The organism is Marinobacter sediminum (assembly GCF_016820575.1).
In the GTDB taxonomy this organism is placed as follows: Bacteria; Pseudomonadota; Gammaproteobacteria; order Pseudomonadales; family Oleiphilaceae; genus Marinobacter; species Marinobacter sediminum.
In genome coordinates, this window is the sequence record NZ_JAEMQH010000001.1 from 917004 (window position 1) to 974298 (window position 57295).

The 57295-nt window shown below is 59.8% G+C and carries 50 protein-coding genes (1 of these 50 running past the window's edge); 26 read left to right on the forward strand and 24 right to left on the reverse strand.

The annotated features are described in order from the left end of the window. Both FGO67_RS04050 and mnmH read right to left on the reverse strand, forming a co-directional pair. On the reverse strand, positions 1-57 hold the 5' end (the start) of the coding sequence (locus FGO67_RS04050) for a mechanosensitive ion channel family protein (protein ID WP_203299423.1). Its footprint begins 777 nt before the window's first position; only the first 57 of its 834 coding nucleotides appear in the window; its start codon is at positions 55-57; its stop codon lies off the left edge, out of view. Positions 58-199: 142 nt separating this feature from the next. Beyond that, positions 200-1303 (reverse strand): tRNA 2-selenouridine(34) synthase MnmH, encoded by a 1104-nt coding sequence (mnmH, locus tag FGO67_RS04055; RefSeq protein ID WP_203299424.1) that lies wholly within the window; start codon positions 1301-1303, stop codon positions 200-202. Between the two features lie 136 nt (positions 1304-1439). Here mnmH and FGO67_RS04060 point away from each other — a divergent pair, with 136 nt between their 5' ends. Further along, positions 1440-2093, forward strand: a complete 654-nt coding sequence (locus FGO67_RS04060) for a class I SAM-dependent methyltransferase (protein WP_203299425.1) — start codon at positions 1440-1442, stop codon at positions 2091-2093. A gap of 436 nt (positions 2094-2529) precedes the next feature. Here FGO67_RS04060 and FGO67_RS04065 read toward each other — a convergent pair whose 3' ends face one another. Continuing rightward, positions 2530-2934 carry a VanZ family protein gene (locus FGO67_RS04065; protein ID WP_203299426.1) on the reverse strand — a complete coding sequence of 135 codons (405 nt, stop codon included), beginning with the start codon at positions 2932-2934 and terminating at the stop codon, positions 2530-2532. A 97-nt stretch (positions 2935-3031) separates the two neighbouring features. Here FGO67_RS04065 and cysZ point away from each other — a divergent pair, with 97 nt between their 5' ends. From cysZ to FGO67_RS04095, 6 genes are all read left to right on the forward strand, one after another. After that, positions 3032-3781: a sulfate transporter CysZ gene (gene cysZ / locus FGO67_RS04070; protein ID WP_041340058.1), complete on the forward strand. Its 750-nt coding sequence runs from the start codon at positions 3032-3034 to the stop codon at positions 3779-3781. A gap of 18 nt (positions 3782-3799) precedes the next feature. Continuing rightward, entirely contained in the window at positions 3800-6661 is a 2862-nt protein-coding gene (rapA, locus tag FGO67_RS04075; protein WP_203299427.1) for an RNA polymerase-associated protein RapA, read from the forward strand. Positions 6662-6786: 125 nt separating this feature from the next. After that, positions 6787-9237: an acyl-CoA dehydrogenase gene (locus tag FGO67_RS04080; protein ID WP_238942159.1), complete on the forward strand. Its 2451-nt coding sequence runs from the start codon at positions 6787-6789 to the stop codon at positions 9235-9237. Between the two features lie 193 nt (positions 9238-9430). Then, entirely contained in the window at positions 9431-9811 is a 381-nt protein-coding gene (gene crcB / locus FGO67_RS04085; RefSeq protein ID WP_203299428.1) for a fluoride efflux transporter CrcB, read from the forward strand. A gap of 259 nt (positions 9812-10070) precedes the next feature. Further along, complete coding sequence (locus tag FGO67_RS04090) at positions 10071-10277, forward strand: cold-shock protein (protein WP_041340064.1); 207 nt, start codon at positions 10071-10073, stop codon at positions 10275-10277. 164 nt (positions 10278-10441) lie between these two features. Continuing rightward, on the forward strand, positions 10442-11137 hold the full coding sequence (locus FGO67_RS04095; RefSeq protein ID WP_203299429.1) for a lysophospholipid acyltransferase family protein: 696 nt from the start codon (positions 10442-10444) through the stop codon (positions 11135-11137). Here FGO67_RS04095 and FGO67_RS04100 read toward each other — a convergent pair. Then, complete coding sequence (locus FGO67_RS04100) at positions 11134-11946, reverse strand: dienelactone hydrolase family protein (protein ID WP_203299430.1); 813 nt, start codon at positions 11944-11946, stop codon at positions 11134-11136. The genes FGO67_RS04095 and FGO67_RS04100 overlap by 4 nt on opposite strands. Before the next feature lie 140 nt (positions 11947-12086). Between FGO67_RS04100 and ald the strand changes: the two genes are divergently transcribed. From ald to FGO67_RS04120, 4 genes are all read left to right on the forward strand, one after another. After that, positions 12087-13205 carry an alanine dehydrogenase gene (gene ald, locus FGO67_RS04105; protein WP_203299431.1) on the forward strand — a complete coding sequence of 373 codons (1119 nt, stop codon included), beginning with the start codon at positions 12087-12089 and terminating at the stop codon, positions 13203-13205. A 23-nt stretch (positions 13206-13228) separates the two neighbouring features. Next, a complete protein-coding gene (locus FGO67_RS04110; protein WP_203299432.1) occupies positions 13229-13801 on the forward strand; it encodes a glutathione S-transferase N-terminal domain-containing protein in 573 nt (190 codons plus the stop codon). A 208-nt stretch (positions 13802-14009) separates the two neighbouring features. Further along, the gene (locus tag FGO67_RS04115) at positions 14010-14621 is read left to right on the forward strand and encodes a Yip1 family protein (protein WP_041340076.1); all 612 of its coding nucleotides are present in this window, start codon (positions 14010-14012) and stop codon (positions 14619-14621) included. A 130-nt stretch (positions 14622-14751) separates the two neighbouring features. Next, on the forward strand, positions 14752-17508 hold the full coding sequence (locus FGO67_RS04120) for a cation-translocating P-type ATPase (RefSeq protein ID WP_203299433.1): 2757 nt from the start codon (positions 14752-14754) through the stop codon (positions 17506-17508). Here the strand turns inward: FGO67_RS04120 and FGO67_RS04125 are convergent. Further along, positions 17489-19888, reverse strand: a complete 2400-nt coding sequence (locus tag FGO67_RS04125) for a phosphoketolase family protein (protein ID WP_203299434.1) — start codon at positions 19886-19888, stop codon at positions 17489-17491. The two genes, FGO67_RS04120 and FGO67_RS04125, sit on opposite strands and share 20 nt — an antisense overlap. 157 nt (positions 19889-20045) lie before the next feature. Between FGO67_RS04125 and ilvD the strand changes: the two genes are divergently transcribed. From ilvD to FGO67_RS04140, 3 genes are all read left to right on the forward strand, one after another. Beyond that, on the forward strand, positions 20046-21722 hold the full coding sequence (ilvD, locus tag FGO67_RS04130; RefSeq protein WP_203299435.1) for a dihydroxy-acid dehydratase: 1677 nt from the start codon (positions 20046-20048) through the stop codon (positions 21720-21722). A gap of 98 nt (positions 21723-21820) precedes the next feature. After that, positions 21821-22753: a D-alanyl-D-alanine endopeptidase gene (pbpG, locus tag FGO67_RS04135; RefSeq protein WP_238942160.1), complete on the forward strand. Its 933-nt coding sequence runs from the start codon at positions 21821-21823 to the stop codon at positions 22751-22753. A gap of 23 nt (positions 22754-22776) precedes the next feature. Further along, on the forward strand, positions 22777-23256 hold the full coding sequence (locus tag FGO67_RS04140) for an asparaginase domain-containing protein (protein WP_203299436.1): 480 nt from the start codon (positions 22777-22779) through the stop codon (positions 23254-23256). A gap of 25 nt (positions 23257-23281) precedes the next feature. Here FGO67_RS04140 and rsuA read toward each other — a convergent pair whose 3' ends face one another. Genes rsuA through FGO67_RS04155 form a run of 3 tightly spaced genes read right to left on the reverse strand, consistent with a single transcriptional unit; the run spans position 23282 to position 26268 of the window. Further along, a complete protein-coding gene (rsuA, locus tag FGO67_RS04145; protein WP_203299437.1) occupies positions 23282-23977 on the reverse strand; it encodes a 16S rRNA pseudouridine(516) synthase RsuA in 696 nt (231 codons plus the stop codon). 2 nt (positions 23978-23979) lie between these two features. Continuing rightward, a complete protein-coding gene (locus tag FGO67_RS04150; protein ID WP_203299438.1) occupies positions 23980-25008 on the reverse strand; it encodes a metal-dependent hydrolase in 1029 nt (342 codons plus the stop codon). Positions 25009-25014: 6 nt separating this feature from the next. Next, a complete protein-coding gene (locus FGO67_RS04155; protein WP_420844490.1) occupies positions 25015-26268 on the reverse strand; it encodes a lytic murein transglycosylase in 1254 nt (417 codons plus the stop codon). Positions 26269-26509: 241 nt separating this feature from the next. On the opposite strand from FGO67_RS04155, the gene FGO67_RS04160 reads away from it, so the two are divergent. Further along, on the forward strand, positions 26510-27340 hold the full coding sequence (locus tag FGO67_RS04160) for a response regulator (RefSeq protein ID WP_203299439.1): 831 nt from the start codon (positions 26510-26512) through the stop codon (positions 27338-27340). A gap of 3 nt (positions 27341-27343) precedes the next feature. Here the strand turns inward: FGO67_RS04160 and phoR are convergent, their stop codons facing one another. The 5 genes from phoR to FGO67_RS04185 all read right to left on the reverse strand — a co-directional run bounded on the left by phoR (position 27344) and on the right by FGO67_RS04185 (position 31571). After that, positions 27344-28669: a phosphate regulon sensor histidine kinase PhoR gene (gene phoR / locus FGO67_RS04165; protein ID WP_203299440.1), complete on the reverse strand. Its 1326-nt coding sequence runs from the start codon at positions 28667-28669 to the stop codon at positions 27344-27346. Positions 28670-28713: 44 nt separating this feature from the next. Continuing rightward, positions 28714-29406 carry a phosphate regulon transcriptional regulator PhoB gene (phoB, locus tag FGO67_RS04170; protein ID WP_203299441.1) on the reverse strand — a complete coding sequence of 231 codons (693 nt, stop codon included), beginning with the start codon at positions 29404-29406 and terminating at the stop codon, positions 28714-28716. Positions 29407-29481: 75 nt separating this feature from the next. Further along, complete coding sequence (ubiA, locus tag FGO67_RS04175; protein ID WP_203299442.1) at positions 29482-30369, reverse strand: 4-hydroxybenzoate octaprenyltransferase; 888 nt, start codon at positions 30367-30369, stop codon at positions 29482-29484. A gap of 82 nt (positions 30370-30451) precedes the next feature. Beyond that, on the reverse strand, positions 30452-31033 hold the full coding sequence (locus FGO67_RS04180; protein ID WP_203299443.1) for a chorismate--pyruvate lyase family protein: 582 nt from the start codon (positions 31031-31033) through the stop codon (positions 30452-30454). Then, the gene (locus FGO67_RS04185; protein WP_203299444.1) at positions 31014-31571 is read right to left on the reverse strand and encodes a hypoxanthine-guanine phosphoribosyltransferase; all 558 of its coding nucleotides are present in this window, start codon (positions 31569-31571) and stop codon (positions 31014-31016) included. The genes FGO67_RS04180 and FGO67_RS04185 overlap by 20 nt, the downstream gene beginning before the upstream one ends. Positions 31572-31853: 282 nt before the next feature. On the opposite strand from FGO67_RS04185, the gene FGO67_RS04190 reads away from it, so the two are divergent. The 3 genes from FGO67_RS04190 to FGO67_RS04200 are packed head-to-tail and all read left to right on the forward strand — an operon-like array spanning position 31854 to position 34104. Further along, positions 31854-32021 (forward strand): rubredoxin, encoded by a 168-nt coding sequence (locus FGO67_RS04190; RefSeq protein ID WP_008173532.1) that lies wholly within the window; start codon positions 31854-31856, stop codon positions 32019-32021. An 18-nt stretch (positions 32022-32039) separates the two neighbouring features. Beyond that, the gene (locus FGO67_RS04195) at positions 32040-33194 is read left to right on the forward strand and encodes an NAD(P)/FAD-dependent oxidoreductase (protein ID WP_203299445.1); all 1155 of its coding nucleotides are present in this window, start codon (positions 32040-32042) and stop codon (positions 33192-33194) included. A gap of 55 nt (positions 33195-33249) precedes the next feature. Then, a complete protein-coding gene (locus FGO67_RS04200; RefSeq protein WP_203299446.1) occupies positions 33250-34104 on the forward strand; it encodes an acyl-CoA thioesterase in 855 nt (284 codons plus the stop codon). Here FGO67_RS04200 and FGO67_RS04205 read toward each other — a convergent pair. The 3 genes from FGO67_RS04205 to FGO67_RS04215 form a co-directional block, all read right to left on the reverse strand. Next, a complete protein-coding gene (locus FGO67_RS04205; protein WP_203299447.1) occupies positions 34101-36668 on the reverse strand; it encodes an EAL domain-containing protein in 2568 nt (855 codons plus the stop codon). The two genes, FGO67_RS04200 and FGO67_RS04205, sit on opposite strands and share 4 nt — an antisense overlap. A 103-nt stretch (positions 36669-36771) precedes the next feature. Then, positions 36772-37218, reverse strand: coding sequence for a flavodoxin (locus FGO67_RS04210; protein ID WP_203299448.1), 447 nt, complete (start codon positions 37216-37218; stop codon positions 36772-36774). Between the two features lie 84 nt (positions 37219-37302). Then, positions 37303-38406, reverse strand: a complete 1104-nt coding sequence (locus FGO67_RS04215; RefSeq protein ID WP_203299449.1) for a GGDEF domain-containing protein — start codon at positions 38404-38406, stop codon at positions 37303-37305. Positions 38407-38613: 207 nt separating this feature from the next. On the opposite strand from FGO67_RS04215, the gene FGO67_RS04220 reads away from it, so the two are divergent. Together FGO67_RS04220 and FGO67_RS04225 are read left to right on the forward strand one after the other, a co-directional pair. Beyond that, positions 38614-40173 (forward strand): inorganic phosphate transporter, encoded by a 1560-nt coding sequence (locus FGO67_RS04220; protein ID WP_203299450.1) that lies wholly within the window; start codon positions 38614-38616, stop codon positions 40171-40173. 99 nt (positions 40174-40272) lie between these two features. Next, entirely contained in the window at positions 40273-40539 is a 267-nt protein-coding gene (locus FGO67_RS04225) for a hypothetical protein (RefSeq protein WP_041340099.1), read from the forward strand. A 206-nt stretch (positions 40540-40745) separates the two neighbouring features. On the opposite strand, the gene panP is transcribed toward FGO67_RS04225, so the two are convergent. From panP to FGO67_RS04245, 4 genes are all read right to left on the reverse strand, one after another. Next, positions 40746-42422 (reverse strand): pyridoxal-dependent aspartate 1-decarboxylase PanP, encoded by a 1677-nt coding sequence (gene panP, locus FGO67_RS04230; protein WP_203299451.1) that lies wholly within the window; start codon positions 42420-42422, stop codon positions 40746-40748. Positions 42423-42615: 193 nt separating this feature from the next. Further along, a complete protein-coding gene (locus FGO67_RS04235) occupies positions 42616-42954 on the reverse strand; it encodes a DUF503 domain-containing protein (protein WP_203299452.1) in 339 nt (112 codons plus the stop codon). A gap of 152 nt (positions 42955-43106) precedes the next feature. Next, a complete protein-coding gene (locus tag FGO67_RS04240; RefSeq protein WP_203299453.1) occupies positions 43107-44807 on the reverse strand; it encodes an isovaleryl-CoA dehydrogenase in 1701 nt (566 codons plus the stop codon). Between the two features lie 2 nt (positions 44808-44809). After that, complete coding sequence (locus FGO67_RS04245; RefSeq protein ID WP_203299454.1) at positions 44810-45442, reverse strand: TetR/AcrR family transcriptional regulator; 633 nt, start codon at positions 45440-45442, stop codon at positions 44810-44812. 275 nt (positions 45443-45717) lie between these two features. Between FGO67_RS04245 and FGO67_RS04250 the strand changes: the two genes are divergently transcribed. The 5 genes from FGO67_RS04250 (at position 45718) to FGO67_RS04270 (ending at position 51799) form a co-directional block, all read left to right on the forward strand. Next, positions 45718-45939, forward strand: a complete 222-nt coding sequence (locus tag FGO67_RS04250; RefSeq protein ID WP_203299455.1) for a hypothetical protein — start codon at positions 45718-45720, stop codon at positions 45937-45939. 154 nt (positions 45940-46093) lie between these two features. Then, positions 46094-47128, forward strand: coding sequence for a lipase secretion chaperone (locus FGO67_RS04255; RefSeq protein WP_203299456.1), 1035 nt, complete (start codon positions 46094-46096; stop codon positions 47126-47128). Positions 47129-47269: 141 nt separating this feature from the next. Next, a complete protein-coding gene (gene hemB / locus FGO67_RS04260) occupies positions 47270-48286 on the forward strand; it encodes a porphobilinogen synthase (protein ID WP_203299457.1) in 1017 nt (338 codons plus the stop codon). Between the two features lie 67 nt (positions 48287-48353). After that, on the forward strand, positions 48354-50495 hold the full coding sequence (gene ppk1 / locus FGO67_RS04265; protein WP_203299458.1) for a polyphosphate kinase 1: 2142 nt from the start codon (positions 48354-48356) through the stop codon (positions 50493-50495). 14 nt (positions 50496-50509) lie between these two features. Continuing rightward, positions 50510-51799, forward strand: a complete 1290-nt coding sequence (locus tag FGO67_RS04270) for a DUF945 family protein (protein WP_203299459.1) — start codon at positions 50510-50512, stop codon at positions 51797-51799. A gap of 58 nt (positions 51800-51857) precedes the next feature. Here the strand turns inward: FGO67_RS04270 and coaD are convergent, their stop codons facing one another. The 4 genes from coaD to FGO67_RS04290 form a co-directional block, all read right to left on the reverse strand. Next, a complete protein-coding gene (gene coaD, locus FGO67_RS04275) occupies positions 51858-52340 on the reverse strand; it encodes a pantetheine-phosphate adenylyltransferase (RefSeq protein ID WP_203299460.1) in 483 nt (160 codons plus the stop codon). A 66-nt stretch (positions 52341-52406) separates the two neighbouring features. Further along, complete coding sequence (locus FGO67_RS04280; protein WP_203299461.1) at positions 52407-53999, reverse strand: GMC family oxidoreductase; 1593 nt, start codon at positions 53997-53999, stop codon at positions 52407-52409. A 26-nt stretch (positions 54000-54025) separates the two neighbouring features. After that, positions 54026-54664, reverse strand: a complete 639-nt coding sequence (locus tag FGO67_RS04285; RefSeq protein ID WP_203299462.1) for a hypothetical protein — start codon at positions 54662-54664, stop codon at positions 54026-54028. A gap of 83 nt (positions 54665-54747) precedes the next feature. Then, entirely contained in the window at positions 54748-56193 is a 1446-nt protein-coding gene (locus FGO67_RS04290) for a coniferyl aldehyde dehydrogenase (RefSeq protein WP_203299463.1), read from the reverse strand. Positions 56194-56370: 177 nt separating this feature from the next. Between FGO67_RS04290 and FGO67_RS04295 the strand changes: the two genes are divergently transcribed. Next, complete coding sequence (locus FGO67_RS04295; protein WP_203299464.1) at positions 56371-57063, forward strand: TetR/AcrR family transcriptional regulator; 693 nt, start codon at positions 56371-56373, stop codon at positions 57061-57063. Positions 57064-57295 lie beyond the last annotated feature (232 nt).

Consider the following 57295-nt stretch of genomic DNA (forward strand, 5'->3'; position numbering starts at 1 on the left):
AATGGCTTGCTCGATCAGTTCTGAAGCTCTGCCTTCAGATCCGAATAGGTCTTCCATAGGGGGACTCCTTGTTCGTTAGTTTTAAGAATGGCGCAAGGGTAAGTGAAATAGGCTCATGAAAAAAATAAGTTTTCTGCCTTGTTTATAGCAGACAAATGGTTCACGGACATGCCCGGCTTGCGACAGGACGGCCGTGGGTCTACGCAGTGGCACGAGAATTGGCCCACTCGATGATGGTTTTCGGGCCTCCTCGGACAAGAATTCGACCCTCTTTTTTGTTCAACTGGTAGTCGTACATGGGGTCGTAGTAGTCCTGCAGCAGTGCCTGAATCCAGGCATCGTGGCCGCTGAGGTCGGACTGGCGCTGCTGAAGGGTCAGGGCGTCTTCCATCACCTTTCTGAGCCGTTGGTGGCGTTCACCGCCGAGGCGTTTGCGAATGCGGTCAAGGGCGCTCAGCAGATACTCCTGAAAATTCAGCCAGCCATTTTCCTCGCCATCGCGGGCAAGGTAGTCGGCACACATGCCTTCGACATAGTCCTCACGGATGATGGCGGTGCGTTCTTCCAGCGAGCGTTCCAGTACCAGCAGGGGCGCCGAAGACATTCGTTCGCGCAGGGTGTCCGGCAATGCACAGCGTCCCACCAGGCGGCTTTCGTCTTCCAGTTGCACTGGGCCGGCCCGGAAGTGATGAGCCTTCAGCAAGGCAATCGCGAGGCGGTTTTCAAAATCGATCTGCGACGGCTGCGGGGTAACCTGGCGACCAAAGCTCGAACCGCGATGATTGGCCAGACCTTCGAGATCCACCGGGTTGGGCAGTTGCTGCAGAACGCGGGTTTTGCCGGTACCGGTCCGGCCGCTCAGGACCTGGAATTCGCCAGCTTCAAGGCGCTGCTCCAGGCTGTCGATGAGAAAACGTCGCAGGGCCTTGTAGCCACCCTGAACCAGTGGGTAGTCAATGCCTGAATCCTTGATCCACTGTTGGGTCAGGCGCGAGCGCAAACCGCCGCGAAAACAGAACAGGTAGCCTTCCGGGTGTTGTCTGACAAATTGCTTCCAGGCCTCAATCCGCTCCGCCTTGATGTCGCCGTCGACCAGTTGGTGCCCCAGTTCGATGGCCTTGTCCTGCCCCTGCTCCTTATAGCAGATGCCCACTTGGTGGCGTTCGTCGTCATTCATCAGCGGGGCATTTTCGGCCGTGGGGAAACTGCCCCTGGCGAACTCTACCGGTGCCCGGACGTCCATCAGCGGGACATCGTTCAGGAACAGTGACAGGTAGTCGTCGGTGTCGGGTCTGGTTGACATTTCAGGGTGTAACCGGTTGCGAAAAATGAGGCGCCAGTATAGCCGAACTGGCGTTTTTCTGCTCGTGGAGCGCTGTGCCACCCCCGGGAGCCGGGTACAATGGCGAGCCTAACTAACCAAGCAGAGCGGAGAGTGGATGTCCCCCGAGTGTCTTGATCAGCATTTGCGCAAAACCCTGAGCCGGGGCCGGGTGGCGGTGTCGCGGCCGGCCGGGTGTTCACGGATTCCGCTACATCTTTTTGATCCGTTGGTGCTGGAGGGCCCGCTCAGCCACGATGAAGCCCAGGCAGTAGTGGCAGAACCGGCGTATTGGTCGTTTTGCTGGGCCAGCGGTCAGGTTTTGGCAAGCTGGCTACTGGATAACCCCGGTTGGGTGGCCGATAAGCGGGTGCTGGATTTCGGTTCGGGTTCCGGCATCGTCGCGATCGCGGCCGCGCTTGCCGGCGCCCGTGAGGTGATCGCCTGCGATCTCGATCCGGCTTCCCTGGATGCAGTGGCGGCGAATGCGGCTTTGAACGAAGTGTCGGTGACTTTGTGCGACGACTGGCAAGCCCGGCCCGATGGTATCGATGTGATAACCGCAGCAGACGTGCTGTACGATCCTGCTAATCGACCCTTGCTGCAGGTTTTTCGGAATGCGGTGCCAACGGTTCTGCTGGCGGATTCGAGGGTCAGGGACCTGGGTGACGATGCCTATGAGCAGCAGGCCATCGTGGAGGCGCGAACCTGGCCGGATCTGAATGAGTTCGAAGAGTTCAATCGGGTGCGGATTTACGCGGCGCAGATATAGCTTAGGGGAGGGTAAAAAATAAAGGGCAGCCCTCAGGCTACCCTTTTCAATGCTTTGTCGAAACAAGTCGGCGCTTCCTTGCGCAAAGGGCAACAACCTTGTTGCGAGTCCCTGAGCCACTCCCTGGTGCTGGCGTCCTAGCCGGCGTTCCGAATAGTATCCTTTAAGCGAGGCGTCCCTTTATCCCTGCCTCTCCCTGCAATCCGTGCGGGGGTGCGTCCGCTGCGTCGTCCTTATCCTTCTCATCCTTGATGTAAACACTATAGCAACTTCTGCTTTACAGACTTGTGACATGAGTTCGTTTCTAATGAGTGAAAAATTGACGCTCCAAAACCAAACTCATTTTATTCAGTTAGTTATCGGCCTTGTGGTAGGTCTTGCTCCAGGCTGCGCACGTGACATCGCTGTATCGTCTTACGTACATGTAGGAAATATCTCACAAGGATTTGGGAGAATCTCTCAAATCTGAAATTTCGTCCCGTCTTAGACCCGGCCAGGGCAGCAAGCCGAGTGCGATACCGACGCCATCGGCGGCCAGATCGGCCAATGAAAACTCCCGGTAGGGTAGGCCGGCCTGAATGCCTTCGATGGCCAGACCAAACAGCAACAGTGCCGGAGCGAACCACAGGGCCTTGGCCTCGGGCCAGGACAGGCGCGTAAGCACGGTCAGTTCGAGAAAGGCGATCAGATGGTTAACCTTGTCGCTGGCCGAGGCCGGCACCGGGTAGGGGTTCGCCGTGGTAGCAAGGAACAGGATGGCTACCATGGAAATGAGCAGGGCAATTCGCCATAGCGGCCGACAGCGAAGCAGGGTCAGAACGTGATGTTTCAAATCTGCCATGGGGGAATTTCCGTAGGCGGCCTCGGGCTGTGTGGTCGATGGCAACATGATATGCTTTGCGCCCCGTCACTGTCATTGAAGCGGAGGGCCTACCGGAATGCTCAAGGGTAATTTTTTTCGAGGACTGGGCTATCTGGGAGAAGGCTTCCGGCTGATTCGACAGCCCGGCCTGCGCCTGTTTGTCATCATCCCCCTGGTTATTAACGTCCTGCTGTTCGGGCTGCTGTTCTATTTCCTGGCCGAAATGTTCGCCGGACTGATTGCCGCTGCCATGGGCTGGTTGCCTGACTGGGCCTGGTTGCAGGCGCTGGACTGGCTGTTCTGGCTGCTCTATGGCGCGGTCATCCTGCTGATGTTGGCCTACGGCTTTGTGATCGTGGCTAATCTGATCGGGGCGCCTTTCTACGGCTACCTGGCCGAACTCACCGAAAAACACCTTACCGGTCAGGAAGTGACCACCGAAGACAGCTGGGCTGCCATCGTCAAAGACATCCCCCGAGTGCTGCTGCGTGAGGTGCAGAAAATCCTGTACTACCTGCCGCGGGCTCTTGGGTTGTTGATCATTGGCCTGATTCCGGTGGTTAACCTGGTGGCAGCCGTGCTGTGGTTCCTGTTCAACAGCTGGATGATGGCGTTGCAGTACGTCGATTACCCGGCAGACAACCACAAGGTCAGCTTTAAGGCGCTGCGGGGCCTGCTGGGTGATACCCGGTTGTCGGCCTTCGGTTTTGGTTTGCCGGTTGCCCTGGCGGCCATGGTGCCGGTTCTCAATCTTGTGGTCGTGCCCGCGGCGGTATGCGGTGCCACGGCCTACTGGGTGCGCGAAAACGGCGCTACCCGACACTAATTTCTGTTTGGAGGTTTCTTGGATACGTCGGAATTTGTCATCGGTCAGCGTTGGGTCAGTCACAGTGATACCGCTCTGGGCTTGGGGATCGTCACCGATATCTCCGGCCGTCGGGTCACCCTGGGCTTCCCAGCCGCCGACGAGGAGCGCACCTACGCCATCGACAATGCGCCCCTGTCCCGGATCATTTACCAAATGGGCGAGGAGATCGAGACCTTCGACGGCGAGCACTATGTCGTGCAGGCCGTTGAAGATATCGGTGGTGTGTTGATGTACCACGCCGATGACGGCGAAAACATCCAGCAAATTTCGGAAGTTAAGCTGAGCAGCTCGGTGAACTTTTCGGCGCCTCACCAGCGCCTGTTTGCCGGCCAGTTCGATCGCAACGGGGCGTTCCGCCTTCGCATGGCCACGGTTCAGCATCAGGAGCGGCTTCGTGCCTCCCCGGCCCAGGGCCTGATCGGCGCCCGGACTCAGCACCTGCCGCACCAGATCTACATCGCTCACGAGGTGGCCAAGCGACACGCGCCCCGGGTCTTGCTGGCGGATGAAGTGGGCCTGGGTAAAACCATCGAGGCAGGCCTGATCTTGCATTATCAGCTGCATACGAACCGCGCCAAGCGGGCACTGGTGGTGGTGCCGGATTCGCTGCTGCACCAGTGGCTGGTGGAAATGCTGCGCCGTTTTAACCTGCGCTTCTCGCTGATCGACCAGGAGCGATACGACGCACTCAAGGACGATCAGGACGACGTCGATGCCCTGATGAGTCACATCTTCGGTGAAGAAGAGGCAGTGAATCCGTTCGAGACCGAGCAGCTGGTGCTGTGCAGTCTGGATTTCCTGACCAGCAACGAGCAGGCGCAGAAAGACGCGGTGGCGGCCGGCTGGGACCTGATGATTGTCGATGAGGCCCATCACCTGGCCTGGAGCCCGGAGGAAACCAGCTCCGAGTACCAGGTGGTTGAGGAACTCTCCGCTGCCAGTCGTGGCCTGTTGTTGCTGACCGCGACCCCGGAACAGGTCGGCGTGGCCAGCCACTTTGCTCGATTGCGGCTGCTGGATCCGGCGCGTTTCCATGACCTGGAGACGTTTAAACAGGAAGAGCAGCAGTACGAGGCTATAAATGCCGTGGTCCGGCGCCTGCAGGACGAAGGCTCGGAGATGACCGCCGATGATCGTGCGGCGCTTCAGGCCTGGCTCGGGGATGAGCTGGATCAGCTGTTGGCCGGTGATCAGCCGCATCAGGCGATCATCGATGCGCTGCTGGACCGTCATGGCACCGGCCGGGTACTGTTTCGCAATACCCGGGCCGCGATCCAGGGCTTCCCGGAGCGTCGCCCCTTGCCGGCACCGCTGCCGTGCCCGGAGATGTACCAGGGCCAGGCCTGGGGCCAGGATGGGTTGGCGCCGGAACAGGCCGTGGCGGAAGACCAATGGCTGGCTGACGACCCCCGCGTGGCTTGGCTTGAGAAGACACTGGCTGGCCTACGTCCGGCCAAGGTGGTCGTGATCTGTGCCCGGGCCGAGACCGCTATAGCGCTCGAGCATTACCTGCAGTTGCGCGCAGGCATCCGCAGTGCCGCGTTCCACGAACACCTGAACCTGATTGAGCGGGACCGGGCGGCAGCCTATTTCGCCGATACCGAGCAGGGCGCGCAAGCGCTGATCTGCTCTGAGATTGGCAGTGAAGGCCGTAATTTCCAGTTCGCGCATCACCTGGTGCTGTTCGACGTGCCGGCCAACCCGGATCTGCTGGAGCAGCGCATAGGTCGTCTGGACCGTATTGGCCAGACTGACACCGTCGATATTCACATTCCTTATCTGCAGGGCACCGCCCAGGAAGTGCAGTACCGCTGGTTCCATGAGGGTCTGAATGCCTTTGCGGAGAGTTGCGCCGTTGGCGTAGCCGTGCAGGAGCAGGTTCAGGGTCAGTGGCAGAGCGCCCTGGACGGTGACGCGGCCCAGCTGGATGGCCTGGTGGCGGCCACGGCCGAAGAAGCCGCGCGCCTGCGCACTCTGCTGCAGAACGGCCGCGATGCCCTGATTGAGTTGAATTCGTGCCGCCGGGACGTTGCCGATCAGCTCATCGACGATATCGACGCGGAGGAGAACTCCGCTCAGGTTCGTGATTACATGATGGAAGCATTCGACATATTGGGTGTGGATGTCGAGGACCACAGCGATCATTCCGATGTCTTGCGTCCGGGCGAGCAGTACCGCGCCGGGCACGTGGCCGAGCTGCCGGAAGAGGGCATTACCGTGACCTGGGATCGCCAGCAGGCCCTGGAGCGCGAAGACCTGGCGTTCATGAGCTGGGAGCACCCGATGGTCACTGGCGTGATGGATTCGGTAACCAGTTCCGGCCTTGGCAAGGCCGCCCTGGCCAATCTCTCGGTCAAGGCATTGCCGGCCGGCACGCTGCTGATGGAAGCGCTCTATACCGTGCACTGCCCGGCGCCGGAATCATTGCAGCTGTCGCGCTATCTGCCGGTCTCGCCACTGCGCCTGCTGGTGGATGTGAATGGCAAGGAGTTGTCCAAAGCGTTGCCCCATGAGCAGCTGAACAAGCTCAGCTCCAACATCCGGCGCCGAACCGCCCAGGCCATCGTTCCTCAGATTCGGCCCCAGGTTGAAACCATGGTCGATCATGCCGAGCGTCTGTCGGAGCCTCATCTCGAGCCCTTGAAAAAGCAGGCTTTGGAGCGGGTAGAGGCAAGTTTTGAGCCCGAAATTCGTCGATTGGAGGCGTTAAAGGCGGTAAATCCGGCGATCAGGGATGAGGAAATCGATTATTTCCGCACCCAGCTGAACGCCGCCCGGGAGGCCATAGGCAGCGCCAGTCTGGCGCTTGAGGGCATTCGGGTGATCGTCACCTCCTGATTTGGTATGAGGCAGGGATAACATACTGATTTGCGACCACTGTTAAGCGCTCATCTGATGTTGTAGTGTGGGCGTACCTACTTTCGTCTAAGTATGTTACGAACCATGGATGACTGAGAGAACCTATGATGACCTTCATTCTGTTTGTTGTGGCGTTGGCCGGCCTGCTGGTCCTGATGCGTCGTGAATCTGGTGCCACGCCGGCTATTGGCGTGATGGTTGTGACCGGCCTGCTGTCCTGGATTTTTGCCTCCGGTTGGCTGGCCCTGATCTTGTTTGTCGGTGCGGGTATCACTGCTGCGGCAGGCCTGCCGGGCTTCCGGCAGAGCTGGCTGACACCGAAAATCTTCGCCACCTTCAAGAAAGTGGCGCCGAAAGTGTCAGACACCGAAAAGGTCGCCCTGGAAGCGGGCACCGTCGGCTGGGACGGCGAGCTGTTCACCGGTCAGCCGGATTGGCACAATCTGCTGATCAACCGTCACACCGGATTGAGTGAAGAGGAACAGGCGTTTGTCGACAACCAGTGCGCCCAGGCTATCTCCATGTGCAATGCCTGGGATCTGGCGGTTGAGCGCGCCGATTTGCCGAAAGAACTGTGGGATTTCCTGAAGAAGGAAAAGTTCTTCGGCATGATCATTCCAAAGGAATACGGCGGTCTTGAGTTTTCTGCGAAAGCCCAGACGGCAGTGCTGCAGAAACTGGCCGCCAACGAAATGCTGATGGTGTCGGTCGGGGTGCCCAATTCCCTCGGCCCAGGCGAGTTGCTGCTCAAGTACGGCACCGACGAACAGAAGAACCATTACCTGCCGCGGCTGGCCGACGGCCGTGAGATCCCATGCTTCGGCCTGACCGGTCCTCGCGCCGGATCGGATGCCACCTCGCTGCCGGATGCCGGCATCGTCTGTAAGGGCGAGTTTAATGGCGAGGAAGTCGTGGGCATCAAGCTCAATTTCGAAAAGCGCTGGATCACCCTGGCACCCATTGCCACGGTGGTGGGTCTGGCGTTCCGTATGTTCGATCCGGACGGTCTTCTGGGCGAGCAGAAGGATTACGGCATTACCTGTGCCCTGATTCCCCGTGATACCGACGGCATGGAAATTGGCCGCCGGCATTGCCCGATCGGTACGCCGTTCCTGAACGGTCCGATCAAGGGCAAGGATGTGTTCATTCCGCTGGAATACATCATCGGTGGCCAGGAAATGGCTGGCCAAGGTTGGCGTATGCTGGTTGAGTGCCTGTCTGTAGGGCGCTGCATCACCTTGCCGTCCGGTGCCGCAGGCGCAGCCGCCTATTCTGTGGGTACCGCTGGTGGTTTCACCCGTATTCGGCGCCAGTTCAACACTCCGGTGGCTGACATGGAAGGGGTTCAGGAGCCGCTGGCCCGGATCGCGGGCAAGACATACATTTCTCAGGCCGCCGTTAACCACACCGCGAACATGATTGATCGGGGTGAGAAACCGGCGGTGCCGTCGGCGATCCTGAAATACCACCTGACCGAGTTCCAGCGTGGTGTCCTGTCCGACGCCATGGACGTGCACGGTGGCAAGACCGTCACCCTGGGGCCGCGCAACTACTTGGGCATTGGCTTCAGCGGTTCGCCAGTGTCGATTACTGTCGAAGGCGCCAACATCATGACCCGCAGTCTGATGATCTTTGGCCAGGGTGCCATCCGCTGTCATCCGTATGTGCTGAAAGAATTGGCGGCCAAGGACGCTGACGATATCAAGGCGTTCGACGAGGCCTTCTTCGGTCACGCCGGCCTGATCTTCGGCAACGCCGCGCGTGCCTTCACCCAGGCATTGGGCCTGGGCAAGGCCGATGTACCGTTTGACAGTGCCAGTCGCCGGTACGCCCAGGCAGTGGCTCGCTTCAGTGCGGCCTTCGGCCTGTGTGCCGATGCTGCCATGACCACGCTGGGCAGCGAATTGAAGATGCGCGAGCTGATCTCTGCACGCCTCGGTGACATGCTGTCCAACCTCTACCTGGCCTCCATGGTGCTGAAGAACTGGCACGAGGGGCAGCCGGTGGAAGGCGAGAAAGAGCTGATGGAATACAGCCTTGGCCTGCTGCTGTACCGCACCGAAAATGCGCTCGATGAGTTCCTGCAGAATCTGCCGAGCCGCCCGGTTGCGCTCGCTCTGCGCGCGATCACTATGCCGCTGGGCCGCCGCTGGGATGCACCGCACGACGACCTGTCCCGGAAGTTGGCGCGGGCCATCTCCACCGATACGCCAATCCGCAACAAGCTGATTGCCGGTGTCTGGACCGAGGACGGTGAAGGTTCGGTTGAAAATCCGCTGGCGCAGTACAACGGCCTGCTGAAGGATTACGACAAAGCTGAACAGTTGTACCGCAAAGCCACCAAGGCTTACGCCAAGGGTGAGCTGCCAATGACCGCCCTGCATCCGGAAGAGCGGTTTGAAGCGGCGCTGGAAGCCGGCGTGTACACCCAGGAAGAAGCCGACTTCATGCGGAAGTATGAAGCGGTGGTGCTGGAAATGCTGACAGTGGACGATTTCCCGTTTGATGCGTTTGCCCGCAACAAGGAAACGGTCATCGACCACAACCCGGCCTGACCGGGCCAGCTGGACCGGATTAGCCGGAACAGTTGAAATGAAAAGGGGCGCTCACAGGCGCCCCTTTTTTATGTCGAGCCTCAAGTCTGTAAGGCAAACAAGGCCTTAACTTGCCTGGTGATTGTCGGCATACTCAGGACAGGTCGCACGTCTGGGTGCGGCCGACTTCAGCGGATGAGGAGATTCCGAGCGGATGTGGCTTTCAGTTCTGGCAGTGAGTGCCGGCGCCATTATCGGTGCGAACCTGAGATGGGGGCTGGGGCTCTGGCTCAACAGCACCTATCATGCGGTGCCCTACGGCACCCTTGTGGCCAATCTCAGCGGCGGCTGGCTCATCGGTTTGTTGATCGGCTATTTCAGTCACGGCAGTACTCTGGCACCGGAGTGGCGGTTGTTTGCCATAACCGGCCTGTGCGGCGCGTTGACCACCTTCTCGACTTTCTCGCTGGAAATGTTCGCAGCCCTGCAGCAGGGCCGGTGGGGGATGGCAGTGGCCGGCATTCTGGCCCATGTGATGGGGTCGTTGCTGATGACCGCGTTCGGGATTTACTGCTTTGGTTTGGTGCGCGGTTGACCAACGATTGAGCACGATGTGGGTGGGTACCACTACTTACTTAAATTATTGAAAATCCACTTGGCAACTCAAAAAATCAAGAGTACAGTTATTCGCGTAGGAAAGATTCAGTAAAGCATTTCATGAATAAGACGTACCTCCGCAGTTAGTAGTGACCGTCCTGTTTTTGATTCCGCGAGTTCTGTATTTCCGTAAACGCCAGCCTACACCACGAGGTGTACGGCGGCAGATTAAATGATTGATTTCAGGAAGTTTAAGTATGTCTACTACTACCGGTACTGTTAAGTTCTTCAACGAAGCTAAAGGCTTTGGCTTTATTACTCGTGAAGGCGGCCCGGACGTATTCGTTCACTACAGCGCAATTCAGGGCAGCGGTTTCAAGACCCTGGCAGAAGGCCAGCAGGTTGAGTTTACCGTTACCCAGGGCCAGAAAGGTCCTCAGGCGGAGAATGTTACTGCTCTGTAATCCTTTAAGGATCAGGCATTAACAGAAAAAAGGCAGCTCAGGCTGCCTTTTTTTGTGCCCAAAATCCGGTCATGTTGACCCGCTTTGTGATTTCGCTTCCGCTGTGTAATCTTAGTGCCCCTGTTGCTCGTTAAAACGGACGCCGAGAAATACAGGACCCTTTCATGCTTAAGACCCTCAAGACTATCTGGATTTTCTTCTGGGCCATCCTGCTCACCCTTATTTTGTTCCTGCCCATCGTTGTGGCCGCCCTGACCGGCAAACGCGGGAATGCGGCCTTTCACGGCACCCAGATTTTTGCTTGGGGTATGCTCAAGGTTTGCGGTATTCGATTACGGGTACGTGGCCGGGAAAATATTCAGCCCCATCAGCGCTACGTCATTCTGAGTAACCACGCCTCTTACTTTGATCCTCCGGCACTGGTTCTGGCGCTGGGGTTGCAGTATCGCTGGGTGATCAAAAAGGAGCTTCGCAAGGTGCCGCTGTTTGGTCTGGCCCTGGAAACCTCCCGCAATCTGTTCATCGATCGATCCAAGGGTAGCGCTGCACTGGAGAGTATCAAGCAGGGTGTTGCCCAGTTGCCCGATGGCACCGGCATTCTGATGTTTCCGGAAGGAACCCGGTCCTGGGATGGCCAACTGCTCCCGTTCAAGAAAGGCGGATTTGTCATTGCCCGGGATGGCCAGCTGCCCATTTTGCCGGTGACCGTGCGCGGTTCCCACGAGCGTTTGCCCAAAGGCACGGCCAATTTTAGCCCGGGCGTGATCGAAATCGTTGTTCATCCGCCGGTAGAAACGGCTGACGTACCAATGGATAAATTGATGGACCAAGTGCGTGAAACTATCGCCAGTGCCCTCTAATCGGAGGGCAGATTAAAAATCTCCTGATAGAAAGCCATGGTGCCTTGCCAGGAACGGGTCGCCGCTGATTCGTTGTAAGCCAGAGGTATATCAAACTCGTCGGCAACGGCGTCTGCGCTCGGGTTGGTAAAGGAGTGCTGGACTCCAGGGAAGCTGACCAGGGTCAGATCCGCCTCAGCCTGCTGCATTTCGGTAACGAGACCGGCCACCTGCTCGGTGGGCACAAAAGGATCGGCGCCGCCCGTGTAGACCTGTATCCGTGCCTTGATCTGGCCGGGCTCGGCCTTGATTGGGCTGGCCAGAGAGCCGTGGAAACTGACCACACCGTCGAGATCCAGCCCCAGTCGGGCCATGTTCAGCACCACGGCACCGCCAAAACAGTAACCCTGCGCCGCAATTCGACTGCTGTCGACACTCTCATGGTTTTGCAGCAGTTCCATGGCGGCGACAAACCGTGCTTTCACCTGTTCCGGCTGGCTGGTGGCCTCCTGCATGAATTGCTTGGCGGTGTCGGGGTGCTGCGCCAACTTGCCAGAACCGTACATGTCCAGGGCGAACGCCGTGTAGCCAGCTGCGGCAAGCTGCTCTGCCTGTTCGCGCACAAACTGGTTATGGCCCCACCATTCATGCACCAGCAGAACCCCGGGGCGTTTCTGGCCGTATTCGGTATCCCAGGCAAGGTACCCGGTAAAGGTTTGGTCTCCCACCTTGTAGTCGATCGTTTCCGTGTGCATCTCTGCTCCCGCCTGCGTGTGAATGAGCACTAAGGTCAAGGCAGTCAGAACAGCTGTACTAAGAGGATAGCGCATGGTCAGTAGCCTCTCTGGCTCAGTGGATTTGGCTGTATTTCCGTCGCCAACTTGGACTTAAGTGCGACTGTTTAGGTAATACCCTTCAACTACACTTTAGCAACGTATAAACAGGTGCCAACAAACTCTGGGGGTTTACAGTGAAAATCGGCGTACCGAAGGAAATCAAAAACCACGAGTACCGAGTGGGTATGACGCCAGCCGCGGTGCATGAACTGTGCAATCACGAACACAGAGTCTTTGTGGAAACTAACGCGGGTGCGGCCATCGGTTTCACCGACGAGGATTACCGGCAAGCGGGAGCTAGCATTCTGGGTTCCGCCCAAGAGGTCTTCGGTGCGGCCGAGCTGATCGTGAAGGTCAAGGAACCGCAGGCGGAGGAGCGGGCCATGCTGCGGCCGGATCACACCCTGTTCACCTACCTACACCTGGCGCCGGATCAGGCGCAGACCGATGATCTGGTGAAGTCTGGTGCCAACTGCATTGCCTACGAGACGGTGACCGATCGGACCGGCCGATTGCCCTTGCTGGCGCCGATGTCAGAAGTGGCCGGGCGGATGTCGATTCAGGCCGGTGCTCATTGTCTGGAAAAAGCCATGGGTGGCCGTGGTGTTTTGCTCGGCGGTGTGCCCGGTGTCAGCCCCGCCAAGGTTGCCATTATCGGCGGTGGTGTCGTTGGTCAAAATGCGCTGGCCATGGCCGTGGGGATGGGCGCTCAGGTCACCGTGCTGGACCGGAATATGGATGTGCTGCGCATGCTCGATAACCGTTACGGCAATCGCATCTGTACGCTCTTTTCCACGGCCCAGACGCTGGATCAGGCAGTTACCGAGTCGGACCTGGTGATCGGCGGAGTGCTGATTCCCGGCGCCTCGGCACCCAAGTTGGTGACCCGTGACATGATCAAGCGGATGCCTGAAGGCAGCGTTATTGTCGATGTGGCTATCGATCAGGGTGGGTGTACCGAAACGTCCAAGGCGACCACCCATGATGACCCCACGTATATGGTCGACGGTGTGGTACATTACTGCGTGGCCAATATGCCCGGTGCCGTGGCACGTACCTCCACACTGGCGCTTAATAACGTCACCCTGCCGTTCGTGGCAGCGCTGGCGAACAAGGGCGCGGTGCAGGCCATGAAAGACGATCCGCATTTGCTGGCCGGCCTCAATGTGTCCGGTGGCAAGGTAACCTACAGGGAGGTGGCGGAAGCAACCGGGCATCCATACACAGACCCGAAATCCCTGCTGGGATCCTGAGCTGTAAAACCCTCGGAGAAAGCATGAAACTGATTGGATCTACCACCTCGCCCTACGTCCGACGCATTCGCATCCTGCTGGATGAGGAGCGCTATGACTTCGTCAATCTCAATATCTATGGCGAAGGCCGGGATGAGCTGCGGAAAACGAATCCGACCCTGAAAATCCCGGTTCTGGAGGACGATGGCCAAGAAATCTTCGACTCCCGGGTTATCGCGCGCTATGTCAGCGCCAAGCAGGGCCGTGACCCGCTGACCTGGGACCAGCAGAACCAGCTGACCCTGATTGACGGTGCCAACGATTCGGCAGTCACCCTGTTGTTGTCGGCAAAATCCGGCATCGATACCAATCAGGACGTGATGTTCTTCAATCTCCAGAGAGAGCGGATCATGACGACCCTGCGAACTCTGGCTGCGATGGTTGATGACGGCCAGTTTGAAGCCTGGAACTATCCGGCCATTTGTCTCTATTGTCTGGTGGATTGGCTGGAATTCCGGGATCTGGTGGACTGGACGGGGGTTGAGAGCCTGCTGACCTTCCGTGACAGCCGGCAGAAAAAACCTTGGGTTGCTGAGACCGATCCGCGTTTGAGCTGATCCCGTTGAGCTAACCCCATGAGGCCACCACCGGCAGTCCGCCGGGGTGGCCTGATTTCGACTGCCCCAGTCGGAACAAAAATTCGCCAATTCCGCTTCCCCAATCGCTGATCTTGACTATAGTAAAGGAGAAGGACGGCGTTCGATCCGAGCTGATCGGCGGAACGTACCTGACTATACTAAAAACAGCGATCCAAGGGGGTCATCCATGCTCCTGTCTCATGCATTTGGTCTATTCACTCACCCCGATGATGAGTGGGCTTCCATTCGAAAAGAACACCACACCCCACGGCGCCTCTACGTCGCCTATGTTTTCATTCTTGCGGCCATCGGCCCGATCTGTGCGTACATCTCGACCGCTCACTTTGGCTGGACCATCGGCAATGACCGGTTGATCAAGCTGACGGAAATCAGCGCCCTGCAAATGAGTGTGCTGACGTACCTCGCCATGCTGGTGGGTGTGTTTGCGCTTGGCTACGCCGTTAACTGGATGGCGAAAACCTACGGAGCCAGGGAAGAGCATGTGCCGTCGTACGGCATTGCGCTGGCATCCTACTCGTGCACACCGCTGTTCCTGGCGGGGTTTGCACTGCTGTACCCGGTGCCCTGGTTCAATGCCATCGTCTTCCTGATTGCGGCCTGTTACGGTGCCTGGCTGATGTACGACGGCCTACCCATCGTGATGGGAATTGATAAGGACCGGGCGGTCTTCTACGGCGGGGCTCTGCTGACCGTGGCTTTGGTTATCCTGGTCTCTACCCGGGTTGGTTCTGTGATTCTCTGGAACTTCGGAGTTGGCCCGGTATTCGTCAGTGGATAGAGGCAACCGGAGAGGCCTGCTCAGCAAACAGGGTCGGCTGCTGAACTAAGTCGATGAACAAGAGGGGAGCCCCATAGGCTCCCTTTTTTTTGGGGTGGCGACAGGGTCGTGCCGCCTCCAGGGAGGGTGTATGTCAGCCAAATTGCGGGACAAGGATGAATCCGTTACGGCCATCGGCTCGGTACCTGTTTGGCATAGCCTGACTATCGGCGAGGTCAGGGAGGCCCTTTCGGCGCCATCGGCACTGGAGGCTGATGAGGTGATCCGCCGGACTGGTGTCTATGGCGCCAATCGATTGCCGGAAGCAGCAGCCCACAGTGCCTGGGCCAGGCTTGGCCGGCAGCTCAAGAATTTTCTGGTGTATGTGCTCACTACCGCCGTGGTCATCACAGGGGCCCTTGGCCACTGGGTTGATGCCGGCGTGATCTTGGCTGTGGTGGTTATCCAGACTCTGGTTGGTTTTATTCAGGAGGGCCGCGCCGAAGAGGCGCTGTCTGCAATCAGTCATATGCTGGCCCCGAAAGCCAGGGTGATCCGTGCCGGTGGTCAGCAACAGATTGATGCCGCCGAGCTGGTGCCGGGTGATACCGTAATGTTGGAGTCGGGTGATCGAGTGCCCGCGGATATACGCCTTGAAAAGTGCCATAACCTGGCGGTGGAAGAAGCCATGTTGACGGGCGAGTCGGCGCCAGTAGAAAAGTCGGTAGACCCGGATCCGGTCGGTGCGGCCCTGGCAGATCGGTCTGGTATGGCTTTTTCAGGGACCATGGTTGCCACCGGGACCGGGCGAGGCGTTGTGGTCAGTACCGGCCTGGCCACGGAGATCGGACGGATTTCGAAGCTGATTGCGCGGACCCAGTCGCTCAAGACGCCGCTGCTCGAACAGATTGACCGGTTTGCCCGTGTGTTGTCGGTGATCGTGATTGTGGCAGGCATCGCGATTTTCTTCGGCGGCCTGGCGTTTAGCGGTTTACCTTTTCGTGAGCTGTTCATGGCGGTGGTGGGGCTGACCGTCGCGGCCATTCCAGAGGGCCTGCCTGCTATTCTGACCATCACCCTGGCCATCGGAGTGCGGCAAATGGCCCGCCGCAAGGCGATTGTCCGGCGAATGCCGGTGATCGAGACACTGGGATCGGTCTCCGTCATCTGTTCGGACAAAACCGGCACCCTGACCCGCAATGAAATGATGGTGACCGCGGCCGCGCTTTCCGGCGATCGGTTCGAGGTAACGGGTGAAGGCTATGAGCTGGAGGGCACGGTCGAGAGCTCAGCGAGCGCAGGAAGGGCCCCAGAAACGGGTCCCGAACCCGCTCAGGATGAGGTCTTGCGGGAGCTGGCTCAGGCAGCCGCCCTCTGCAACGATGCCCATGTGCATCGTGAGTCCGGCATTACCAGGATCAATGGTGATCCCATGGAGGCCGCGCTCACCGTCTTCGCGCACAAAGTGACCTTCGACGCCGATGCGATTGCCCGCGATTGGCCGAGAAAGGACGAGCTCCCGTTCGACACCCAAAACCGGTACATGGCCACTCTCCATCACGATCACCATGGTCACGGTGTGATTTACTTGAAGGGAGCACCGGAGCGGATACTGGGCATGTGCAGGCATGAGTTGTCGGCGTCAGGGCTGCTTGCTTTAAACCGCACCAAATGGGACCAGGTCATCGCAGAGATGGCCTCACGGGGGCTGAGAGTGCTGGCCTTGGCCAGGAAGACGGTAGCACCCGGGGTGACTGACCTGGTGGTCGAAGATCTGGATCAGGGCGTGGAGCTGCTGGGCCTGGTTGGGCTGCTGGACCCGCCTCGCCAAGAAGCGATTCGAGCCATTGCCGACTGCCACGCTGCCGGCATTCGGGTAAAGATGATCACCGGAGACCACGCCATCACTGCTGGCGCCATTGCCCGAAAGCTGGGGCTTGGCAATCCGGATCGGGTGCTCACCGGACAGGATCTGGATGCCCTGGACGACGCTGGCCTGGAAGCGGTGGCGAACGAAGTGGATGTGTTTGCCCGCACCAGCCCGGAGCACAAGCTGCGGCTGGTCGCCGCGTTGCAGTCTTTGCATGGCGTGGTCGCGATGACCGGTGATGGCGTTAACGATGCGCCGGCCCTCAAGCGGGCGGACGTCGGCATTGCCATGGGGATTAAAGGATCCGCAGCCGCTCGCGAGGCCTCTTCCGTGGTGCTGCTGGATGACAATTTCGCCAGCATTGCGGAGGCGGTGAAGGAGGGACGGGCGGTCTATACCAACCTGAAAAAGGCCATTGCCTTCATCCTGCCGATCAACGGGGGAGAGTCGGTGAGCCTGATCATTGCGTTACTGCTGGGCCTTACTCTGCCGATCTCGGCACTGCAGATTCTCTGGGTCAACATGGTCAGTTCGGTGGTTCTTGCCATGACTCTGGCCTTTGAGCCACCCGAGCCGGACGTTATGAAACAGCCGCCCCGACCCCGGGGCGAATCCCTGTTGCGGGGTTTTGTGGTCTGGCGGGTGGCTCTGGTATCGCTGCTGTTCCTGATTGGCATCTTTGCTGCCTGGTATTGGGCAATGCATCATTCCGGGAGCGAGGCCAGCGCCCGAACGCTGGCGGTGAATACCCTGGTGGCCATGGAAGTGTTCTACCTGTTCGCAGTGCGGTACCTGGACAGCGCCTCGCTGACACTTCGCGGGGTGATGGGCACGCCGGTGGTGCTGCTAGCGGTGGCCGCAGTGCTGGGTTTACAGAGCCTGTTCACCTACGCTCCCTGGCTTAATACAACCTTTGCGAGCGTGCCTCTCAGCCCTGGTATGATCGTCTTTTCGGTGGCCGCTGGCGTGTTGCTGCTCCTGATTCTGGAGCTGGAAACCTGGATTCGCCACCGATTCCTCAGGTCGGTGCCCGGGTAATAATCTCAGGGTCGCCACGACCCTCGGTGGCGGCAAGCTCCTCGCTGGACAGCCAATGACTGGCTGGACTATCGAGGGTCTGGGCGCAGGCAACCAGTGCGTGGGCCCAGGAGCATCGATTGGTAAACAGCATGCCTGCTTCATTGAGGGTGCCGCCCCGGTTGCGGTAACCGAGCACCCTCGACGTTAACGGGTTCGGAAACAGCGGGTGCAGGTGGCCCCGGAAAACCTCCGGGCGCATGTGAGTGAGGGCAACCCGACGGGTAAAGCGGAGTGGGAACAGGCGCTCAAGCTCCGGTCCCGACAGGCAGTGCTTGGCTTCCAGGGTATCCCGGGGTTCGCGGCAGCGCCCGGGTTCCTGCAGGTAAACCAGTCGGAAAGGTGTTCCCACCGCCCGCAGTCGCGCGCAGGCACGCAGAGCTTCCGACAGCTGATAACTGCCGCTGGCAATCAGCAGTACCGACTCGCCCGGCGAATCGTTTTCCTCAACAAGGATCGCCCCCTGCTTAGCCAGTGTTTTGGCTTCACTGGCGCTAAAAAAGCAGGGCCGCTCCCGCTTGGCGATCACCATGCAGCTGATTCGGCCGCGTTCCGTGAACACCTCGGGCAAGGTTGCCAGGGTGCTGTTGTAATCGGCAGTAAACAGGACGCGGGACACATCGTTCATTTCACCCAGCAGGCTTTCGCAAAAGGTGGTGTCCTGATGCGATTGCTCGTTTTTGCCATTCTCCCAGGTATGGGAGGTGGCGATGACCGGGAACCCGAGCCAGCGGGCCGGGCGGCCGACTTCGTCCTGATGCCGGGCGAAAATCAATTCCTGGCGAATGGCGCCGAGCATCTTGACGCAGAAGGCTTCGTAGCTGGCGACCAGATTTAACCCGGCCTTGTTGGCCAGACAGGCCGACACCACCGCCTCTTCGTTCAGAGCCGTGATGATTTGGCCCTGCACGGACTCAAGATCGCTCTCCGGCTCAAGAACCCGATGTTTGAGATCGGCCAGCACACCGCTGAGCCGATTGCTGGCCAGCTCGTCGGGATTACCCACCCGTGCCCGTAACGTCGGGTTTCCGGCCACCAGCGCCCGGAAGAAATCATCCACCGCCATCATCGGCGAGAGTGGTTCCTGTCGGTAGGGTAGCTGGGGGATCTGCGGGGCCGGTGGATTGCGCAGTGCCAGCGGGTGGTCCCGCTCCAGCGGCCGGCCCTGGGTGACATGCTCGTTGAGCTGGCGGATGCAGTGATTCAGGTCAGTCGGCTCCACCCACAGAGGCCTGGTGTGAGTGTGGAACAGCTCGCGCGCCACGGCATCGGTGCTGGGATTGCCCGGTAACGGCAGGTTATGGGCGGCATTGCTGCCAGCGCCGTAGAAGCCGAAACCCTTAATTGTTTCGGCAATGCCATAGGGAATCCGGACTGGGTATGGATTGCCCTCGGTCAATACCGCGTCGGCGCGCTGCTGGAGTGCATTTTCCATCGAGAAAAGGGCGCATGCGAAGGCGGCAGGGTCGGTGCCGTCGAAGCGCTGAGGCGCGAAGCCGCGGCTTTCCAGATGGGCTTCGAACTTTTCCAGGCCTTCGCGGGTACCCAGTTCGGTTTTCTGCTCGATGCGTCGGCCGTTGGCGATCATCACCGGCATGACCAGACCGCAATCCTCGGCGCGCCACCACCGTGGTATCCAGTCACTGCCCCGCTGTTCTTCGGCCGCGCCATCCGACAGGAAGGCAACGAGGGATTCGCCCGGCAAGGGCATGTGCGCGTACTGCAGTTCCGCAAACCCGAGGTAACCGCCCTCAATAATCCCGCCGGCGGTGTGCGGATTAACGTGGCTGCCCAGTGGTGCGGCCATGGTTCCGTCCGGAGCCTGCCGGTAGCAGTAAAAATCGGTGGCCAGGTGTGATAATCCGTCGGCGCCACCATAGCGCTCCATTTGCTTAGGGTGCAGGTTGCCGGTAAGCACGTTGAGGGCATCCACCGCGGCGGCACAGTGACCCTGACCCATCAGCCAGCTGCGGGTCTGGCCCGTCAGATTGTTCACGGCGAGATAGGCGGCGTAGGCGGGCACCATGTTGAGTGCACCCCCGGTGTGCCCCTCCGGGCTGGCTTTGAAGTCCTCGGGTGCCAGTGGCTCGCCCCCGGCATCCACCCTGCGGGCATAAGTCATGTGCACCACCAGCCACAGGCCCGCACTAGTTAAACGGTCCAGTGCCGCCAGTTTTCGGAACACGGTGTCGGTGTCCGGCTGCAGGCCTCTGCTGACCAGGCGTTCAGCCAACATCCTGGCCTGGGCACAGGTATTTTCCGTGTGCCGGATAACACCGTAGCCCTGTTGCCAATAGTCATACGCTGACAGCGTCGAGGCTGAGCCTGGGGATAGTGTCATGGAGAGCTTCCTTGCTGGCCACTGAGAGATTCAGTCCTTAAAGCTTAGTCGAGAGTAGCGATTGATCCATGCCGTGCGTTGAGGCGAGGCGCGTTTTCTGACAATCTGAAGAAATCCATGGTTTAGTGGGTTGAACGCCGGCCCTGAGGAGATTCTGATGACTGATGATAAACGTCGCCGCCATTCATCCCAGGTGGTTGATGGCATCGGAAAATCGGCCAGCCGGGCCATGCTGCGCGCGGTTGGTTTCAATGATGATGACTTCAAAAAACCTCAGGTGGGCATCGCGTCTACCTGGAGTAATCTCACCCCCTGCAACATGCACATTGATGGCCTGGCCCGGCAATCCGCCGCGGGTGCCGATTCGGCCGGTGGCAAATCCCTGATTTTCAACACCATCACGGTCTCTGACGGCATTGCCAACGGCACCGAAGGCATGAAGTATTCCCTGGTGTCCCGGGAGGTCATTGCTGATTCGATTGAAACCGTGGCCGGCTGTGAGGGCTTCGATGGCCTCGTGGCCATCGGTGGCTGTGACAAGAACATGCCCGGCTGCATGATGGGGCTGGCGCGATTGAACCGGCCATCGGTGTTTGTCTATGGCGGGACGATCATGCCGGGCGAGAACCACACCGATATCATCTCCGTTTTTGAAGCCGTGGGAGCCCATGCCCGTGGTGACCTGGACCTGATTGAGGTGAAACAGATCGAGGAAACCGCCATTCCCGGCCCGGGTTCGTGCGGCGGTATGTACACCGCCAACACCATGGCCTCGGCCATTGAGGCCATGGGGATGAGTCTGCCCGGCAGCTCGGCCCAGAATGCGGTCTCTGAAACCAAGGAGGCAGACTGTCGCGCCGCCGGTGCCGCGGTGCTGGAACTGTTGGAGCGCGACATCAAACCGTCCGACATCATGACTCGGCAGGCCTTCGAAAATGCCATCGCCGTGGTTATCGCCCTGGGCGGTTCCACCAACGCCGTGCTGCACCTGTTGGGTATGGCCAGCACCATTGGCGTGCAGCTGGACCTGGAGGATTTCGTCGAGATTGGTAAACGCGTGCCGGTGCTGGCGGATCTGCGTCCGAGCGGCCACTACATGATGTCCGAGCTGGTGGCCATCGGCGGCATTCAGCCGTTGATGAAAATGCTGCTGGAGCGTGGCCTGCTGCACGGTGACTGCCTGACGGTCACCGGTAAGACCCTGGCCGAGAATCTGGCCGACGTGGAGCCTTATCCGGAAGGGCAGGACATCATTCGTGCGTTCGACAACCCAATCAAGGCCGACAGCCACCTCCGCATCCTCTATGGCAACCTGGCCCCCACCGGTTCGGTGGCCAAGATCACCGGCAAGGAAGGCACCAGCTTTACCGGCCGGGCGCGGGTGTTCCATTCCGAGGAAGAGGCCCAGGAACGAATTCTGGACGGTACCGTGGTGGCCGGTGATGTGCTGGTGATTCGCTACGAGGGCCCCAAGGGTGGTCCGGGCATGCGCGAAATGCTGAGCCCGACCTCCGCCATCATGGGCAAGGGGCTGGGTAATGACGTAGCCCTGATTACCGATGGACGGTTCTCAGGTGGCAGCCACGGTTTCGTGGTCGGCCACATTACTCCAGAAGCCGCCGAGGGCGGCCCGATTGCTTTGGTTGAGGATGGCGACACCATCACCATCGATGCTGTCAGCAATCGAATCGAGCTGGATGTGTCCGAACAGACCCTCGAACAACGGCGTCAGAAATGGCAGGCACCGGCGCTTCGGTTCGAGCGCGGGGTGTTGGCCAAATACGCACGCACAGTCAGTTCGGCGTCCAAAGGTGCGGTTACCGATCTGCCATGATTGCGCTGGCTTTTGGCTGATATAATCAGGCCAAAATACATTCGGGCGGGTCGAACGCCTGCCCGGATTAAGCCATAGAACACAGGAACGGAACCATTTTGAACTCAGGTTTTGCGCGGTCCGGCGTGCGCGACGTGATGACTTGCGTCGTTTATCTATTGCTACTTGCCCTGCCCGTGGCCGCTTCTGCTCAGCAGGGCCCGAACCTGGCCTCGGTTAACGCTGCAGCAGCCCTGGTGGATGAGGATGGCCTGCTGTTTGGCAAGCACGCCGATCGCCCGGTGCCGATTGCGTCGTTGACCAAGGTGATGACGGCGCTGGTGGTGCTGGATTCCGGTGAGCCACTGGATGAATGGCTCACCTTCAAGAAACGGCATACCCCGGCGGCTGCCAACGCCTACAGCCGGATACGAATTGATTCCGAGATGCAGCGCTCCGCGGCGCTGCGCATTGCCCTGATGTCGTCTGAAAATTTCGCTGCCTACACTCTGGCCCGCAGTCACCCCGGGGGCTTTGATGCCTTCATTGAGGCCATGAACGCCAAGGCCAGAGAATTAGGCATGACCGGTTCCCGCTTTGTCGATCCAACCGGATTGTCGGTGGACAATGTCTCCACCGCGGCCGATCTGGTAAAGCTGGCAAAGGCGGCGCTTCGGCACCCGGAAATTCGCGAGTACTCCACCACCGGCTATTATCGGGCCTGGTTTCGTAGCCCCCGCTATAGCTTGTCTTTTGGTAATACCAATGCCCTGGTGCACCGTGACAGCTGGGGTGTGACCCTGAGCAAGACCGGCTACCTCAGTGATGCGGGCCGGTGCCTGGTGATGGTCTCGAAGATGAATGGCAAACAGGTGGTGACCGTGCTGCTGGATTCCCTCGGCACCCGCTCACCCATGGGCGATGCCGGCCGCATCAAGCGCTGGCTGGACACCGGCGCCAAAGGCCAGGTGGCCAAGGCGGCCCGACGCTATGAACAGTCAAAGAATGCGGCCTACGCGGCAGCCAAAGATAACTCCGTCAGCACCAACTGACGCCAACAGGAAATCGAGCCGTCATGATCCAGATTTTCACCACCGGTGGCACCATCGACAAGGTGTATTTCGACGCCAACAGTCAGTTCGAAGTGGGGACTTCGCTGTTGCCGGAGTTGTTGGCCGAGTCCAATATCCACGACGGCTACCGGGTGCAGGAACTGATGCGCAAGGACAGCCTGGAAATGACCGATGCCGATCGGCAGGCGGTGCTGGAGGCGGTGTCCGCCTCCGAGTGCGACCGGATCCTGATCACCCATGGCACCGATACCATGCCCGACACCGCAGCTGCATTGGCCAAGCTGGAAGGTAAGACCATCGTGCTGATCGGTGCCATGCAGCCGGCCCGCATGCGCCGAACCGATGCTCTGTTCAATATCGGCTTTGCCTGGTCGGCTGTGCAACTGTTGTCGCCGGGTGTGTACATCGCCATGAACGGCGAAGTGTTTGAGGCGGGGGCTGTGCGTAAGAACCTGAAAGCCCAGCGGTTCGAGCGGACCTGAGCCGCGTCTGGCCCGAGCCTTAATCTTAACCGACTGAAGCCACTTCCTCAGCCGTCAGCTCCCGGAACTCGCCGGGGGCCAGTGTCGGATCCAGCGCAATGCTGCCGATGCGCCTGCGATGCAGAGCTTCCACGTGATTGCCCACCGCTGCCAGCATGCGTTTGACCTGATGGTAGCGGCCCTCCGAAATGGTCAGCTCTATCACCTTGTCCTCCACCATTCGAACCTGTGCTGGCCGGGTAGGGCTGGGGTCATTGCGCAGCAGCAGCCCCTGTTCCAGCGCGTGGGCTGCCTCCCTGGTAAGCGGATCACTCAGGCTGACCCGGTAGGTCTTTGGACATTCCACCCGCGGCGAGGTCAGCCGATGCGACCACTGGCCGTCGGTTGTCAGCAGCAATAACCCCGTGGTGTCCATGTCCAGCCGACCGGCGATGTGCAGGGTGTGGGCCATGTCGCTTGGCAGCAGGTCCAGTGCGGTGGGGTGATCGCTGTCTCGGGTAGCACTGACCACGCCAGCCGGTTTGTTCAACATCAGATAGCGCTCGCCAGGCAGGCTGCAGGCTTGCCCATCCAGCGTGACCTCAACCGTCGCCGATATCTTGGTATTGGCCGATTTACAGGGCTGGCCATCAAGGTGCACCCGCCCGGCAGTGATGGCGCGCTTGGCCTCCTTCCGTGACAGCTCAGTGCTGGTGGCGATGAACTGATCCAGCCGCGTCATGGTCAGCAGCTTTGACCCGGTGCCGGGGTGGCCAGGTCGGCCAGGCAGATAACCGGTGCTTCACCGGTGAGCCGCGCCCAGAGCAGGCCGAGTGCCTGCGGATCAAGCGGCGGGCGCGGTTTCTGACTGCTGTTGACTGGGTGCAGGGCATCGCCATTTTGCTGCGCCAGCACAAAGGTAAACGGATGGGCCCCCGGAATACCCAGGCGGATGTCGGTGGCGGTAATCTGGTTGCCCGCTACGCGGTAATCCAGAAAACCCCGGGTGAACCACTCGAGTCGCTGGGCCTCGGGAAACTCAGCTACCGCCTGGGCCAGGTCCGGGCGGCGTGGAAAGTACTCCAGATTCAGCGGCGTATTGCCATCAAAGAAGCCCGTGACAATCTCCACGTGATCGTGCTCGGTGAGCGCGGTAGCGCGCCAGAGCACGGTGTTGAACGGCATGGGCTGGATCAGCACGCGGGATTCCTGCAGCCCGGCTTCGGTCAGCGCCGGTTGTATCCGGTCGCTGATCACTTGTTGCGCGAACAGGGTCCAGCCGAGGTACAGGCTGGACAGCACCAGCCCAGCTGCGATGGCGCCAGTGGCCGGTGGCCGGAGCAGAAAGGCCAGGCAGCCGGCCAGCAACGGCAGGGTGTAAAGCGGATCAATGATAAAGATGCTGTTGAGAGCGATCGGCCCACCGAGCGGCCAGAACAACTGGGTGCCGTAGGTGGTAAAGCTGTCCAGGATTGGATGGGTGATCAGCACCAGCATGGTCAGCGCCAGCCAGCGCTGAAAGCCCAGCGCCGGTCGCCAGCGCCAGAGACCCCAGGCCAGCACAATCGCCAGTGGAATCAGAACAAACAGGGAATGGGTAAACCCGCGATGCTGGGTGAAGTTGGCAACCGCCGAGCCGTAGTCCAGCACGACATCCAGATCCGGCAGGGTGCCAAGGGCGGCCCCGGTAATCAGCGCGGTCCGGCCCAGAGTCTTGCCGGCTACTGCGCCGGCAATGGAGGCACCCAGTGCCATTTGGGTTATGGAGTCCATGGTCGGTTACCGGTCGGTAGTGATCCCCAGTTTGTCGAGTACGGTCTGCCCCGGGTAGCCGTCGGCGACCAGGCCAGAGGCGGACTGGTACTTCCGGATGGCTGAGCGGGTTCCCGAGCCAATGATGCCATCGGGTTTACCGCTGTCGAACCCGCGTTCGTTCAGCGAGCGCTGCAGGTCGAGAATGGCGTCCCGGGACAGGGCGGGCACGTCCTCCGGCGGCGGATTTTGCAAACCACCGGCGCCAGCGACGCGATCGGCCAGGTGACCAACGGCAATGGCGTAGAACTCAGAGCGGTTCCAGCCCATGATCACCTTGAAGTTGTGATAGGCCAGGAAGGCCGGCCCTTCGTGTCCCGCCGGCACCACCAGCGAGGCTTCAATCGGCTCATCGGCCAAGGCTTTGCCAAAGGCATCGGTGATGCCCAGTTCCCGCCATTTGCTCAGTGGCAGGCGACGACCATCGGCCAGGGCGTAATCAAACTGCTGGGGCAGCAGGACTTCCCGGCCCCAGCGATAGTCCGGGTTCCAGCCCATGGATTCCAGAAACTTGCCGGCGGACATCATGGCATCTGGCAGGCTGTGCCACAGGTCCCGCTTGCCATCGCCATCGGCGTCGACGGCGTGTTTGAGAAAGACGGTTGGCATGAACTGCACGTGCCCCATGGCGCCGGCCCAGGAACCTTCCATCTGCTTGGCCGGAATAGCGCCTTCATCAATGATGCGCAGGGCAGCGATCAGCTGTTCGGTAAAAAAGCTGCTGCGCCGTGGGTCGCAGGCCAGGGTGGTCAGGGAGCTGGGCACCGACATCTTTCCGAAGTAACTGCCGAAGTTAGTCTCCAGACCCCAGAAGGCAACCAGGTAGGGTGCCGGTACGCCGGTTTCTGCAGTAACCCGGGCAAGAAGCTCGCTGTGCTGCTCGAGCAACATCCGGCCCTTGCTGATGCGGTCCTCGTTCACCCGTCGGCCCAGGTAGTCGGCGAAGGTGGTGGTGAACTCCGGCTGCCGACGGTCCAGCTCAATGACACGGCCCAGGTGCTCAACGTCGGCCATGACCGAATTGGCCGTTTGCTGGCTTACGCCGGCCGCAATCGCCCGGTCCGCGAGCCGTGCCTTACATTCGCCGAAGGCGTCGGTGTTGACTGAAGTGGTGGTGTCCTGGCCGAAGGCGGGCAAAGCCAGGGTGGTCAGCAGACCGGTGATCGACAGGCGAAAAACGGTACTCCGTAGGGGCAGAATCCTTGCAAACGCGTTCAGCACACAAAACCTCGGCACAATTACGATGGTGTGAAATTCCCGGAGCCCATGGTAGCGCGTTTTGGAACGACAGAAATACCGTCCGGGGCCCTTCCGAGTGACAATTGTTTAACGTCGGGGTTCCGCTGTTTGGATCACTCTGTGCCGTTTGTCGTCTTTTTGTTGCTGCGGGGTTTCCGGCACCGCCCTTTGTTTTATAGTGGAGTGACAACAACGAGCCTGTGGATAACGTAAGGTCTGAATAATGGCAACGCTGAAAGCGCTGGTGGTAGACGATGCCAGCTTCGTAAGGGATCTGGTCAAACGCACAGTGCGTCAGCGGTTCCCGGTCATTGAAACCACCGATGCCCAGAATGGTCGGCGTGCCCAGTCATTGATGTCCCGCACGGCCTTTGATCTGGTGCTCTGCGATTGGGAGATGCCGGAGATGTCCGGGCTGGAGCTGCTCCAGTGGATGCGCCAGCAGCCCCAGTACCAGAACGTACCCTTCATCATGATCACCAGCCGGGGCGACAAAGACCACGTTATCGAAGCGGTCAAAGAAGGCGTGTCGGAATATCTTGGCAAGCCCTTTAGCCCCGAGGGTCTGAGCAAGAAGATCATCAAGGTGATGGGCGGTAAGCTGAAAAACGCCATGGAGCGGGGTGGTAAATCCATGGAGAGCCCGGTGGATGCGTTCAAGGAATCGGCGACGCTGTTGACCCAGAAGCGGGAGCCAGCCCCGGAGCCCGTCGCTCAGCCATCCCCGGCCCGAGCCTCCCTGACGCTGGCCTCGGTACGGTTCTCAGACAGCACCCTCAAGTCCGTAATCAAAGACATCAACCTCACTGAAGTACGAGTGCTGGCCAAGCGTGACCAGGTGTTCCCGGGCATTCTGGACCAGGCCGTCGTCGATATCGAGATCGCTGAGGGGCAGATGGCCCGCCTGAACGGCTATGTTCATCAGTTGCAGGCAGTCGATAAACGCCAGGACACCGATTTTGTCAGTGTCACCATCCGGTTTGTCGATGAAGACCCCAAGAAACTGGAAGACCTGTCCCGCTTTGTCGCCCGTTTCCGGGCCGGTTCCCGTTAGCCGTCAGGCGTCGAAATCGGTCTTCTCGGGCACTCGCTCAATCAGGCGCTCCCGGGGGAAGTGGCAGATGAATTCGCTTCCGGCACCAATACTGCTGCGAATGTTCAGGGCGCCATCGTGGTTCAGCAGCACGTGCTTGACGATGGCCAGGCCCAGACCGGTGCCGCCGGTATCTTTGTGGCGGCTGGGATCGGCCCGGTAGAAGCGCTCGGTCAGCCGGGGGATATGAATCGGGTCAATGCCGATGCCGGTATCCTTGACCGACAGGTGAGCGCCATCACGATCGCTGAACCAGCTGACAGTAATCTGGCCCTTGGGCGGGGTGTATTTCACCGCGTTGAAAATCAGGTTGGAAAACGCGCTGCGCAACTGGCTTTCGTCTCCCCGCAACAGACGCCTGTCACTCACTTGAACCGAAAGCTGGTGCTGTTTATCGCCACTCAGGGCCTGGGCGTCGCGGCAAATCTGTTCCAGTAGCTCCTCAACGTCGGTCAGGCTGTCGTGGACAGTCTGCTCCCCGGTTTCGATCTTGGACAGCAGAATCAGATCGGTAATCAGCGCTTCCATTCGGGACGACTGGGCCGACATGGTGTTGATGGCACGGCGCCATTTCGGTGGCAAGTCTTCAGCGTTGTCCACCAGGGTTTCCAGATAGCCGCTGATCACCGTCAGTGGCGTGCGCATCTCGTGGGAAACATTGCCGACGAAGTCGCGGCGCATCTGCTCAAGCTGGTACAGGCGGGTCACATCCTTGGCAACAATCAGCCGGTCGTCGTCACCAAACAGGCTGATCTGGATCTGCAGGTGAATGTGGGGTTTGGCCGGTGAATGAATTTCCAGGGGCTCTCGGTAATCGCGGGAGTCAAAGTAGCTTTTGAAAGCCGGCGTGCGAATCAGGTTGTGGATGAGCTGGCCCTGGTCGGTGGTGCGACGGAAACCGAGCAGGTATTCCGCGGAGCCGTTCCACCATTCCATCGCACCTCGGTGATTGGTCATGACCACGCCGTCGCGCATGGCGTTGGTGGATTCCTGAACCCGATTGATCTGGGCCCGGAGCCGGTCCTGGGTTTTCAGATGGGTCTGATGCAGTCTGTGCAGGTGGTCGAAGATGTCGCCCCACAAGCCGACACTCTGGGGCGCCTGCTCAGACGCATTGGGATTGCCAAGCCATTTGTACAGGCGCCCGGTCTGTTTCAGCGTCCACCACAGATACACCGTCACGGCGAAGGTAAACCCGTAAATGGGAGAACCCAGGTACAGGCCAATCAGCGTTGCGCCGATGATCCCGATAATTATGAAACGGACATGCCGTGACCAGTTGTGTTGCATCAAACGCTGCCTTGTTTCATGAACGGGGCTGATGCCCGAGTCGGCTAGGCGGCTTTGGTAGAGAACCGGTAGCCCGCGCCTCTTACCGTCTGGATCAGGCTGTCGTACCCGTCTCCCAGTGCCTTGCGTAGCCGGCGGATGTGGACATCAACGGTTCGTTCTTCTACGTAAACATTGCCGCCCCAGACCTGATCCAGGAGTTGGGAGCGAGTGTAGACCCGCTCCTGGTGCGTCATGAAGAACTGGAGCAACCGATATTCGGTCGGCCCCATCGTCAGTTCACCCTCGACGGTAGTTACCCGGTGGCCGACCGGGTCCAGGGTGAGGCCATTCACTTCAATGGGCGTGTCGACGCCCGGCGGAGTCGCCCGGCGCAGTACCGCTTTCAGCCGGGCCACCAGCTCGCGGGGGCTGAACGGTTTGGTAATGTAGTCATCCGCGCCCACTTCCAGGCCCTGGATCTTGTTGTCTTCTTCCACCTTGGCGGTGAGCATGATGATTGGAATATCCGCGGTCGCCTCTTCTCTTTTCAGGCGTCGCGCCAGTTCAACGCCGCTGGTGCCAGGCAGCATCCAGTCCAGCAGGATCAGATCGGGCAGTTTGTCGACGATCAGGGCGTGGGCTTCCCGGGCATCCTTTGCCTCTATGTAGTCGTAATCCGCCATTTCGAGGGCCACCGCGATCATTTCCCGGATGGGTGCCTCGTCATCGACGATCAGGACAGTTTTTCCAGACATAAGCTAAACCTGTGTCAGACCATGATGTATTGCTGTCTCATTACACAGCCACAATATGACAAGTATATGACAGCCTCAGGCAATCATCAGGTCAAGCACCAGCCCGCTAAACACCGAGAAGCCGGCCCAGTTGTTGTTCAGGAAGGCTCTGAAGCAGCCTTCCCGGGACCGCTCACGGGCCAGGAACTGCTGGTAGATGAACAGGCAGGCCATGCCCACCAGGCCCAGGTAGTAGATGCTGCCAAGCTCGGCATGGCTGCCGACAATCATCAGGATCAGCACCACCATGGTCTGCAGGATGGCAATGATGATGCGGTCGGCTTCACCAAACAGGATGGCGGTGGATTTGATGCCCACTTTCAGATCGTCGTCGCGGTCGACCATGGCGTAGAAGGTATCGTAAGCCACGGTCCAGAGCACGTTGGCGGTAAACAGTAGCCAGGTAATCTGGCTGAGGCCATCGGCTTCGGCGGCCCATGCCATGGGAATGGCCCAGGAAAACGCCGCCCCCAGAAACAGCTGGGGCAGGTGGGTGTAGCGTTTCATGAACGGATAGATAAACGCCAGCAGTGCCCCGCCGAAGGAGAGGTACAGCGTCAGGGTGTTGGTGAACAGCACCACCATCAGAAACGAGATCAGGCACAGGCCGGCAAACAGGGCTACGGCTTCCCAGGCTTTGATGCGCCCCGCCGTCAGGGGGCGATCCTGGGTGCGTTTGACGTGACGATCCCAGTCCCGGTCGGCGAAATCGTTAATGGCACAACCGGCGGCCCGCATGAAGAACACGCCCAGGGTAAACACGATCAGGTTGCCAATGGCGGGGCTACCATCGCCGGCCAGCCACAGCGCCCAGTAAGTCGGCCATAAAAGCAGCAGGCTGCCAATCGGGCGGTCTATCCGCAGCAACCGGGCGTAGTCGGCAAGCCGGTTCTGGAGATGATCGGGCATGGCGTCGAGAAGCATAGGCTTGATCCGTGTGCAGATGCAGGTGAGCGGGTGATGCCCGGATTATAGCCAGTGCTGGGTAGGGGATGAAAGGCGACGGTCAGTTGAACAGGTCGGGAAGCAGGTATTCACCGACCAGCAGGCATTGCTGGCGGTGGCAGAACATCGAGCGTCGGGCCATGGCCGGCTGGCCACTCACAACCCGATTGCACAGTCCGGTTTCCAGCGGGCCACGCTGCCAGTCCGGGCTGCTGAACAGATAGGCGCCCAGGGGGCGGTTGCCAAGGTGGCGCAGGCGCCGCCCCCGGCCTTCCAGACAGGCCAGTGGGATAATGGTTCGGGCCAGCACCCAGGGCTGGCCGTCGCCACAGAGCCGGACTTCGCGAATCCAGGCCCGCTGCCGGGCCGGTAGGCCGAGGTGCTGTGCTTCTTCCTGGGTGGGGACTGCAAAACCTTCGTGTTGCACCTCAACGTGGAAGGTCTCGGTGCACTGGCGTTGCAGGGCCCGGGTAAACGAGCCCTCCACCTGCAACCAATACCTGGCCGGGCCGTGCACCTGGGGATTACGGAGCCCGGCTGCGGCCAGAGACCGGTACCAGTCCGTCGGGGGGATAGTCAGGCGACGCTTATCGGAGTGACCGGAGGTCGGGTGGGCGCCGGTGTCAAAGTCCTTTGACGGCATAAATTCCAGGCGCGTTGCGCCAGTAGCCCTTGTAGTCCATGCCAAAGCCGAACAGGAAGCGGTCTTCTACTTCCAGGCCAGTGAAATCCGCTTTCAGCCCGGGCTGGGCCTTGCGATCGTGCTGCTTGTCGACCAGAACTGCGGTCAGAACTTCCTTGGCGCCATGAGCCCGACAGTAATCGGCTATGGCACACAGCGTCGTACCTTCATCGAGAATATCGTCAACGATGACAATGGTGCGGTCCTGCATGTCCGCTTCCGGACGCAGTTTCCACTCGAGGATGCCTCCGGTGGTTTCCTGACGGTAACGAGTGGCGTGCAGGTATTCGGCCTGCACCGGAAATTTCAGCCGAGTCAGCAATTGGCCGGTCAGGATGAGACCACCGTTCATGACACAGAAAAGCAGGGGGTTGCTGTCTTTCAGGCGGTCGGTAAGCGCGTCAGCCAGGTTGCCAATGGCGGCATGCACCTGCTGTTCATCGACCAGGCAGTCGGCTTCGGCCATTACCTGATTCATTTCGGCGACGGTATCGGTCATAACGGTCGGTCCTGTCGTAAAACGGGCGATTATACCGGAGAGGGGCGCTCGAAGGGAGGGGCAGTGTCGGGCCGATTGTCTGTATTTATGGCTATTGGCAGAAAACCCCGTAAGTGTCCGTCGATGCCGGCATTGGTCAATTCCGGGGTGATGGGTATGATGGCTGCCTGACTAAAACGGTTGGCCGTGCGGTGACGCAGGCCACTGTAAACCAAACTAAACAGTTGCGCGCATAATTGTCAGACAATTATTATCGCGTTCTGATCAATCGGGAGAGTAGTAATGAAGAAGTGGCAGTGTGTGGTGTGCGGGCTGATTTACGACGAAGCCGAGGGCTGGCCGGAAGACGGTATCGAGCCCGGCACCAAGTGGGAAGATGTGCCGGAGGACTGGGTTTGCCCGGACTGTGGCGTGGGTAAAGAAGATTTTGAAATGATTGAGATTGGCTGACCCCCTTGGAGTACGGATATGACTGAACAGGCCCCCATCGTTATCGTCGGTACCGGGTTGTCCGGCTATTCGCTGGCGCGGGAAATGCGCAAGCTGGACAAGGAACAGCCCATTGTCATGGTGACCGCCGATGATGGCGTCAGCTACTCCAAGCCCATGTTGTCCACGGGCTTTACCAAGGGTAAGGACGCCGATGGTCTGGCGCAGGCCTCCACCGATGCCATGGCCGAGCAGCTGAACATCGAGCTGCGCACGTTCGCCACTGTGACCGGGATCGATACCGAGGCCAAGGCACTGTTGCTGGGTGAGGAGCGGCTTGAATACAGCAAGCTGGTGCTGGCCTGGGGGGCTGATGTTATACGGCTGTCGATCGACGGCGATGGCTTTGAACATGTGTTCTCAATCAACGACCTGATGGATTACCGTGCCTTTCGCAAGGCGTTGGCCGGCGGCAAGCGGGTGGCGATCATGGGTGCTGGCTTGATCGGCTGCGAATTCGCCAATGACCTGCGCAATGGCGGCTACGAGGTTGATGTGATTGCACCCTCGGATGTGGTCATGCCTGGTCTGCTGCCAGAGCCGGCCGCTGCGGCTGTTCAGCACGAGCTGGAAAACCTGGGCGCGCGTTTCCATCTGGAAACCGTGGTCGAGCGCATTGATCGTGCCGAGCAGGGAGTCTCACTCACGCTCGCCAACGGTGAGGTTGTGCATGCGGATCTGGTGATTTCCGCGGTTGGTCTGCGCCCGCGCACCGAGCTGGCCCACGCTGCCGGTATCGAGACCGGGCGCGGTATCACGGTCAATCGCGCGCTGGAAACCTCGGCTCAGGATGTTTACGCCCTGGGCGATTGTGCCGAAGTGGACGGCCATGTGCTGTTGTATGTGTTGCCTCTGATGGCCTGTGCCCGGGCCCTGGCGAAAACCCTCGCCGGCGAACGCACGGAAGTGAAGTACGGCACCATGCCGGTAATGATCAAGACGCCTTGCTGCCCGACTGCGGTGTGCCCGCCGGCACCGGAGGCCGACGGCGAATGGCGCGTCGAGGCCGAGGGTTCGGATGTCAAAGCCCTGTTCCGCAGTCCCGAGGGTGAGGTGCTCGGATTTGCTGTGACCGGGCGCTTTGCCTTGGAGAAACAGGCGCTGTCCAAGGAAGTGCCGCCCATTCATCAGTGATCCCGGGGCGCGGCACGCAGCGTCTTCACAGAGTAGGAAATTGACAGGAGCAGGCATGCTTGAGGTAACGAAAAAGCTGGTCGATCTGCTGGATCTGTCGCCGATCGGCGATGACCACTTTCAGGGTGACAGTGAAGACCTGGGTTTTCCCAATGTCTTCGGCGGCCAGGTACTGGGCCAGGCCCTGATGGCGGCCAGCCGCACCGTTGAGGGTCGGTTGTGCCACTCCCTCCATGCCTATTTCCTGCGCCCGGGCAATCACAGCATGCCCATCGATTACGAGGTTCAGCGGGTGCGGGATGGCGGCAGCTTTTCCGTGCGCCGGGTGATTGCGCGCCAAGGCGGCAAGGAGATCCTGACCGGTTCTATGTCTTTCCAGGTGTCAGAGCAAGGCTTCGAACACCAGCTGGCGATGCCCGACGCCCCAGACCCGAATACCCTGAAGTCCGAGCACGAGTGGGGCCAGATAATGGCGCCGAAAGTCCCAGAGCGCATGCGTGATTCGTTCACCCGCGACCGGCCCATCGAGATTCGGCCGGTTGATCCGATGAACCCGTTTCAGCCGGAAAAGCGCCCGCCGCACAAGCAGAGCTGGTTCCGGGCCCAGGGACCGCTGCCGGACGACCCAGTGTTGCACCGGTGCCTGCTGACGTACGCCTCGGACTTCCAGTTCCTGGGTACCTCACTCAACCCCCATGGCGTGACCTTCATGAGCAAGAACATGCAGGTAGCCAGTCTGGATCACGCCATCTGGTTTCATCGAGATTTCCGCATGGACGAGTGGCTGCTTTACGACAAAGACAGCCCCAGCGCATCAGCGGGGCGGGGTTTTAACCGTGGCAACTTCTTCAATCAGCAGGGTGGCCTGGTCGCTTCGACCACCCAGGAAGCCCTGATCCGTCAGCGCTAATTTATCAGCGCTTCAGGGAACTCCGACATCTGGCTGGCCGACTGGCGCAGCCAGTCGAGGGCATCGTTGAAGGGCAGGGGACGGGACAGCAGGAAGCCCTGAATCATGTCGCAGCCCATTTCCCTGAGAAGCTGGGCGGTAGTCTCGTCTTCAACGCCTTCTGCCACCACCGAATAACCAAGACTGTGACACATGTCGATGGTGGTCTGGACGATCACCCGGTCTTCGGCCCGTGTGGCCAGTTCAGCGATCAGTGATCGGTCTATTTTGATTTCGTTGGCAGGCAACTGCTTGATATAGGACAGCGATGAGTAGCCCGAGCCAAAGTCATCGATCGAAATCGGTATGCCGTTGGTGTTCAGCTGCTTCAGCGCGGTCAGGGAATTCGCCGGGTCCTGCATCATGGAGGTTTCGGTAACCTCAAAGGTTATTCGGCCCTGGTGCTCCGGGACACTGCGCATCAGGCGCTGCACGTAGCTGGGGAAATCCGGCTCTCGCAGATTATTGGGGGAGATGTTGACGGCAATGCCGATGTTCCAGCCATGCTCCAGTAGCCCGCTGCGCATGGCCAGAGCCTGTTCCAGGACCCAGCGGGTCAGCGGTTTGATCAACCCGGTCTGTTCCGCCAGTTCGATCACTTCGTCCGGGCGCAACTGACTTTGTTTGTCTGGCCAGCGGATCAGAGCTTCCATGCCGACCACCTCACCGCTGGTCAGCGACACCTTGGGTTGCAGGTGCAGCGCCAGGCTGTTGTTGATCAGGGCCTGGCGTAATTCCGAGACAATGGTCAGTCGGTCGGCACTGAATGAGTCCCGGGATGGTTTGTAGTAGGCCATCCCTCGCTCCTTCGCCCGCTCGGAACCGGCGGCAATGGCAGCGCGGCGAATCAGGGTGTTGGTGTCGGCGCCATGGTCAGGAAACATGGCGACGCCCAGGCGGGCATCCAGCGGCACCTGCATGCCCAGATAGTCGATTGGATAGCGGATATCCTCGAGTGTTTTGATCACTTCGCGAGGCGTTTCCCGGGTAACTTGCGCATCCACCACAAAGGCAAAGGTCTGCGGGTCCAGGAAAGTGAGGAAGTAACTGCGCTCGTCGGTCAATTCTGTGGCGATGGCGCCGGGCAGATTACGAATGGCGGCGTTGTAGTGCTTGGAGGCCAGCGCCAGGATGTGATCGCTGTTGCGGTGGCCCAGGGTCTTGGTGACCGAATCCTGGTTGTTCAGGTGAATGACGGTGATAGCGTAGCTTTTTTCCGGGCTGCGCATCATCAGGTCGTTCAGCATCATTTCAAAACTGCTGCGGTTGGGCAGCCCGGTCAGGGGGTTGTGGAGTGCATGGTCCATCAGCTTGAGTTCTGCCGATCGGCGAGCTGCCATGGCTCGCAACTCAGCTTCTCGTGCTTCTACCTTGTTTTGCCGTTCCTGAAAAATTCGCACCGCCAGGGCCATGGCCAGCAGGACCGCTTGCACCGCCGAGCCAATCTGCATGCCGTAGACTGTCACGAAATTATTGGGTAGCAGGCCGTACTTGTTCGCGGCCGTGATCGCAGTTCCCAATGTTAAAGCGCCCCAGGCCAACGAATAATAGGCAGCCTGTCGGTTACCTCGCAGCCACTGCTGGGGCCCAATCAGCGTAAGAACCAGGTTGGTGGGGATGGACAACGCCACCACCAGCCGTATAGCGGTGTTGTAGTCGGCCACAAAGGTGGCCAGCCCCGCTGCCGCGTTCACGGCCATGGCCAGTGCCAGCGTGCGCTTCAAGGCGATGCTGGTTTTGCCCAAGTTCAGGAACGCCTGAGAGAACCACAGGGTAAAGATCATGGCGGCAGGAACGCTCAGCAGCATGGCGCGGTTCTGAATGTCGGGGCTGGTAGGCCAGAGCACCTGAAAAGAGATGCCGTTGAGGGTGCCAATGAGCAGCAGGTAGCTCAGTGTCGACAGCACGTAGAGCAGGTAAACCCGCTCCCGCAGAGCCACAAAGACGAATAGGTTGAACAAGATGGCGGTTATCAGGATACCGTAATAGACCGCATGTACCTGATCTTCGATAAAGGAACTTTCGAAAAACGACTGGTCATTCCAGAGCGTGAGGGGGACCTGCATTGCGCCGCTGGAGCGAACTTCCAGCACAATCTGATACTCGGCGTTGTTTGGCCGTTCAAAAGGGAACAGAAAGTGCCGATGTAGAATTGGGCGTTGCTGGAATGGGAATTTGTCGCCGGTGGTAACGGTGTGAACTACGGTGCCTTTTTCGATCAGAAAAAACCGGATCTGGTCGAGGTGCGAGTAACTGATTTCCAGCAGATTCAGGTTCGGCTGGTCAGGAACTGGCAGTTTCAGCCAGAGGGTATCGGGGATGTAGCCGAAATTGGGGCTCCTGTCTGCCAGCGGCTGCCATTGGCTGGAAGCCAGGAGCTCGCTGGCGGACGTTTCTGTGCCCGGCGGTACGGTCAGGTAGCTGGTCTGGGGGGATTTAACAACGTCGGCCCCCCAGCCTGGCTGAGCGATCGCGAACAGCAACAGCACGGTTGCACAGAGTTTTGACCAAAGGGTAAATGTCACGCAGTACCGCTTTCTTGTTTTCGTTATGGTTTCGAGTATGGCTGCTCACGGACCCGGGCTCAAGACCTGGCGCCGGTATTGGTCGTCGCTTTACGGCATTAGCTCAGATTTTTTCCAGCCACTCCCTAACCCAGGGCAATGCCTCGGCTTCCGGTTCGGTGGTCTCCAGTGCATCAATGCGCAAGGTGTCGCCGACTTTACGTGCGGCGGTTTCGAACAGAGCTTCCTCCATCAGGTCGCCGGCACCGCAGAACGTATCGCCGTAAGAGCTGTCACCCAGGACAATTACGCCGAACGGCCGGCCAGGTTGCTGGGGCAGTTGATCGCGCAGGGCGACATAAAAGGGCAGCAGGTTAGCCGGCACTTCACCCTGGCCGGTGGTGGAGGTGCACACCAGCAGCGCATCGTCATTGCCGGTAATGTCCTCGAGCGCAGGGTTTTCAAGCACCGTTACGGTGTGGCCCTCGGCATCCAGGGTTTTCTTGATGTCTCGGGCGGTCAGCAGGGCGCCCCCGTATACACTGCCCACCAGAATACGTATAGCTGTCATTGCGGTTCCTGTTTGCTGGTAACACCCGGCTCGGGGCGACGAAATTGGTTTGGACATCGATCATAAAGACCGTTGTCGGGTCACTCAACCATCAACGTCGGCGGCTTTGTTGGTGAGCCGGCTGCGAACCCGGGGGGCAATCCGGTTGCGGCCATCTTTCTTGGCGCTGTACAGGTAGATATCGGCCTGTTTCAGCAGTTCGTCGATGGAGCCGGCCTTGGCGATGGAGCAGACGCCGGCGCTGATGGTCACCGGCAGTTCGGCGTTACGGAACCGGAACGGCGTTTGGGCAACTTCCGAGCGCAGCCGTTCGGCCAGGGTCAGCGCCTGGAGCAAGGAGGTGTCGGGCAGCAGAATCAGGAATTCTTCACCGCCCCAGCGAGCCGCAACGTCGGTTTGTCGGATGACGGTTTGCATCAGTGCCGAGAACGCCTTGAGCACCTCATCGCCGGCATCGTGGCCGTGCTTGTCATTGATGCCCTTGAACAGGTCCAGATCGATGAGGGCGATGGAAAAATGATGCCCGGAGCGCTGGTAGCGGGAAAACTCCGCGCTCAGCCGGTTGTGCATGTCGCGGCGGTTGGACAGGCCGGTCAGTTCGTCGGTCTTGGCCGCCTGTTCATGGTTCTGTGCCAGTGTGACCAGTTCGCTGCGTGCTTTCAGGCGACTGGCTTCAAGCACGAAGCACAGAACCGATTCAAAGGTCAGGGTGGCAAAGAAGCGGATCTTGAAATCGAGGCTGTATTCCGCGCTCACCATGGGCAGCCCGGGGAATTGGAAGACAATGACGGCAACCAGGTAACAGAACAGCAGCACCGCGGTGCCGGTCTTCAGGCTGGTCAGGTAGAACAGCAGTGGTGGAAACACGTAGAACCAAAGCGGCCCGGTATTACTCTCCCCGCCCGAGGCGATCAGGTAGGTGAACAGCAGCCAGACCATCAGCAGCAGGCCGCCCTTCTGTGCGGCTCGGTTTCCGGTTTGGGCGAAGTGCGCCATGTTGATGATCACCACCAGGGCGAAACCCCAGAGCACCCAGGCGTGGCTATGGTGTTCGGCGTACCAGGCCTTGGCGCCAATGCCGACCAGAAACAGAATGGCCATAGCGGACAACCAGGTGATCAGACGTGATAGCTGGGCGTCTTCACGCTCTCCATCGGCGAGCGGGCCTGTGATCGACTGGTTGGACATGAGCACCTTGAGGCGAGTTTTTGTACTTTTTGACGCATTTTTTCAGATTATGAGCCAATTAGCGGTAGGTTTGCATCCGTTGGCTGGTCATAATGTGATCTGGGTGAACATTGGCCGTTTTATTTCAATTTGATGGCAAAAAATTTATAGTTGCGCCCGGAACACAACGTCATTTTCCCATTCAGACCAAGCGAGACCCAATCTCTTATGGCCCGTTCAACCGGACTTTTGGATACTCTCCTCACCAGCCCCACCACGGAACGGTATAGGGTCGGATTCAGCCTGCTGTTTCTCCTCGGCGTATGGCTGACCGTTGGTTCTTTCAGTCAGGGCATGCCCAATAGCATGTTGCTGATGGCGGCTGCCGTTATCGGCGGCTACATGGCGATCAACATCGGTGCCAACGATGTTGCCAACAACGTCGGCCCGGCCGTTGGTTCGGGCGCCCTGTCACTCGGCGCCGCCGTCATTATAGCGGCAATTTTCGAATCGGCCGGGGCGTTGATCGCCGGCGGCGATGTGGTCTCCACCATCAAGGGTGGCATCATCGATCCGTCCTCGTTGAGCGACAGTCAGTCCTTCGTTTGGTTGATGACGGCTGCACTTCTGGCCGGCGCGCTCTGGCTTAATCTGGCTACCTGGATGGGGGCACCGGTTTCCACCACGCATTCTATTGTTGGTGGTGTTCTGGGTGCCGGTATTGCGGCCGGCGGCTGGGGTATTGCCGATTGGGCTGTGATGGGCAAGATTGCCGCCAGCTGGGTGATCTCACCAGTGCTGGGTGGCGCTATGGCGGCACTGTTCCTGTTCTTGGTCAAGAAAACCGTCCTCTACCGCAAGGATGTAATTCCGGCGGCGCGCACCTTCGTGCCGATACTGGTGGCGATCATGGCCTGGGCCTTTGGCACCTACCTGATGATCAAGGGTGTCAAAAAGGTTGTGAAGGTCGACTTCCTGGACGCGGCCCTGATCGGCCTGCTGGCGGCTGCGATCGTCTATTTCGCGGTCCGCACCCTGGTCGGCCGTCGCGCAGCGACCATGGAGAATAATGCCGCCGGTGTGAACACACTGTTCACCTGGCCATTGATCTTCGCAGCCGCGTTGCTCAGTTTCGCCCACGGCGCCAATGACGTCGCCAACGCCATTGGTCCGCTGGCGGCGATCAACGATGCGCTGTCATCCGGTGGCGTAGTGACCTCCGCCAGCATCCCGCTGTGGGTGATGATGGTCGGTGCCCTGGGTCTGGCGGTTGGTTTGATGCTGTTCGGCCCCCGCCTGATCAAGACTGTGGGTAGCGAAATTACCGAGCTGGACAAGACCCGCGCCTTCTGTGTCGCGCTCTCGGCCGCCTTGACCGTTATCGTGGCGTCCCAGCTGGGGCTGCCGGTCAGCTCCACCCACATTGCCATCGGTGGCGTGTTCGGTGTTGGCTTCCTGCGGGAATACCTGAAGTCCAACTACGCGACCCAGCTGCACAAGATCATGGAGCACCATGATGAGGACGAGCAGAAGCGTCTGAAGCCGTTCCTGGATAACTTCCGCGATGCCTCCGTTGAGGAGATGGAAGATCTGCTGAAGCAGGCCAAGAAGAAAAAGCAGGTGCCGCTGTCGAAATCCGAGCGCAAGCGCCTGAAGAAGATTTACCGGGAAGAGATGGTCAAGCGGTCGCACTTGTTCAAGATCGCCGCAGCCTGGATCATCACGGTTCCGGCCTCCGCAATCATGGCCGCCCTCCTGTTCTTCACCCTGCGCGGGCTGATGATCTGATCCGGTAGGCTGGCTGTCTCTGGCCACTTTGGCCATACTATTTAGCAAGAACGGGGGCGCGTCTGTGCCCCCGGCAACCGATTATCCGTGGAGTGAACAATGAGTACATCTGTTGAAAGCCAACAGGCCAAGATGATTGATGAGTTGAGGGTGTTCATCAAGAAAGTCTTGAGCGAGCCGACCATCGCCGTCAAGTCCATGGAAATTGCCCGCAAGTATCGCAACGAGCCCAATGCGAACGAGATCATCGCCCGGGAAATCAGCGCGAATACGACGATCCGGATTCCGGAGAGCTGGAGCAAGGCGGACCACATGTTTCTCGATATCATCCACGAGGTGCTGGATGACGAAGAGGCGCTTTACTAAGGCTGATTCACATATCGGAGCGGGGAGGCCAGGTGCCGGACCCAAACCGTGCGGAGCCATGGATGGCGGAGCCGAGCGTACAGGGAGGTATTTACAGCGTGTTTGGGGCCGGTATCTGGACTTGCCGCAGGCTAACTCCATGGCTCCGCACAATTTTTGAAACGCCCCCCGGCCAACTCATCCGAAGTTCTCGGGGGTAGTCAGGTTTAGGCCTGCTTGGCACTCAGTTCGTGCTGCTTCAGCACCGCATCGGCCATCTGATGCAGAATCCGCATTTCGTCCTCAATCCCTTCTTCCGCCGACAGCTCCCGCTGTTCGATCAAGATATCGCTCAGGATTTCCCGCGTGGTTAGCGGGTTCGCCAGAACCACCCGGAACACGATGCACGGAAAATGGTAGTAGCGTGAAGGTTCCAGCCGGGTCCGTGAGACAAAGGCCTTGCCCCGCTCGCGCTGGGTTTTCTGGATGAACTTGGTGATGCGGTTCAGACAGGTATTGAGCTTTTCCGCTTGCAGCGGATCCGCTATTTTCAGGGCGTTCTGGACAGATTCCGGACAGTAGCGGTAGGTCAGTATGTTCAGCTCGGGCTTGGTGATCAGCTCGAAATCTGGCTCGGCATTGATCATCTCCGCAAAGGTATGGGCTTTCTCGATGCCCTGATCGATCAGAATCTCATAGCCTTCCCGCGCAAGAATCTTCAGGCCCGAGTGAATCAGCATCGACATGCCCGGGCGGGAGCCCTCCAGAGTGGTGCTGCCAAGATCCCGGGAGCCCTTACGGATGATGTACTGGGCGTGATGCTCGACGGCACTGGCCAGGCTCGGATCCTTGAACACCACCAGGCCAACACCCATGGGCACATAGAGCTGCTTGTGGGCATCGAAGGTGACTGAGTCGGCCTTCTCGATGCCTCGCAGCAGGTGCTTGTGAGAGCGGGAAAACAGGGTGGGGCCACCCCAGGCAGCGTCCACGTGGAAGTGGGCGCCGAATTCCCGGGCTATGTCAGCCATGCCATCGAGGGGGTCGACGTTGCCGGTTTCGGTGGTGCCCGCCACGCCACAGATGGCCATGACCTTGATCTTCTGGCGATGCAGCTCCAGGCATTTGTCCCGCAGGGCGTCGGTCTGGATGCGGTTGTCGTCGTCGGTGTCCACCGGTACCAGGGCTTCGCGGCCGAGGCCGAGTACGTCGGCGGCTTTGCGCAGGGAGTAATGCCCGCGTCGGGATACCACGATGGCGGCGCCTTCATAGCCATAGTATTTCAGTGCCCGGAACAGGCCTTCCTGATGCAGACCGCGGAAGCTGCCCTCGGCCGGGAAGGCACGGTTGCGCGCGACCCACAGTGCGGTCAGGTTGGCAACCGTGCCGCCGGAGCACATGGCGCCCAGGGCATAGCGGGGGTCGTGCATCCACTTGCGATAGAAGGCGCCGTCTTCTTCATAGACCAGGCGGTGAATCATGCCCAGGACCTGGCGCTCCATGGGCGTGAAGGCCTTGGAGGTCTCGGTTTTGACCAGGTTCTGGTTCAGCGCAATCATGATTTTCGACAGCGGCAGCATGAAGTACGGCAACGCGGACGTCATGTGACCGATGAAGGCGGGGGAGGCGGTGTGGACCGAGTTGGCCACCAATTTGTCGAGCAGAAATTGCGCCTGCTCAGACACGAAGACGGGTTTTTCCGGGATGGCGTAGTCGGAGAAGTTCTTTTCGACGTCCGACAGGTCCCGTTCAACCGCAACAATGTGTTCCTGCAGAAAACCGGCAAGGTTGTTGGAGATGTTCTGGTCGATCCGGCTCAACGTGGATTCCGGAGCCTCGGGCACCGTGAACACGCGATACATCGCCTCGACTGAGGCCTGGGCGGATTTTTTCTTTCCGGTCATAGGTACCACACATGTTCAGCGGTTATCCGCTGGGCCGATTCCGAACGCCCGACGGATATGGCCGGAGTGTCGGTCCGGCGATTCAAAACTGGCCACCTGCGGTCAGCAGGCGCTCTGAGATCCCTGAAGAGCGGTAGTATACGGACTGGCGAAGTCATGCGCTACAAGGCCCATTTGTAGTGTAGATAGTGGCTCAGAGAATTTCCCGGTGCACGTCCAATATGGCCGCGTCTACGCGCTCTTCAATGGCCTTTTCAACCTGATCGAGGCGTTGGGTGATCTGCTGGGATGAGGTGCCAAGGGCCGCGATGGTCCAGGTCGCGCAATCCAATGCATCCAGGTCCGCGGTCTCCGCAACGGCCAGGTCTGGCTCTTTGCCCCACACTGCGCGCAGGGCGGTAAAGACCTTGCGCTTGGCCTTGAGGTCTTCGCAGCCATAGAGCTGGAAGTGCAGGGTCAGTACACCCACGTGCGGGGTAATCACCGGCTGTGCGCTGGACTGGTTCAGTAGTTTTCTCAGGGCTTCAGACATTTTAATCCGTGCATGAGGGGCCGGGGCGAAGTCTCTGAAACCCGCTCAAGCACGTCCATGTGACGCTTGAGCTCCGCCATCCATGGCTCCGCACAGTTTCAGAGACTCCGCCCCGCCTCCTCCTTGGCTTGCTTCAGGGACGTTTAATATCCTTAGCCTACTACAGGTGTTGCCCGTTTGATAATGGCCGCTGCATCCGTGCCCGAAGGCAGGTTGCCGTAATTCATGCCGCCGGCTGATTGCAGGCGTGAGGCGCAGAAGGCGTCGGCAACTGCAGGGTCGGAGTGGCGCAGCAGGAGGGATCCCTGCATGACCAGCGCCATGCGATCAACCAGGTTGCGGGCCCGGTACTGGATATCGCTGAGGTCGCCGAAATCCTGCTGCAGCTGGGCCAGGAACAGATCGAAACGGCGGTCGGCACCTTTGGCTTCGGAGGCTTCGCGGAAGAACGCATCCAGGGTTTCCGGTTCTTTTTGCAGTGCGCGGAGGGTGTCCAGGCACTGAACGTTACCGCTGCCTTCCCAGATGGCGTTGACCGGTGATTCCCGGAACAGCCGGGGCATGATGCAGTCTTCCATCACGCCGCTGCCGCCGATGCACTCCATGGCCTCGTAGGCGTGGTTGGGGGTGCGCTTGCAGATCCAGTACTTGCCAACCGGCGTGGCCAGGCGTGCCAGCAGGCGTTCGTGTTCCTGGTCCTGATTGTCCAGGGCGCGGGCGATTCGCAGGGTGTAGGCCAAAGCCGCTTCGCTTTCCACCGCCAGATCGGCCAGGACATTTTGCATCAGGGGTTGCTGGTTCAGGCGGTTGCCAAAGGCGCTGCGATGGCGACAGTGGTGGGTGGCCTGTGCCACCGCCTGGCGCATGCCAGCGGCGCTGCCGATCATGCAGTCAAAGCGGGTCATGGCCACCATTTCAATGATGGTCGGCACGCCTCGGCCTTCTTCGCCAACCATCCAGGCCAGGGCGCCGCGCAGTTCCACTTCGCTGGAGGCGTTGGCGACGTTGCCCATCTTGTTTTTCAGACGCTGGATCTGCCAGGGGTTCTTGCTGCCATCGGGGCGCCAGCGGGGCATCAGGAAGCAGGACAGGCCGCCGCGGGAGTGCGCCAGCACCAGGAAGGCGTCGCACATGGGAGCCGAGACAAACCACTTGTGGCCAACCAGTTCGTAGGCCTGACCCGGGCCCTCGGTGCCGACCGCGAAGGCCTTGGTGCTGTTGGCGCGGACATCGCTGCCGCCCTGTTTCTCGGTCATTGCCATGCCGATGGTGACGGAGGCTTTCTGGCTGTCGGGTATGTTGCGCGGGTCGTAGCTGTTGGCAAGGATGCGCTGCTCCCAGTCCCGGGCCAGCTCGGGCTGTTTCCGGATGGAGGGGATGGCGGCGAACGTCATGGTGATGGGGCAGCCGTGCGCAGCTTCTACCTGGGAGTGCATGAAGTACTTGGCGGCCCGGGCCACGTGGGCACCCTTGCCAGGATTGGTCCACGGGCTGCTGTGCAGGCCATGTTCCAGGGCAATGGTCATCAGGTCGTGGTAGGCCGGGTGAAATTCCACCTCGTCGGTGCGGTGACCGAAGCGATCGTGGGTCTGGAATACCGGCTTGTTGCTGTTCGCCTTGAAGCCCAGATCAATGGTGGCTGCAGCGCCTGCGAGTGCGCCAAACGCTCTTAATTCCGGCGTGGCAGCGTCGGCACCCTCCCGGATGACCGCTTCCTGCAGAGCCGTGTCCTGCTCGAACAGGTTGTAGTTCTCCAGTGCCGGGGGCTGGTTGACCACTTCGTGGGTGCTGGCCAGGTATCGGTCTTCCGAGCCGTTCGTTGGAGTCTCGGGGTGAGGCTGCCGCGCGTTCATGGTTATCTCCTGGTGCCGGTCAGTCCCTGCATGCAAAAGCGGATGATGGCATTGACCAGCGCATCGGTGTTGTCAGGTGTCGCCGCCGGATTCTGGCCGGCCTGGGTTGGTGACAGTGGGCCTACAAGGCTTTCCGCAATGGCACCTACCAGGCAGGTACTGCTCTGGCGGGCGTCCTGATCCGGCAGGCAGCCTTCGGTAATGCCTTCGCGAATCGCCGTTTCGAACAGGCTGGCGTAGGCCTTGCGGTACTTCAGTCGTTCTTCTTCTACTTTCGGGTCGACCGGCTCTGCTATCAGCGACCACGCCATCATGGGCCCGCGCAGGGCGCGTTCGGCAAATTGCCGTAGTGCCGTTTCCAGACGGGTTGCGGTGTTGCCCTCGGTTGCCAGCGCTTCTGCGACCTTGTCGACCTCGCGCTGAGTGGCCAGCCGGAATACGCCGGCAAACAGCTCTTCCCGGGATTCGAAATGCCGGTAAATGGTGCCTGTGGCAACGCCCGCGAGATCTGCAATTCGGGTAATACGAGCACTTCGGAACCCGCCATCCATAACGCACTGGAAGGTGCAGTCAACAATCCGTTGCCGCGCCTCGGCCTTGCGCTGGCGCATCTTCTCCGTTTCACGATAAGCCATGCCGGCTCCCTAGAAGTAGTGAATCACTATTCATTCTTTGTGTCAATTTCATGGGTTCCTGATTGAGCCTCATTTTGTCACATAAAATCAGTGCTTTATTAGCAGTTACAAAAAATTACAAAAAATGGGTTTGATTGAAATAGCGCAGTCACCGAAACAGGATTATAAAGACGCCAAGACGACGCCAAAGCCGGCCGTTCGTCGAGACTGAGTGTAGTTGCCCTGCGGGGCGCGCCGGCACTCGATTCTCTGTTTTCGTTGATGGGGAGAGCATCATGAGTGAATTCGACGAAAGCAATCTTGAACAACCCGGAAACTGGGGCCACGACAGCGATGATAATCATTCCATTGCTGGACGGGCGCGGGTTCGGGCGCAGCTGCAGGCTGATATCGAGGCTTACCTGAGCCAGGGTGGTGAGATCCATGAGATCGATACCCTCTTCCGCTCAGACGCACCGCGTAAAGTCGCTGTAGGTTTTAACAACCGATCCTTGTGATTAATGCCAGATCAGGTCGGGGCGATTAGTCCCGACTCTGTTTTTGACGCTGTTCTCGGCAGTTGGTCCCGCTCTGGTCTATCCTCGTGCCATTCCCTTCTGGCGGTTCTGAAGCAATACGCCAGCACCCAAACACCACGGATTCGCGCTGACCATGAGATCCCTTGCTCGCCCCTGCATCCTGATTCCGTTCATCCTGACTTTGCTGCTGGTGACCGGCTGGTATTTGCTGACGTCGCAAGCTGTCACTCCGGCGCAGACCTCGACCGAGCTCCGTCGCTCTGAAGCCGAATCCAGCACCGGCCTGGCAGCGGTCGCCACCGCCACAGCGCCATCGACGTTGGTAGGCCGGGCTAACGCTGTTTCGGTGCCGGAGCAGCTGCCGGCCTCATTGGTGGGTACCTCGGTGCCCGGTGGCTGGAACCAGGTCAACAGTGTCGGCGACTTGATTCCAACGCCGGCGCTGCGACAGTTGTTTGAATACTATCTGTCGGCGCTCGGGGAGGAATCGTTGGAGCAGCTGGTCGCCCGTATTGAACACACACTGTTGGCGCTGCAAGAGCCCGCACGCACCCAGGCTCTGGATACCCTGGGCGCCTACCTGGATTACAAGCTGGCGATTTCCGACCTGGAGGCCGGCTATGGCGGCGGCACCGAGTTGAATGCGGTGCAGATGCAGCAGCGCATGCAGGAAATTCAGGCCCTGCGTCGAGTCTGGCTCGACAGTGCCACCGCCGACGCGTTTTTTGCCCAGGACGAGGCGATCGATCGTTTTCAGATCGAGAAGCTTCGGATCAGCCGCGACTGGGGCCTGACCGAGGAGCAGCGCCGGGTGGCCCTGGCGCAGGCCGAAGATGCCTTGCCCGATCCATTGCGGCAGGCGCGTCGGGAAACCCGCCGGTTTACTGATTATGAAAAGGCGCGCCAGGAACTGGCCGATAACCCCGAGGCGCTGCAAAACTGGCGGCGGGAGGCCTTCGGCATCGAAACTGCGCAGCGGCTGCAGGCCCTGGAGCAGGAACAGGCAAACTGGAGCCAGCGCTGGCAAGCCTACTCCGCCCAGCGCCAGAGACTGCTGACATCCGGCTTGGCCGGGCCCGATCTGAAGCAGGCCATTGCCGACCTGCGCGACCAGCATTTCACGAATGCGGAGCGGGTTCGCGCCCGGGCCCTGGATTCAATCCGGTAACCGGAATGTCACGGGTGTTCCTCAACCTGTCGAGGGAGTCTGCAATGGGCGGCCCGTGCCGTGTATGATGGTGTGCAGAGTGCCAATCCGGCGCTGCCAGCAGTCTTTGAATGTCCGGCCATACCATCCAGGAGGTTATCCGTGCCGAGTCCGACTCCCCGTGCCTTTCCCGCCACGCGTCTGCGTCGCAACCGCGCCAGTAGTTTTTCCCGTCGATTGGTGCGGGAGAACCAGTTGACGCCGGACAATCTGATTTACCCGGTGTTTGTCCTGGAGGGCGAAGGCCAGCGCGAAGCTGTGCCGTCGATGCCGGGGGTAGAGCGTCTGAGTGTTGATCTGCTGGTTGAGCAGGCTGCAGAGCTGGTCGAGCTGGGTATCCCGGCGGTGGCGCTGTTTCCGGTGGTGGCGGCGGACCAGAAAAACCTGTCCGGTTCAGGTGCCTGGGACCCGGATGGCCTGGCCCAGCGTGCCGTGCGGGCGCTGAAACAAGCGCAGCCCGAGCTGGGCGTCATTACCGATGTCGCACTCGACCCGTTCACCACCCACGGCCAGGACGGCATCATCGATCAGGCCGGCTACGTGCTGAACGACGTTACCGTGGAAGCCCTGGTGAATCAGGCCTTGTCCCATGCCGATGCCGGCGCGGATGTGGTGGCGCCGTCGGATATGATGGACGGGCGCGTAGCCGCCATTCGGGAGGCGCTGGAGACGGCCGGGCATGTGAATACCCGAATCCTGGCCTATTCTGCCAAGTATGCCTCCAGCTATTACGGTCCGTTCCGGGATGCCGTCGGCTCCGCCACTAATCTGGGCAAGGCCGACAAATCGACCTACCAGATGGATCCCGCCAATTCCGATGAGGCGCTGCACGAAGTGGCCCTGGATCTGGCCGAAGGCGCGGACATGGTGATGATCAAGCCGGGCATGCCGTACCTGGATATTGTGCACCGGGTGAAGACCGAGTTGCAGGTGCCTACTTTTGTGTATCAGGTCAGTGGTGAATACGCCATGCACATGGCGGCGGCCGAGAACGGCTGGCTCGATGGTGACGCAGTGATGATGGAAAGCCTGATGGCCATGCGCCGGGCCGGCGCCGATGGCATCTTGACCTATTTTGCAGTGCGCGCGGCGCGCCTGATGAACCAGCCGGGACGCTAGAATCACGGACGACATGATCGCGTGGCCGGTGTCCGCCGCTCACGCCACAAACTCGAATTGAGGGACTATGACTACGGAAACCGCCAAGAAGCTCAAGGCTGACCCCGACCAGAATGTGCCGGCCCCGGTGGATATGCCGGCGCTTGGTGAGAGCCTCAATCTGGACGCCAGCGAGAACTACTTTAATCGGGAAATCAGTCAGCTGCAGTTCAATTACCGGGTCCTCAAGCAGGCGCTGGATACCACTCACCCGCTGATCAACCGGCTGATTTTCTGCTGCATTTTCAGCAGCAATATGGACGAGTTCTTCGAGATCCGGGTCGCCGGTCTGCGTCAGCAGATGAAGTATGGCCGGGAAACCGTGGGCATGGACGGCATGATGCCGGAGCAGGCGCTGGCCGAGATCAGCCGGGTTGCCCACGAGTATATCCACGAGCAGTACGACATCCTCAACAACGTGCTGATCCCGGAAATGGAGCAGCAGAACATCCACTTTGTCCGTCGGCGCGAGTGGACGCCGGCCCAGGCCGAGTGGGTGCGTACTTACTTCGAAGAAGAGATTCTGCCGGTGGTCAGCCCCATCGGGCTGGACCCATCTCACCCGTTTCCACGCCTGGTCAACAAGAGTCTGAACTTCATCGTTGAACTCGATGGTAAGGACGCCTTTGGCCGGGAAACCGGCATGGCCATCGTGCCGGCCCCGCGATCGCTGCCGCGCCTGGTGCGCCTGCCGGACGACGTGTGCGGCGGTGGCGAGAACCTGGTGTTTCTGTCATCGATGATCCACGCCCATGCCGACGAGCTGTTCCCGGGCATGGGAGTGAAGGGCTGCTATCAGTTCCGCCTGACCAGGAATGCCGACCTTGAGCTCGAGGACGATCTGGACGACCTGGCGTCGGCGCTCAGAGGCGAGCTGCTGAGCCGTCGATTTGGCGATGGCGTCCGGCTGGAAGTGGCAGACAACTGCCCGGATGAACTGACCCAGTTCCTGTTGACCGAATTTGGCCTGACCGCGCGGGACCTGTACCAGGTTCACGGCCCGGTTAACCTGACCCGACTGATGGCGGTGGGTGGTCTGGTGGATCGTCCGGACCTGACCTATTCCGGTTTCTCACCGTCGATTCCGAAGCCGATCCGCAGCAAGGATTCGATGTTCGACAGTATCCGCAAACAGCCGATCCTGTTGCTGCACCCCTATGAGAATTTCAGCCCGGTCGTGGATCTGCTGCGCCAGGCTGCCAAGGACCCCCAGGTGCTGGCGATCCGCCAGACCCTGTACCGCACTGGGGCAGATTCTGAAATCGTCGAAGCGCTGGCGGATGCGGCCCGGCGCGGCAAGGAAGTGACGGCGGTGATCGAGCTGCGGGCCCGGTTCAGCGAGGCCGAAAACCTGGAGCTGGCGAGCCGGCTCCAGGAGGCGGGTGTCATCGTGGTGTACGGGGTGGTTGGCTACAAAACCCACGCCAAGATGATCCTCATCGTACGCCGGGAGGAGGGCAAGCTGCGGCGCTACGTGCATCTGGGTACGGGCAACTACCACGCCGGGAACGCCCGCCTGTACACTGACTACAGCTTCATGACCTGCGACGATTCCATTAGTGATGACGTCAACAAGCTGTTCCAGCAGCTGACCGGCATGGGCAAGGCGTTGAAGATCAAGAAGCTATTCCACGCTCCGTTTACTTTGCATTCTCGCCTGATGAGCCTGATTGAGCGCGAAGCTGGCTTTGGCAAAAAGGGGCGTATCATCATGAAATTCAACGCTCTGACCGAACCGCAGTTGATCAAGGCGCTGTACCGGGCGTCCCAGGCGGGGGTAAAGATCGACCTGATTATCCGGGGCATCTGTTGCCTGCGGCCCGAAGTACCGGGGCTGTCGGACAACATCCGGGTACGCTCCATCATTGGCCGATTCCTGGAGCATACTCGGGTCTATTACTTCGGCAACAACCGGAGTCCGGATGTCTATTGTTCCAGTGCCGATGGCATGGAGCGCAATCTGCTCAGCCGGGTGGAAGTGGCGTTCCCGATTGAGGATCCGGCGCTGGTGGCTCGAATGCGTGAGGATCTGGATACCTACCTGGCAGACAATTGTCAGTCCTGGGCGTTGCTGTCCGATGGCAGTTACGTGCAGAAACAACCGGCCGAAGGCGAAGAGCGGCTGGCATCTCAACTGGTGTTGCTTGAGCGACTAACCGGTAAATCCTGAGGCGGAGACAGGTCTTGCAGAAAAAATGGATAATCACCGGCGTTGCCGTGCTGGCGGTAGCTGGGGCCATGCCCTGGGTTGTCGGCTTTGTTACGGAGCAGCAGTGGCAGCAGGCGACCGAGGAGATCAATCGTGCCCAGTCGTTCCTGAAGATGGAAACCGGCGCCTATCGTCGCGGGGTGCTCGGCTCGGAGCTGACCGGGGCCCTGGTGGTGCAGAATCCGGAGACTGGCGAGTCGCACCAGGTCGAGTACAGGGCCAATGTGACCCACGGTGTTACCGGCAGCCTGCTTGATTTCGAGCCGGTGAACGGCTGGTCGCCGGAAGGGCGTGAGTGGTTTCCTGAAGCCAAACCGAAGCTGACCCTGGAAACCCGCCTGTGGGGAAGTGCCACGCTGGAGCTTGAGGCACCGGTGATGACCATGACCAACGAGGTCACTGGCGAAACCCTGAACACCAGCGGTGGTCTGGCGCGTATCGAGATTAGCGATACTGGCTCCCAGGCCGACGCACTGATGGTATGGCCGACACTCAGCCTGTCTGGCCCTGAAATCGATATCCGTATGGCCGACATCCATATGGAGCAAACTCTGAATCACCTGATGGCGGACGTCTGGACCGGTGCCGGTGAGCTTGAGATTGGGTCAATGACGGTGGTCCATCGGGCTGAACCGCCGGTGGAGTTCCGGGACTTCAGTCTGTCCAGCAGCACCGAGACCAACCCAGAGCAAACCCGCCTGGATTCCCGGGTTACTCTGGAACTGGAGGAGATCATTCGTGGCGGCCAGGGCTACGGCCCCCACCGGGTTGAATTCGCTCTGGAAAATCTGGATCTGGCTAGCTGGAGTTCCCTGACCCAGGGCATGTCCGATCTGCAAACAGTGATGCTGCAAAACGGAACCTCGGCGCCAGCGGAGCCGCAGCAGCAAATGGCGGCCATGCAGCAGATCAATTTGGCCCTGCGGGAGCTGGCCTCGGCCGGATTTTCGGTGGGTATGCCTCAGCTGAGCCTAAGCACCCCAGAGGGCGTGGTCACCGGTAATGTCACCGTTCGTCATCCGGAGCTCAGCGCCGACGAGCGTGCGGGCATGTTGATGGTGATGCAGCGACTGACCGGCGACATGCAGCTGAGCGTGCCATCAGCATTGGCGGAGAATTACCCGAGCGTGCGCATGCAGCTGGCGCCGATGATCAAGCAGGGCCTGCTGATCAAAGACGGTGATCAGCTGGTGATGAAGGCGGTGATGAAGGATTTGATGGTAGACGTGAACGGCATGGAAATTCCGCTACCCCCGTTGCTTTGAGCAACGTTCAGCGTGACCGGGCCCCGGCCAGGGCCTGGTCGACCACGCCACCGTTACCTCAGGCCGATTTGAACTTCTGCTTCATAGCCGCCTCAACGGCGGGATCGACAAATTCCGAGACATCGCCACCCAGGGAAGCAATCTCCCGGATCAGGGTCGAGGAAATGTACGACAGGTGGTTCGCCGGGGTCAGGAATACGCTCTCCACTTCCGGCGCCAACCTCCGGTTCATGTCTGCCAGCTGGAATTCATACTCGAAGTCGGACACCGCCCGCAGTCCACGCAGGATGACCGTCGCTCCCTGGTCCCGGACAAAATCCGCAAGCAGGTTGCTGAAGCCGGTGACGGTGACGTTAGGAATGTGGGCGGTGGCCTGACGGACCAGATCACAGCGCTCTTCCAGGTTCAGCAGTGGCTGTTTCTTGGGGTTGTAGGCGACGGCAACCACGATGTGGTCGAACATGCGACCGGCACGCTCGATCAGGTCGGTATGACCATTGGTAATCGGATCGAAGGTGCCTGGGTAGATGACTTTCGGCATGCACAGCTCCTTAATTCGTGAGGCCTTAGAATACCAGCTTGCCGGTCATCCCAAAATGGCAGGCAATCAGCTCGTTAGTTTTGCGGCCAGCCGTGCGCTGTTTCGTGCTGCCAGGGCATAGATCGACAGCTGTGGGTTGGCCCCAATGCTGGTCGGGAACACCGAGGCATCGTGTACGCTCAGGTTGCTGACCTGATGGTGCTCGCCGAAGCCATTCACCACCGAAGATCGGGGATCCTGGCCCATGCTGCAGCCGCCCATCTGGTGGGCGGTAAACAACCGTACCCGGTGCGGTTCCATGGCAATGCTGTTGATGGCAGCCCGGGCTTCGCCCCAGCTGGTGTACCAGTCCGAGTCCAGATGCACCAGCCGGACCTTGCTTGCGCCGGCGGCAAATTGAATCTCCGCCATGGTCAGGTAGGCCTGTCTTAGCCCCTGCCAGAGGTAATCGGTGATCGGGTAGTCCAGAACCGGCGAGCCGTCGTCGCGCAGGGTCACCGTGCCCCCGGGGCTGTCGGGATGGAAACCGTCGCGCATCAGGGCGATGATAGACTGAGTCCAGGGCAGGCCCGCCATGGCGTCAATCTGTTCCGGCCCGTGGCCCGGAATCACGCCCGCCGACATGCCCGGATGCAGTGGCGGAACCTCCAGTTTGAAGCCGGCTGGTCCATCCACGCCATTCTTGAAGTTGAACTCATCGGAATAAATCGACTGGGGCGCACCGTAAAACGGATCCACTTTCTCCGGCATCTGGGCAATGGTGGCGTTTACCGGATGGATGAACGAGCGCTTGCCAACACGGGCGTGGGGATCCGGAATGTCCGAGCGTAACAGCAGGCCCGGAGAGCCGATGGCGCTGGCGGCAACCACAAAGTGGCGGGCTTTCAGGGTCACCGTGACACCGGACGGAGTAATGCCGTCCGCGGCCATGGCGCTCGCTTGCAGGTGATCAATACGGTCCTGGTTCATGATCAGGCGTTCTGCCCGAAGTCCGTGAAACAGTCGAGCCTGATGATCGAGGGCACCGGGAATGGTAGTCATCAGCGCGCCCTGCTTGGCATTGGTGGGGCAGCCCACGCCGCAGTAGCCCAGGTTCCAGCATCCTTTCACATTCCGGGGAATGGTCTGCCAGCTGTAACCGAGCTGTTCGCAGCCCTGACGCAGGATGTCGTTGTTGACGTTAGGGGGTGTCGGCCAGGGCGCCATGGTGTGACGCTGTTCCCGGCCATCAAACCAGGGTGCCATGGCCTCGGGGCTAAGGTTGTCCAGGCCGAAATTGTCGGCCCAGTAAGTCAGGGTTTGATCCGGGGTGCGAAAGCTGGAGGTCCAGTTCACCGTGGTCGAGCCACCCACGCAGCGGCCCTGAAGAATGGCGATGGCGCCGTCCCGGGTAGTCCGGCTCATGCCCTCCTGATACAGGCTGGCGTAAGCGCTGTGCTCATCCATGGTGAAGTCTTTCTGGTAGTACAGCCGCCCTTCTTCTACCAGGATCACGGACAGTCCGCTCTTGGCCAGGATTTCAGCGGTAGTGCCACCGCCGGCGCCAGTCCCGACGATGACCACATCGGCTTCGTGGGTCTGGTGGTCGGTCAGGGTGGTGGCATCGGTTACTTGCCAGCCTGCTTCCAGGCCCCGGGCAATGCGATCGGTTAACGACATGGATAGCTCCGTTACTGAGCGTGGAATCAGGCAGTCTTGAATTGGGGTAGGGCGTCAACAGCCCACTGGGGTGGCCCCGGGTAGCCCGACAGATGCCACTGGTCACGGCCGCCATAGAAGGCGACGTTGCTGATCTTGGTCAGGGCAATGTAGCCATTGTTGAACAGGCCGATACCGCTGGTGCGCCAGCGCTCCAGAAAGGCGTTGGCGTCGGCGGTGCTGACGTTGGGCCAGCGGGACCAGACACGGGCGATGGTCACCCGGGTGAAGCCAAAGGTCAGCAGGTCGAACAGCCGACGCAGTTCCTGTTGATTAGCCGGGCCGAAGTTGTCTATGCCGGCATCGATACGCTCAATGGTGCCGGCAACGGCCAGACGCCGCGCCTGAGGTTGTTCCGGCAGGGCCGGGCCAAACATGGCAGGCAGCAAGGCCTCGAACAAGTCGATATCGTCCCGGGTCAGGAACCGGAACTGGTAGCTGGTGTCCATGCGGGTGTCGATGGCGTCCAGCCGACCGGCCGGCGCTGTTGCGCAGCCGCTCAGCCCGGCGGTGGTGCTGACCGTGGCGAGAAACAGGGTGCCGCCCAGTCCGCTTCTCAGAAAGCTGCGGCGATCAAGCCGGGCAAATTCGGTGTCGCCTGATCGAGCGGCGGACGGGTCAAGCATGGCGATTTCCCTTCTTGTTATTGTCCCGGGTGGCTTGGGATGGTTATGGATGGCGGGGGCATTGCTTGCCCCCACGCCAAGTCTCAGCGGATGAAGAGTTTGTATATCATCTTGTGGGCAGCGGTACCGTGCGGTGCGTACACAAATTTGCCGCTGTTGAACTTCTGTTTGGCAAAAATAGCCCGGTGGTGGGAGAAGGTCAGGAAGCCTTCCTTGCCATGGTAATGGCCCATGCCGGAGTCGCCGACACCGCCGAATGGCAGATCATCCTGGGCCACATGCATGAGCGCATCGTTGATGCACATGCCGCCGGAGTGGGTGTTGTCCACCACATGCTGCTGCTGGCTCTTGTCGTAGCCGAAGAAATACAGGGCCAGCGGCCGGGGCCGATCATTGATGTAGTGCAGGGCCTCGTCCAGGCCGCTGTAACTGACCACCGGCAGCAGCGGGCCGAAAATCTCGTCCTGCATCACTTTCATGTCCGGTGTGGTGTTCAGGATCAGGGTCAGCGGAATTTTCCGGGTCCCATCGCCCAGGTTTTCCCGGGCCGGGTTGATTTCGATCAACTCGGCACCCTTGGCGCGGGCGTCTTCCAGGTAGCCTTGAAGGCGGTCGTACTGGCGCTCGTTGATGATGGCGGTGTAGTCGTCGTTGTCACGTAGGCTGGGGTACATGTCGGAGAAGCGGGTGCGGAACTCGTCCACGAAGGCCTGGACCCGGTCAGCAGGACACAGCACATAATCCGGGGCAACGCAGGTCTGGCCGGCGTTCAGGGCCTTGCCGAAGGCGATACGCTGAGCGGCGTCTTCCATCGGCACGTCGGGCGCGACAATGGCCGGGGACTTACCGCCCAGTTCCAGCGTAACCGGGGTGAGGTTCTCAGCCGCCGCCCGCATCACCAGCTTGCCAACCGAGGTCGAGCCTGTGAACAGCAGGTGATCGAAGGGGCGGGCGGAGAAGTCGGCGGCGACATCGGCCTCGCCGGTAATGACAGAAACCAGCTCTTCCGGGAAGGTGGCTTCAATAATTTCCTTGACCAGCGCCGAGGTGTGCGGGGTGAACTCGGACATCTTGATCATGGTGCGGTTGCCGGCCGCCAGTGACGCCACCAGTGGTCCCACCGCCAGGTACAACGGGTAGTTCCAGGGCACGATAACCCCGACCACGCCCTTGGGCTGGAAGTGCACTTTGTTGCTGGCGGGCTGGAACAGCACCGATACGTGCCGTTTCGATGGCTTCATCCATTCGCCCAGATGCTTCAGGGTGTAGTTGATGCCCTGGATAGACGGCATCACCTCGGCAATCAATGATTCGTCCCGGGACCGGCAGCTGAAATCCCGGTCAATGGCCTCGAGCAGGCGCTCTTGATTCGTCAGCAGCGTGCGCTTCAGGCGCTTCAGGTTTTCCTTGCGCTCAGTGAGCGAGGGCATGGGGTTGCTACGAAACGCCTGCTTTTGATCCTGAAAAACCCGGTGGGTGTGCTGGATCTGCTTTTTACTTTCGGTAAGCTGAACGACCGTGGCTCCCATACTCTGCTCCCCTCGCACAGTCGGCGTATCGGGCCGGTAGTGTGCGGTTTTGTGGTGGTGAAAAAGTGCGCAATTTGCGCTTAGCGGTATTATTAGAGTATATACTCTAGGGAGTCAAGCAGGGTACGGTGGCCTATCGGGCCATCCTCAAGGCACCTAACAACCGCCGGCAAGTTTATGAAAACAAGAGACAAGATTCTGCTCTCAAGTCTGGAGCTGTTTAACGAACGGGGCGAGCGTAACGTCACTACCAATCATATAGCGGCGCACCTGGCGATTTCGCCGGGTAATCTGTATTACCACTTCCGCAACAAGTCGGACATCATTTACGAGATCTTCCTCGAGTACGAAAAGCTGGTGGATTTCTACCTGGATATCCCCGAAGACCGGGCAATGACGCTCGCCGACATGACTTTCTACCTGGAGTCGGTGTTCGATGGCCTGTGGAGTTACCGGTTCTTTCACCGCGATCTGGAATACCTGCTGGACAGTGATCAGCGCCTGCGCCAGGACTACCGGGAGTTCACTCAGCGCTGCCTCACGGCCATCAATCGCATTTTCGAACGGCTGGCGGAGGCTGGCATCATCGAGGCGCAGCCGGAGGCTTTGCGCGCTGCCATGTCGTTGAACGTGTGGCTGGTGGTGACTAACTGGATGGCGTTCCTGAAAACCGCGCACGCCGAGGAAACCTACGCCAATCTGACCCTGAACGAGCTCAAACAGGGCATCTACCAGGTGCTGACCCTGGAGCTGCCATACCTCACGCCGGCCTATCGGGACCGTGTGCTGGAGCTTCGGGAGCAGTACCGGCCAACGCTGTCGGATCAGGAGGAGGCGGCACCTGAGCTGAGCCGGGTGGCCAGCCGCTAAATGTGTTCAAAAAGTAACCGCATCAGGGAACTTTCATGAACGCTAGCCATCATAACGAGTGGACGTAGGAAATCCGGACATTTCTTGCGTCTCCTGAGTGAGTTCTCAGGTTTTAGCACGTCGCAAACCCTGACGTTTCACCGGTCTGTCTCTGGCAGACCGGTTTTTTTATGTTTTTTCCCCGTTTCTGACGCCTGCCTAAGCTTGTCAGCACTTTTTGTTTTCACTAAAC

Excerpts from the sequence above, each read along its gene's own strand:
- FGO67_RS04285 (WP_203299462.1), bottom strand. The coding sequence starts at position 54,664 with ATGCTTGACCCGTCCGCCGCTCGATCAGGCGACACCGAATTTGCCCGG.
- panP (WP_203299451.1), bottom strand. The coding sequence starts at position 42,422 with ATGACCGGAAAGAAAAAATCCGCCCAGGCCTCAGTCGAGGCGATGTAT.
- FGO67_RS04180 (WP_203299443.1), bottom strand. The coding sequence starts at position 31,033 with ATGCCGTCAAAGGACTTTGACACCGGCGCCCACCCGACCTCCGGTCAC.
- ppk1 (WP_203299458.1), top strand. The coding sequence starts at position 48,354 with ATGACTACGGAAACCGCCAAGAAGCTCAAGGCTGACCCCGACCAGAAT.
- FGO67_RS04235 (WP_203299452.1), bottom strand. The coding sequence starts at position 42,954 with ATGTCTGAAGCCCTGAGAAAACTACTGAACCAGTCCAGCGCACAGCCG.
- FGO67_RS04160 (WP_203299439.1), top strand. The coding sequence starts at position 26,510 with ATGGCAACGCTGAAAGCGCTGGTGGTAGACGATGCCAGCTTCGTAAGG.
- FGO67_RS04195 (WP_203299445.1), top strand. The coding sequence starts at position 32,040 with ATGACTGAACAGGCCCCCATCGTTATCGTCGGTACCGGGTTGTCCGGC.
- FGO67_RS04200 (WP_203299446.1), top strand. The coding sequence starts at position 33,250 with ATGCTTGAGGTAACGAAAAAGCTGGTCGATCTGCTGGATCTGTCGCCG.
- ilvD (WP_203299435.1), top strand. The coding sequence starts at position 20,046 with ATGACTGATGATAAACGTCGCCGCCATTCATCCCAGGTGGTTGATGGC.
- mnmH (WP_203299424.1), bottom strand. The coding sequence starts at position 1,303 with ATGTCAACCAGACCCGACACCGACGACTACCTGTCACTGTTCCTGAAC.
- FGO67_RS04225 (WP_041340099.1), top strand. The coding sequence starts at position 40,273 with ATGAGTACATCTGTTGAAAGCCAACAGGCCAAGATGATTGATGAGTTG.
- FGO67_RS04140 (WP_203299436.1), top strand. The coding sequence starts at position 22,777 with ATGATCCAGATTTTCACCACCGGTGGCACCATCGACAAGGTGTATTTC.
- FGO67_RS04060 (WP_203299425.1), top strand. The coding sequence starts at position 1,440 with ATGTCCCCCGAGTGTCTTGATCAGCATTTGCGCAAAACCCTGAGCCGG.
- rsuA (WP_203299437.1), bottom strand. The coding sequence starts at position 23,977 with ATGACGCGGCTGGATCAGTTCATCGCCACCAGCACTGAGCTGTCACGG.
- cysZ (WP_041340058.1), top strand. The coding sequence starts at position 3,032 with ATGCTCAAGGGTAATTTTTTTCGAGGACTGGGCTATCTGGGAGAAGGC.
- FGO67_RS04295 (WP_203299464.1), top strand. The coding sequence starts at position 56,371 with ATGAAAACAAGAGACAAGATTCTGCTCTCAAGTCTGGAGCTGTTTAAC.
- FGO67_RS04245 (WP_203299454.1), bottom strand. The coding sequence starts at position 45,442 with ATGGCTTATCGTGAAACGGAGAAGATGCGCCAGCGCAAGGCCGAGGCG.
- crcB (WP_203299428.1), top strand. The coding sequence starts at position 9,431 with ATGTGGCTTTCAGTTCTGGCAGTGAGTGCCGGCGCCATTATCGGTGCG.
- FGO67_RS04255 (WP_203299456.1), top strand. The coding sequence starts at position 46,094 with ATGAGATCCCTTGCTCGCCCCTGCATCCTGATTCCGTTCATCCTGACT.
- FGO67_RS04280 (WP_203299461.1), bottom strand. The coding sequence starts at position 53,999 with ATGTCGTTAACCGATCGCATTGCCCGGGGCCTGGAAGCAGGCTGGCAA.
- FGO67_RS04115 (WP_041340076.1), top strand. The coding sequence starts at position 14,010 with ATGCTCCTGTCTCATGCATTTGGTCTATTCACTCACCCCGATGATGAG.
- FGO67_RS04095 (WP_203299429.1), top strand. The coding sequence starts at position 10,442 with ATGCTTAAGACCCTCAAGACTATCTGGATTTTCTTCTGGGCCATCCTG.
- FGO67_RS04120 (WP_203299433.1), top strand. The coding sequence starts at position 14,752 with ATGTCAGCCAAATTGCGGGACAAGGATGAATCCGTTACGGCCATCGGC.
- FGO67_RS04090 (WP_041340064.1), top strand. The coding sequence starts at position 10,071 with ATGTCTACTACTACCGGTACTGTTAAGTTCTTCAACGAAGCTAAAGGC.
- FGO67_RS04240 (WP_203299453.1), bottom strand. The coding sequence starts at position 44,807 with ATGAACGCGCGGCAGCCTCACCCCGAGACTCCAACGAACGGCTCGGAA.
- FGO67_RS04210 (WP_203299448.1), bottom strand. The coding sequence starts at position 37,218 with ATGACAGCTATACGTATTCTGGTGGGCAGTGTATACGGGGGCGCCCTG.
- FGO67_RS04125 (WP_203299434.1), bottom strand. The coding sequence starts at position 19,888 with ATGACACTATCCCCAGGCTCAGCCTCGACGCTGTCAGCGTATGACTAT.
- FGO67_RS04250 (WP_203299455.1), top strand. The coding sequence starts at position 45,718 with ATGAGTGAATTCGACGAAAGCAATCTTGAACAACCCGGAAACTGGGGC.
- FGO67_RS04100 (WP_203299430.1), bottom strand. The coding sequence starts at position 11,946 with ATGCGCTATCCTCTTAGTACAGCTGTTCTGACTGCCTTGACCTTAGTG.
- FGO67_RS04080 (WP_238942159.1), top strand. The coding sequence starts at position 6,787 with ATGATGACCTTCATTCTGTTTGTTGTGGCGTTGGCCGGCCTGCTGGTC.
- ubiA (WP_203299442.1), bottom strand. The coding sequence starts at position 30,369 with ATGCTTCTCGACGCCATGCCCGATCATCTCCAGAACCGGCTTGCCGAC.
- FGO67_RS04185 (WP_203299444.1), bottom strand. The coding sequence starts at position 31,571 with ATGACCGATACCGTCGCCGAAATGAATCAGGTAATGGCCGAAGCCGAC.
- coaD (WP_203299460.1), bottom strand. The coding sequence starts at position 52,340 with ATGCCGAAAGTCATCTACCCAGGCACCTTCGATCCGATTACCAATGGT.
- FGO67_RS04110 (WP_203299432.1), top strand. The coding sequence starts at position 13,229 with ATGAAACTGATTGGATCTACCACCTCGCCCTACGTCCGACGCATTCGC.
- FGO67_RS04065 (WP_203299426.1), bottom strand. The coding sequence starts at position 2,934 with ATGGCAGATTTGAAACATCACGTTCTGACCCTGCTTCGCTGTCGGCCG.
- phoR (WP_203299440.1), bottom strand. The coding sequence starts at position 28,669 with ATGCAACACAACTGGTCACGGCATGTCCGTTTCATAATTATCGGGATC.
- FGO67_RS04190 (WP_008173532.1), top strand. The coding sequence starts at position 31,854 with ATGAAGAAGTGGCAGTGTGTGGTGTGCGGGCTGATTTACGACGAAGCC.
- FGO67_RS04150 (WP_203299438.1), bottom strand. The coding sequence starts at position 25,008 with ATGGACTCCATAACCCAAATGGCACTGGGTGCCTCCATTGCCGGCGCA.
- FGO67_RS04290 (WP_203299463.1), bottom strand. The coding sequence starts at position 56,193 with ATGGGAGCCACGGTCGTTCAGCTTACCGAAAGTAAAAAGCAGATCCAG.
- phoB (WP_203299441.1), bottom strand. The coding sequence starts at position 29,406 with ATGTCTGGAAAAACTGTCCTGATCGTCGATGACGAGGCACCCATCCGG.
- FGO67_RS04215 (WP_203299449.1), bottom strand. The coding sequence starts at position 38,406 with ATGTCCAACCAGTCGATCACAGGCCCGCTCGCCGATGGAGAGCGTGAA.
- FGO67_RS04220 (WP_203299450.1), top strand. The coding sequence starts at position 38,614 with ATGGCCCGTTCAACCGGACTTTTGGATACTCTCCTCACCAGCCCCACC.